The sequence below is a fragment of the Paenibacillus sp. ATY16 genome (genome assembly GCF_003399985.2).
In the GTDB taxonomy this organism is placed as follows: Bacteria; Bacillota; Bacilli; order Paenibacillales; family Paenibacillaceae; genus Pristimantibacillus; species Pristimantibacillus glycanilyticus.
The window spans coordinates 57,672-115,342 of sequence record NZ_NMOK02000004.1 but is presented as its reverse complement, the minus strand read 5'-3'; the positions used below and the strand labels follow the sequence as shown (position 1 = coordinate 115,342).

General features: G+C 48.0%; 53 protein-coding genes and 1 pseudogene (2 of these 54 cut by a window edge). 19 read left to right on the top strand and 35 right to left on the bottom strand.

The features are described 5' to 3' along the window. The 4 genes in view from CFI03_RS03520 to CFI03_RS03505 are tightly spaced (at most 25 nt apart) and all read left to right on the top strand, a layout consistent with a single transcriptional unit that may run on beyond the window. A protein-coding gene (locus tag CFI03_RS03520) for an N-acetylmannosamine-6-phosphate 2-epimerase (protein WP_116394581.1) crosses the window boundary here: on the top strand, positions 1 to 97 show its final stretch. The gene continues 584 nt to the left of window position 1, outside the view; the window shows 97 of its 681 coding nt (coding positions 585-681); its start codon lies off the left edge, out of view; its stop codon occupies positions 95 to 97. Positions 98 to 102: 5 nt separating this feature from the next. Beyond that, positions 103 to 954, top strand: a complete 852-nt coding sequence (locus CFI03_RS03515) for an ROK family protein (protein ID WP_116394580.1) — start codon at positions 103 to 105, stop codon at positions 952 to 954. A 10-nt stretch (positions 955 to 964) separates the two neighbouring features. After that, positions 965 to 1,819: a MurR/RpiR family transcriptional regulator gene (locus CFI03_RS03510; RefSeq protein WP_116394579.1), complete on the top strand. Its 855-nt coding sequence runs from the start codon at positions 965 to 967 to the stop codon at positions 1,817 to 1,819. A gap of 25 nt (positions 1,820 to 1,844) precedes the next feature. Beyond that, entirely contained in the window at positions 1,845 to 2,315 is a 471-nt protein-coding gene (locus CFI03_RS03505; RefSeq protein ID WP_116394578.1) for a NanQ anomerase/TabA/YiaL family protein, read from the top strand. Between the two features lie 14 nt (positions 2,316 to 2,329). Here CFI03_RS03505 and CFI03_RS03500 read toward each other — a convergent pair whose 3' ends face one another. Then, positions 2,330 to 2,860 (bottom strand): SRPBCC domain-containing protein, encoded by a 531-nt coding sequence (locus CFI03_RS03500; RefSeq protein ID WP_116394577.1) that lies wholly within the window; start codon positions 2,858 to 2,860, stop codon positions 2,330 to 2,332. After that, positions 2,857 to 3,189 carry an ArsR/SmtB family transcription factor gene (locus CFI03_RS03495; protein ID WP_116394576.1) on the bottom strand — a complete coding sequence of 111 codons (333 nt, stop codon included), beginning with the start codon at positions 3,187 to 3,189 and terminating at the stop codon, positions 2,857 to 2,859. Before CFI03_RS03495 ends, CFI03_RS03500 begins: the two co-directional genes overlap by 4 nt. Before the next feature lie 205 nt (positions 3,190 to 3,394). Here CFI03_RS03495 and CFI03_RS03490 point away from each other — a divergent pair, with 205 nt between their 5' ends. From CFI03_RS03490 to CFI03_RS03480, 3 genes are read left to right on the top strand one after another with little or no spacing between them, the layout of a single operon-like run. Beyond that, the gene (locus CFI03_RS03490; protein ID WP_116394575.1) at positions 3,395 to 4,909 is read left to right on the top strand and encodes an MDR family MFS transporter; all 1,515 of its coding nucleotides are present in this window, start codon (positions 3,395 to 3,397) and stop codon (positions 4,907 to 4,909) included. A gap of 45 nt (positions 4,910 to 4,954) precedes the next feature. Continuing rightward, positions 4,955 to 5,917 (top strand): helix-turn-helix transcriptional regulator, encoded by a 963-nt coding sequence (locus CFI03_RS03485; protein WP_116394574.1) that lies wholly within the window; start codon positions 4,955 to 4,957, stop codon positions 5,915 to 5,917. 26 nt (positions 5,918 to 5,943) lie between these two features. Next, a complete protein-coding gene (locus CFI03_RS03480) occupies positions 5,944 to 6,687 on the top strand; it encodes an SDR family NAD(P)-dependent oxidoreductase (protein ID WP_116394573.1) in 744 nt (247 codons plus the stop codon). A 63-nt stretch (positions 6,688 to 6,750) separates the two neighbouring features. Here the strand turns inward: CFI03_RS03480 and CFI03_RS03475 are convergent, their stop codons facing one another. The 8 genes from CFI03_RS03475 to CFI03_RS03440 all read right to left on the bottom strand — a co-directional run bounded on the left by CFI03_RS03475 (position 6,751) and on the right by CFI03_RS03440 (position 16,264). Further along, positions 6,751 to 7,014: an HPr family phosphocarrier protein gene (locus CFI03_RS03475; protein ID WP_116394572.1), complete on the bottom strand. Its 264-nt coding sequence runs from the start codon at positions 7,012 to 7,014 to the stop codon at positions 6,751 to 6,753. Then, positions 7,014 to 8,732, bottom strand: a complete 1,719-nt coding sequence (gene ptsP / locus CFI03_RS03470) for a phosphoenolpyruvate--protein phosphotransferase (RefSeq protein ID WP_116394571.1) — start codon at positions 8,730 to 8,732, stop codon at positions 7,014 to 7,016. Before ptsP ends, CFI03_RS03475 begins: the two co-directional genes overlap by 1 nt. 42 nt (positions 8,733 to 8,774) lie before the next feature. Then, on the bottom strand, positions 8,775 to 9,926 hold the full coding sequence (locus CFI03_RS03465; protein WP_116394570.1) for a mannitol-1-phosphate 5-dehydrogenase: 1,152 nt from the start codon (positions 9,924 to 9,926) through the stop codon (positions 8,775 to 8,777). Continuing rightward, positions 9,926 to 10,360, bottom strand: coding sequence for a PTS mannitol transporter subunit IIA (locus CFI03_RS03460; protein ID WP_116394569.1), 435 nt, complete (start codon positions 10,358 to 10,360; stop codon positions 9,926 to 9,928). Before CFI03_RS03460 ends, CFI03_RS03465 begins: the two co-directional genes overlap by 1 nt. Further along, entirely contained in the window at positions 10,357 to 12,420 is a 2,064-nt protein-coding gene (locus CFI03_RS03455; RefSeq protein WP_116394568.1) for a BglG family transcription antiterminator, read from the bottom strand. Before CFI03_RS03455 ends, CFI03_RS03460 begins: the two co-directional genes overlap by 4 nt. Positions 12,421 to 12,507: 87 nt before the next feature. Next, positions 12,508 to 13,986, bottom strand: coding sequence for a PTS mannitol transporter subunit IIBC (locus tag CFI03_RS03450; protein WP_116394567.1), 1,479 nt, complete (start codon positions 13,984 to 13,986; stop codon positions 12,508 to 12,510). 260 nt (positions 13,987 to 14,246) lie between these two features. Continuing rightward, positions 14,247 to 14,708, bottom strand: a complete 462-nt coding sequence (locus tag CFI03_RS03445; protein WP_116394566.1) for a phage tail protein — start codon at positions 14,706 to 14,708, stop codon at positions 14,247 to 14,249. 122 nt (positions 14,709 to 14,830) lie between these two features. Beyond that, positions 14,831 to 16,264 carry an MDR family MFS transporter gene (locus CFI03_RS03440; protein ID WP_116394565.1) on the bottom strand — a complete coding sequence of 478 codons (1,434 nt, stop codon included), beginning with the start codon at positions 16,262 to 16,264 and terminating at the stop codon, positions 14,831 to 14,833. 147 nt (positions 16,265 to 16,411) lie between these two features. On the opposite strand from CFI03_RS03440, the gene CFI03_RS03435 reads away from it, so the two are divergent. Then, the gene (locus CFI03_RS03435; RefSeq protein WP_116394564.1) at positions 16,412 to 17,053 is read left to right on the top strand and encodes a TetR/AcrR family transcriptional regulator; all 642 of its coding nucleotides are present in this window, start codon (positions 16,412 to 16,414) and stop codon (positions 17,051 to 17,053) included. A gap of 110 nt (positions 17,054 to 17,163) precedes the next feature. Here CFI03_RS03435 and CFI03_RS03430 read toward each other — a convergent pair whose 3' ends face one another. Then, positions 17,164 to 18,087, bottom strand: coding sequence for an ATP-dependent DNA ligase (locus tag CFI03_RS03430; protein ID WP_248756442.1), 924 nt, complete (start codon positions 18,085 to 18,087; stop codon positions 17,164 to 17,166). 101 nt (positions 18,088 to 18,188) lie between these two features. On the opposite strand from CFI03_RS03430, the gene ligD reads away from it, so the two are divergent. Further along, positions 18,189 to 19,094, top strand: a complete 906-nt coding sequence (gene ligD / locus CFI03_RS03425; RefSeq protein ID WP_248756441.1) for a non-homologous end-joining DNA ligase — start codon at positions 18,189 to 18,191, stop codon at positions 19,092 to 19,094. Between the two features lie 32 nt (positions 19,095 to 19,126). Here the strand turns inward: ligD and CFI03_RS03420 are convergent, their stop codons facing one another. Further along, complete coding sequence (locus CFI03_RS03420) at positions 19,127 to 19,417, bottom strand: YciI family protein (protein WP_116394563.1); 291 nt, start codon at positions 19,415 to 19,417, stop codon at positions 19,127 to 19,129. A gap of 176 nt (positions 19,418 to 19,593) precedes the next feature. Here CFI03_RS03420 and CFI03_RS03415 point away from each other — a divergent pair. Then, positions 19,594 to 21,600 (top strand): annotated as a pseudogene (locus tag CFI03_RS03415) (catalase). A gap of 245 nt (positions 21,601 to 21,845) precedes the next feature. Here the strand turns inward: CFI03_RS03415 and CFI03_RS03410 are convergent. The 12 genes from CFI03_RS03410 to CFI03_RS03355 form a co-directional block, all read right to left on the bottom strand. Beyond that, the gene (locus CFI03_RS03410) at positions 21,846 to 23,240 is read right to left on the bottom strand and encodes an MATE family efflux transporter (RefSeq protein WP_116394562.1); all 1,395 of its coding nucleotides are present in this window, start codon (positions 23,238 to 23,240) and stop codon (positions 21,846 to 21,848) included. 243 nt (positions 23,241 to 23,483) lie between these two features. Then, a complete protein-coding gene (locus CFI03_RS03405) occupies positions 23,484 to 24,950 on the bottom strand; it encodes an MFS transporter (RefSeq protein ID WP_116394561.1) in 1,467 nt (488 codons plus the stop codon). Between the two features lie 336 nt (positions 24,951 to 25,286). Further along, positions 25,287 to 26,093, bottom strand: a complete 807-nt coding sequence (locus tag CFI03_RS03400; protein ID WP_162862802.1) for an endonuclease/exonuclease/phosphatase family protein — start codon at positions 26,091 to 26,093, stop codon at positions 25,287 to 25,289. Positions 26,094 to 26,239: 146 nt separating this feature from the next. After that, positions 26,240 to 26,584, bottom strand: a complete 345-nt coding sequence (locus CFI03_RS03395) for a hypothetical protein (RefSeq protein WP_116394559.1) — start codon at positions 26,582 to 26,584, stop codon at positions 26,240 to 26,242. 26 nt (positions 26,585 to 26,610) lie between these two features. Continuing rightward, positions 26,611 to 27,807, bottom strand: coding sequence for a ParM/StbA family protein (locus CFI03_RS03390; RefSeq protein ID WP_116394558.1), 1,197 nt, complete (start codon positions 27,805 to 27,807; stop codon positions 26,611 to 26,613). Between the two features lie 168 nt (positions 27,808 to 27,975). Next, a complete protein-coding gene (locus tag CFI03_RS03385; protein WP_116394557.1) occupies positions 27,976 to 29,493 on the bottom strand; it encodes an ABC transporter substrate-binding protein in 1,518 nt (505 codons plus the stop codon). A gap of 7 nt (positions 29,494 to 29,500) precedes the next feature. After that, on the bottom strand, positions 29,501 to 30,262 hold the full coding sequence (locus CFI03_RS03380) for a response regulator transcription factor (protein WP_116394556.1): 762 nt from the start codon (positions 30,260 to 30,262) through the stop codon (positions 29,501 to 29,503). Next, positions 30,237 to 31,997, bottom strand: a complete 1,761-nt coding sequence (locus tag CFI03_RS03375) for a sensor histidine kinase (protein WP_116394555.1) — start codon at positions 31,995 to 31,997, stop codon at positions 30,237 to 30,239. The genes CFI03_RS03380 and CFI03_RS03375 overlap by 26 nt, the downstream gene beginning before the upstream one ends. A 149-nt stretch (positions 31,998 to 32,146) precedes the next feature. After that, entirely contained in the window at positions 32,147 to 33,670 is a 1,524-nt protein-coding gene (locus CFI03_RS03370) for an ABC transporter substrate-binding protein (RefSeq protein WP_116394554.1), read from the bottom strand. 114 nt (positions 33,671 to 33,784) lie between these two features. Further along, positions 33,785 to 34,714, bottom strand: a complete 930-nt coding sequence (locus CFI03_RS03365; RefSeq protein ID WP_116394553.1) for a carbohydrate ABC transporter permease — start codon at positions 34,712 to 34,714, stop codon at positions 33,785 to 33,787. A 14-nt stretch (positions 34,715 to 34,728) separates the two neighbouring features. After that, positions 34,729 to 35,673, bottom strand: coding sequence for an ABC transporter permease (locus tag CFI03_RS03360; protein ID WP_116394552.1), 945 nt, complete (start codon positions 35,671 to 35,673; stop codon positions 34,729 to 34,731). 284 nt (positions 35,674 to 35,957) lie between these two features. After that, on the bottom strand, positions 35,958 to 36,341 hold the full coding sequence (locus CFI03_RS03355; protein ID WP_162862801.1) for an S-layer homology domain-containing protein: 384 nt from the start codon (positions 36,339 to 36,341) through the stop codon (positions 35,958 to 35,960). Positions 36,342 to 36,426: 85 nt separating this feature from the next. On the opposite strand from CFI03_RS03355, the gene CFI03_RS03350 reads away from it, so the two are divergent. Further along, complete coding sequence (locus CFI03_RS03350) at positions 36,427 to 36,546, top strand: NAD-dependent epimerase/dehydratase family protein (protein ID WP_116394601.1); 120 nt, start codon at positions 36,427 to 36,429, stop codon at positions 36,544 to 36,546. 91 nt (positions 36,547 to 36,637) lie between these two features. Here the strand turns inward: CFI03_RS03350 and CFI03_RS03345 are convergent, their stop codons facing one another. Next, a complete protein-coding gene (locus CFI03_RS03345) occupies positions 36,638 to 37,207 on the bottom strand; it encodes a TetR/AcrR family transcriptional regulator (RefSeq protein WP_116394550.1) in 570 nt (189 codons plus the stop codon). 149 nt (positions 37,208 to 37,356) lie between these two features. On the opposite strand from CFI03_RS03345, the gene CFI03_RS03340 reads away from it, so the two are divergent. Then, the gene (locus tag CFI03_RS03340; protein ID WP_116394549.1) at positions 37,357 to 38,286 is read left to right on the top strand and encodes a ketopantoate reductase family protein; all 930 of its coding nucleotides are present in this window, start codon (positions 37,357 to 37,359) and stop codon (positions 38,284 to 38,286) included. Positions 38,287 to 38,469: 183 nt separating this feature from the next. Here the strand turns inward: CFI03_RS03340 and CFI03_RS03335 are convergent, their stop codons facing one another. From CFI03_RS03335 to CFI03_RS03300, 8 genes are all read right to left on the bottom strand, one after another. After that, positions 38,470 to 39,036, bottom strand: coding sequence for a hypothetical protein (locus CFI03_RS03335; protein ID WP_116394548.1), 567 nt, complete (start codon positions 39,034 to 39,036; stop codon positions 38,470 to 38,472). Then, on the bottom strand, positions 39,020 to 39,781 hold the full coding sequence (locus CFI03_RS03330) for a hypothetical protein (RefSeq protein WP_162862800.1): 762 nt from the start codon (positions 39,779 to 39,781) through the stop codon (positions 39,020 to 39,022). Before CFI03_RS03330 ends, CFI03_RS03335 begins: the two co-directional genes overlap by 17 nt. A gap of 97 nt (positions 39,782 to 39,878) precedes the next feature. Further along, positions 39,879 to 40,466: a restriction endonuclease gene (locus CFI03_RS03325; RefSeq protein WP_116394547.1), complete on the bottom strand. Its 588-nt coding sequence runs from the start codon at positions 40,464 to 40,466 to the stop codon at positions 39,879 to 39,881. Between the two features lie 240 nt (positions 40,467 to 40,706). Then, a complete protein-coding gene (locus tag CFI03_RS03320; protein ID WP_116394546.1) occupies positions 40,707 to 40,997 on the bottom strand; it encodes a hypothetical protein in 291 nt (96 codons plus the stop codon). Between the two features lie 272 nt (positions 40,998 to 41,269). Next, positions 41,270 to 41,968: a hypothetical protein gene (locus CFI03_RS03315; RefSeq protein WP_116394545.1), complete on the bottom strand. Its 699-nt coding sequence runs from the start codon at positions 41,966 to 41,968 to the stop codon at positions 41,270 to 41,272. A 126-nt stretch (positions 41,969 to 42,094) separates the two neighbouring features. After that, a complete protein-coding gene (locus CFI03_RS03310; protein ID WP_116394544.1) occupies positions 42,095 to 42,409 on the bottom strand; it encodes a hypothetical protein in 315 nt (104 codons plus the stop codon). A gap of 19 nt (positions 42,410 to 42,428) precedes the next feature. Continuing rightward, complete coding sequence (locus CFI03_RS03305; RefSeq protein WP_116394543.1) at positions 42,429 to 44,651, bottom strand: hypothetical protein; 2,223 nt, start codon at positions 44,649 to 44,651, stop codon at positions 42,429 to 42,431. A 185-nt stretch (positions 44,652 to 44,836) separates the two neighbouring features. After that, positions 44,837 to 45,181, bottom strand: coding sequence for a helix-turn-helix domain-containing protein (locus CFI03_RS03300; protein WP_116394542.1), 345 nt, complete (start codon positions 45,179 to 45,181; stop codon positions 44,837 to 44,839). Between the two features lie 195 nt (positions 45,182 to 45,376). Here CFI03_RS03300 and CFI03_RS03295 point away from each other — a divergent pair, with 195 nt between their 5' ends. From CFI03_RS03295 to CFI03_RS03265, 7 genes are all read left to right on the top strand, one after another. Then, entirely contained in the window at positions 45,377 to 45,820 is a 444-nt protein-coding gene (locus CFI03_RS03295; RefSeq protein ID WP_116394541.1) for a hypothetical protein, read from the top strand. Between the two features lie 25 nt (positions 45,821 to 45,845). Then, entirely contained in the window at positions 45,846 to 46,259 is a 414-nt protein-coding gene (locus CFI03_RS03290) for a hypothetical protein (protein WP_116394540.1), read from the top strand. A gap of 180 nt (positions 46,260 to 46,439) precedes the next feature. Next, positions 46,440 to 46,622, top strand: coding sequence for a hypothetical protein (locus CFI03_RS03285; protein WP_162862799.1), 183 nt, complete (start codon positions 46,440 to 46,442; stop codon positions 46,620 to 46,622). Between the two features lie 1,039 nt (positions 46,623 to 47,661). Next, positions 47,662 to 50,172, top strand: a complete 2,511-nt coding sequence (locus CFI03_RS03280; protein WP_116394537.1) for a phage NrS-1 polymerase family protein — start codon at positions 47,662 to 47,664, stop codon at positions 50,170 to 50,172. A 696-nt stretch (positions 50,173 to 50,868) separates the two neighbouring features. Continuing rightward, on the top strand, positions 50,869 to 52,416 hold the full coding sequence (locus tag CFI03_RS03275; protein WP_349292458.1) for a recombinase family protein: 1,548 nt from the start codon (positions 50,869 to 50,871) through the stop codon (positions 52,414 to 52,416). Positions 52,417 to 52,433: 17 nt separating this feature from the next. Further along, positions 52,434 to 54,077, top strand: coding sequence for a recombinase family protein (locus CFI03_RS03270; RefSeq protein WP_116394535.1), 1,644 nt, complete (start codon positions 52,434 to 52,436; stop codon positions 54,075 to 54,077). Between the two features lie 56 nt (positions 54,078 to 54,133). Next, the gene (locus tag CFI03_RS03265) at positions 54,134 to 54,769 is read left to right on the top strand and encodes a hypothetical protein (RefSeq protein ID WP_116394534.1); all 636 of its coding nucleotides are present in this window, start codon (positions 54,134 to 54,136) and stop codon (positions 54,767 to 54,769) included. A 100-nt stretch (positions 54,770 to 54,869) separates the two neighbouring features. On the opposite strand, the gene CFI03_RS03260 is transcribed toward CFI03_RS03265, so the two are convergent. Together CFI03_RS03260 and CFI03_RS03255 are read right to left on the bottom strand one after the other, a co-directional pair. Next, the gene (locus CFI03_RS03260) at positions 54,870 to 57,014 is read right to left on the bottom strand and encodes a S8 family peptidase (RefSeq protein ID WP_116394533.1); all 2,145 of its coding nucleotides are present in this window, start codon (positions 57,012 to 57,014) and stop codon (positions 54,870 to 54,872) included. Positions 57,015 to 57,280: 266 nt separating this feature from the next. Then, on the bottom strand, positions 57,281 to 57,671 hold the end of the coding sequence (locus tag CFI03_RS03255; protein WP_248756440.1) for an AAA family ATPase. It continues 632 nt past the right edge of the window; 391 of the gene's 1,023 nt are visible here — the last part of the coding sequence; its start codon lies beyond the right edge, outside the window; it ends in the stop codon at positions 57,281 to 57,283.

Below are 57,671 nucleotides of genomic sequence, written 5' to 3'. Positions count from 1 at the left end.
CAGGATGTTTGACCTTGGCGCGTATTCCGCCGTTGTTGGCTCCGCGATTACAAGGCCGATGGACATTACGAAACGTTTTCTGAAAGCGCTGGAGTAGATCCCATGCGGATTCTAGCGGCGGATATCGGCGGCACCCATACAAAGCTTGGTCTTTGCGATGAGTACGGGAACATTGAGCGGTTCACGGAGTATGCCACGGAGAGCGCCCGGGGCGGCCCGCATGTTGTTAAGCGGCTGATGGAGCAGCTGTCTTCCTACACGGGTTATGACCGCATCGCAATCAGTACGGCCGGACAAGTAAACGCCGAGGAAGGTTCTATCGTGTACGCCAACGCCAACATTCCGGACTATACCGGCATGCAGCTAAGCAAGATCGTTGGCGAGCGGTTTAAAGTGCCGGTAAAGGTGGAGAACGACGTAAACGCGGCGGCGCTTGGCGAAGCCCGCTACGGCGCGGGCAAAAACCTTGCAAATTTTTTATGTCTTACCTTTGGAACCGGCATAGGCGGCGCTATTGTCATCAACAACCGGCTTTATAAAGGAGCGAATGGAGTCGCGGCGGAGTTCGGCCATATGTTCACGCATCCGTCGTCCTACTATGAAAGCTTCGCTTCCACAACCGCTCTGGTAAACGAGGCGCGGAAGGCCGACCCGGCCTGCGTCAACGGCAGAATGTTATTCGAGTTCATTCAACAGGGCAATGAGCAGCTGGACGGAATCTTGAATAGATGGATTGACGAGGTCAGTCTTGGCCTCGCTTCCTTGATTCATATCTTCAATCCGGCGGCTATCGTTGTTGGCGGCGGCGTAATGGAGCAGCTTCCTTTAGTAGAACGCGTGGAAGCAAGAACCAAAACGTTGATTATGAGCAGCTTCGCGGGCGTTGCCATCCGTCCGGCTGCGCTGGGCAATAAAGCCGGCCTGCTTGGGGCGGCATCCTTGTTTCTAAGCTAGGGGGGACAATTTGCGGGAGATCAGCATTACCTCAACGATTCATTCTCATTACAACCGGTTTACGGCCACGGAGAAAAAAACAGCCGATTATATTTTGGAGCATGCGGATGCCGTCGTCTATATGTCGATTACGGATCTGGCCGAGGGCTGCGGCGTAGGGGAGGCCAGCATCTTTCGGTTTTGCAAAGCTTTGGGCTTTAAAGGCTATCAGCAATTCAAAATTGCGCTTGCCCACAGCATCTCCGCGGATAATGAAATTCCTCAGCTCTCCGGCCAGGTAAGAATACAGGATACGCTGGAGGACGCCGTCTCCAAGACGCTTCAGAGCAACATTAATGCTTTAAATGAAACGTTCAAGCTTATTCAGCTGGACAGCATCAACCGGGCGATTGATCTGCTTATCCGGTCCGACCGGTTTATTTTCTACGGAGTGGGCTCGTCCTTGATGACCGCAATGGAAGCGAACAACAAGTTCATGCGCATTACGAACAAGACCGGCTGCTCCGTTGATTCGCATCAGCAGGCGATGTCGGCTGCTCTAATGAGCGAGAAGGATGTCGCGATTATTATTTCCTACTCGGGTTCAACCAAGGATTCCATTGAGGTTGCGAAAAAAGCCAAAGAGCGGGGAGCCGCGATTATTGTCATTACCCGCTTCGTCAAATCGCCGTTGACCTCCTATTCGGACATTACTTTGCTGTGCGGAGCCAACGAAGGTCCGCTGCAAGGCGGTTCCTTATCGGCCAAAATCGCGCAGCTCTATCTGCTTGACGTGCTGTACGTCGAATATTTTAAACGCACCTATGAAGCATCCATCGTAAACAAGGAGAACACGTCGGCGGCGGTTGCCGTCAAGCTGTTCTGATAAGGAGAAAGGGGAGCAGGCTATTATGATACTTGGTTTATTATCTGGGGCGAATAATCCTCATTCCGGCGGCTATGCCGTCATTGACGAAGCCCTGCAGGCTTTGCGTCAATGGAGCGAGAAGAAGGAATGGCCGGAGGGCAGGCTGGAGCTGCGAGGTGACCAGCTTTATATCAACTTCATGTCCTTCGATACAAAGAGCCCAGCGGAGCAAGTTGCGGAGAAGCATGATCAATACCTCGACATTCATTATTTAATCGAAGGCTCCGAGCAGATCGGATGGTCGCCGCTGCGAGAGGGTATGATTCCATCCCAGCCTTATGACGAGAAGGACGACTATGCGTTATACGCTCCTCAAGCCGATGAGCAATTGTTGGCGATGAAGCCGGGTATGTATGCCGTCTTTTTCCCCGATGACGTTCACCGGCCGGGCATGGGCGACGGTTCGATGATCAAAAAAGCCGTCGTTAAAATTCACAAGGCGCTACTGACGTAGCGCCTTTTCGGTCTTCATTCGCTTATTTCCTGCTCCATGCCCAATAGCTTCGCATACTGCGCATACAACTCTTTGTAACCAAAGTTATAAGCCTTATGCCCAACCATGGATGGCATGTCCTTTCCTTCCAACCGTCCCGCAAGTCCGACTAAGCATAAATGCCAGCCTGCCGCATAAGACGGAGCTTGCTTATGCTCCATGAATCTATGCTTGAGGACAAGAATAGTCCGCTCCTTATCGCCGCTTAACTCCCAACGCAGAATATCATCGCCCCATTGCAATACAAGAAGCTGCGGCGCTGTTACCTCCAGGACTGCACCCTGCATGGTCTCTGCCTCAGGCATATCGATATGCTCCAGCTGCACGGCTCCGACGGAAACAAGATCTCTTTCCGGTTTAAACGGACCCCATGAAGCAAGCTGCTCCGCCTCGGTAAGCGTTGCCCATACTTCATCAATCGGATGCTCCAATGTGCGTACAAGCACGAGCACCCATTTGTCTCCGTCTCTATTCAGCCTTGGATATTCTTTATCCGTAATGATCATGACTCTTCCTCCTCCTTGCGTAATTGTTTCTTTTTCTTGAGATATTCATCCATTGCGTCAACATGGCGGTTCCATTTGGACCGATAAGCACTGAGCCACATGTCGATCTCCGCAAGCGGTCCCGGTTCAAGCGAGTAAATGCGCTGCTGGGCTACGATTCTTACTCTCACCAGTCCGGTCTCCCGGAGCGCCCGCAAATGCTTAGAGACGAGGGGCTGCGACATATCCAAAGCCTCTACTAGCTGAGAGACGCTTGCGTCTCCCCGAAGCAGCATATCCATGATGCGTCGGCGCGAGGGCTCGGCGACTATTGCGAATGTGCTTAACACAACCTTCAACCTCCTCTACATGCGTTTATTATAACCTCAAGGTTATATAACCACAAGTTTATATAAAAAGAAGCGTTTAAACTTTTTAAATAATTTCCCAACGGATCAATCTTCCCTGACACACTGTTGTCAACAAGGGTAGCTTATGATGATCTCAGATGATTGTTCAGCAATCAATTCAAGGAGAAGAAAGGAATGGGATCAAATGACGAATAAATTAGGTGCCATCATTGGAGGACTGCTGCTGGCCATTCTAATGGCATCCATGGATAACACGGTTGTATCCACGGCGATTGGCACAATCGTGGGAGAGATGGGGGGACTCGATAAGTTCGTTTGGGTCACCACCGCTTATATGGTCGCGGAAATGGCGTGTATGCCAATCTTCGGCAAGCTCTCCGATATGTACGGCCGCAAGCGGTTTTTTATCTTTGGGATTATCGTGTTTATGATCGGCTCGGCGCTCTGCGGAATGGCCCATTCGATTATCGAGTTAAGCATTTACCGGGCTGTTCAAGGGGTTGGAGCCGGTGCGATGGTATCCATTGCGTTTACGATTTTGTTCGACGTGGTGTCCCCGAAGGACCGCGGCAAAATGATGGGAGCGTTCGGCGCTGTATTTGGCCTCTCCAGCGTAGTTGGTCCTTTGCTTGGCGGCTATATTACGGATCACCTCAACTGGTCGTGGATCTTCTACATGAACCTTCCGCTTGGCTTCATTGCCCTGCTGATTATTGCTCTGTTCTACAAGGAATCGGCGACCCACTCGAAGCAGCGTATCGACTGGGCGGGCTCCATTCTTCTCGTAGGAGCTGTTGTCTGCTTTATCTTCGCGCTGGAGCTCGGCGGCAAAACCTATGCCTGGGATTCTCCGCAAATTATCGGTCTGTTTGCCGGATTTGCCGTTCTTGCCTTCCTGCTTGTCCTGGTCGAGAGAAAAGCGGCCGAACCTATCATCTCGTTTGGCTTATTCCGCAGCAGACTGTACACCACAAGCAATCTGGTCGCTATGCTTAGCGGCGCGGCTTATATGACGGCAGCGATTTTTATTCCGATCTACGTGCAGGGCGTCATTGGCGGATCCGCCTCTAACTCCGGTCTGACCCTTTTGCCCATGATGGTTGGTTCGGTTATCACCGCAACGCTAGGCGGATTCCTCATGACGAAGCTGCAATACCGGACGATTATGATTGGAACGCTTGCCATTCTGCTCATAGGCCTTGCTCTTCTCTCGCAAATTACGGTAGAATCTTCTCGACTTTTCATCACGGGAATTATGATTCTGATTGGTCTCGGAATCGGCGCTTCCTTCTCCGTATTAAGCAGCTCGGTGCTTCATTCGTTCCCTGCCGCGCAGCGAGGAGCGGCAAGCTCGACCTTGAACTTCAACCGTTCGCTTGGCATGTCGCTTGGCATTACGGTCTTCGGTATTATTCAAAGCCACAGCATGCTCTCGAAGCTTACCGAATCGCTTGGCAACGGCACGGTTCCCCCTGGCTTGAATTTAAACGATCCGCATTCCTTGCTGAATCCGGCATTCCGGCAGACCGTCGATCCTCAGCTTCTGGATACGATAACGGCGGGGCTGTCGAGCTCTATTGGCGCGACCTTTGCCTGGAGCCTAATTCCTGCGGCATTAGCCTTAGTTGCGGCATTTCTGATGTCGAAGGACAAAATGGAGGCGCCCGCCGAAGGCGAAGAATACGCGGCCGCACACTAATCATATTACGGCAGGCTGGAGCATGCCGGTTTAGGAGAGATAACGATGAAGCTGGAACGGTTAATGGCCATTACGATTTTGCTGCTTAATCGAAAGCGGGTACAGGCGCAGGAGCTGGCGGAGCAGCTGGAGGTTTCCTTGCGCACCATCTATCGCGATCTCGATTCGCTTGGTCAGGCTGGCATTCCCATTGTCTCCTACACCGGCATGGAGGGCGGCTATGAGATCATGGACAGCTTCCGGCTGGACCGGCAGCTCTTGTCCTTCGATGAGCTGACCGCTCTCTTCACGGCGCTTCGCGGTCTGGAATCAACAAACGCTTACGACCGCTCGAATATGGATCTCCTCCTTAGCAAGGTTGGCGCCATGGTGGCGCAGGCCGAGCAAGGCCGGACAGGTGAAGGAAACCGTATTCAGGTGGATTTCACCCCTTGGAAGAACAGCGAAGAGGATCAAGCGCGGTACGACCAGCTCCGTCAGGCAGTTAATGACCATAAGCTGATCCGATTCCACTATACGAGCAGAACCGGCGGCGAGCAGGAGCGCGAGATCGAGCCTATGGCCCTTGTTCTGAAGAACTACTCCTGGTATCTTCACGGCTATTGCCGCTTGCGCGAGGATTACCGCATCTTCAAGCTGACGCGTATCCGGCAACTGAGTATTCAGGCCGGCACCTTTACTAGACGGACAGATTCGCTGGAACAGCTGAACGACAGGTGGAATACACCCGAGAGAAGAGGCGCAAGCGAGGGAATTCCTGCCGTCCTGCAGTTTAAAGCGGCGGCCGCCCTATCCGTCATGGACCATTTCGACGAAAAAAATATCGAACGGCTGCCGGACGGACAGCTTATCGTGCGAATGACATACTCGAGTGAGCACTGGCTGATCCGTAACGTGCTTCATTATATGACCGATGTTATGGTGCTCGAGCCCGCCTCGATCGCGGCAAAGATTAAACAGACCGCTCTGGAAATCGCGCGTCAGTACGGCGGGCTGGAACAGGAATAAGTCACTCTTAAGGAGGCTTGCCCATCATGACCTTGCAAGGAAAAGTAGCGATTGTTACAGGCGGTGCCCAGGGGATCGGGAGAGCGGCTTGCATGCGGCTCGCCAAACAAGGGGCGAAGATTGCAGTTAGTGATTTCGAAAGAGATTTAACCGAGGTGGTCTCCGAGATCAGGGCAAACGGCGGCGAGGCCATTGCCATTCCGGCCGATGCACGCAGCAAGGAGCAAATGGAACAGCTTGCCCGGACCGTCATTCATACCTTTGGACAAATCGATGTACTCGTATGCGGCACATGTCAATCAGCCGAGGCGGCCAGCTTTGCCGAGCTCTCCTGGGCATCCTTCGAAAGGCAATTGACCGGTGAATTGAAAGCCGTCTTTGAGCCAACGAAGGCTGTTATAAAAGCAATGATGGAGCAGCAATCCGGCCGAATCATCTATCTGTCCAGCACGGAAGGGAAGGATCCTACCCCGCATTATATCGCTTTCGGTACGGCAAAAGGGGGCCTTGATACCTTCGCCCGGTATATCGCGCAAGAGTATGGCTCCTACGGAATCACCGCCAATGTTGTGGCACCCGGATTTGTTAGATCCGAGGAAGCCTTCATGATATCGGAAGAGGAAAGCCGCGTCATAGGCAGCTTTACCCCGCTTGGCCGGATCGCCGAGCCGGAGGATGTAGCCGGTGTGATTGCTTTTCTCGCCGGAGATGGCGCGCGGTTCCTGACTGGCACCTACACGCCCGTTGCCGGCGGTCTTGTCATGGAGTGAAACATCCATAAAATAAAGGAAGGCCCGCTGCAGCAGCTGCAGCAGGCCTTCCTGTCATTATATCTATTCTTCGTAAATCTTGGTCAACATGGCGCCCAGCGTTTGAAGCGCCTCTTCTTCGCGCTCGCCGTCCACTTCCAGCGTTACTTCGTCGCCTTTTGCCAGACCTAGGGTTAACAGGCCAAGCGAGCTTTTGCCGTTTACTTTTTTTGTTCCTTTGATCAGCTTCACACTGCAAGGGAACTCCGATGCCGCTTGAACAAAAAGCTTAGATGGACGGGCATGGAACCCGGATGGATGGATAACGGTATAGGTTTGCGATAGCATTATTGTGATCTCCTTTGCTTAACGAATTGTTGGACTTCTTCCTGCGTGCTCATGGCAAGGGCTTCTTCCGCCAGAGCCGCCCATTCCGGCTTGGACAACTGCCCCACCAGCTCGCGGGCAGGCAATATGGAACCCGCGCTCATGCTGAACTCGTCTAACCCCATTCCGAGAAGGAGAGGAATAGCCGTCTGGTCGCCCGCCATTTCGCCGCACATGCCGGCCCAAATGCCAGCCCGTTCAGCCGCCTTAATGACCATGTTCACGAGTCTCAGGATCGAAGGATGATACGGCTGATACAGATAAGCCACCGATTCGTTCATCCGGTCGGCTGCCATTGTATATTGAATCAGATCGTTTGTACCGATACTGAAGAAATCGACTTCCTTCGCGAAAATATCGGCCCCAATCGCGGCAGCCGGAATTTCGATCATCATGCCCACTTCAATCGAGCCCGACACCTGAACCCCTTCCTGCTCCAGCTTCGCTCGTTCTTCCTCGAGAATACGCTTCGCTTCGCGAAGCTCGCTCAGCACCGCAATCATCGGAAACATGATGTTCAGCTTGCCATACACGCTTGCCCGGAGCAAGGCCCGGAGCTGGGTACGGAACAAGTCCTCCCGTTTGAGGCATAACCGAAGCGCGCGTAATCCCAGGAACGGGTTGCTTTCCTTCGGCAGCTCCAAATAAGGGAGCTCCTTATCCCCGCCGATATCCAGCGTGCGAATAACGACGCGTTTGCCGTCTAATTTCTCAAGCACATGCTTATAGATTTGGAATTGCTCTTCTTCCGTCGGGAACGAGTTGCGTCCCATATAGAGAAACTCCGTGCGGAACAGCCCGACGCCGTCGGCGCCGTTCTCCAGCACTTTGTCCAGGTCTTCGATGCTGCCAATGTTGGCCGCAAGCTCGAGATGCTCGCCATCGGCCGTTACCGACGGCTGCTCGGCCAGACGCTTCAGCTGTACTCTGCGTTCATCGTATTGCTTCTTTTTCGCCTGATACTCGGCCAGCACTTCTTCCGAAGGATCCACAATCACTTTGCCTTCCGTCGCATCCATAATGACCAGTGCGCCATCCGCGACGGCTGCGGCCGAAGGGCCCGCGCCTACTATCGCAGGAATCTCAAGCGAACGCGCCATAATAGCGGAATGCGAAGTACGGCTTCCGATCTCCGTTACAAAGCCGCGGATATAATTCAGGTCCAGCTGCGCGGTATCCGACGGCGTCAGATCCTCTGCCAAGATGATGGTTTCCTCGGAAATGCCGGAGAGCGAAGCATACGGCTTGCCGATCAGGTGGCTCATCACCCGACCGGAGACGTCTTTGACATCGGCTGCGCGCTCTCGGACCATCTCATTGTCCAGCTCCAGCAGCATTCCGACAACGGCAGCCGTCACTTCGTGCAAAGCGTATTCCGCATTAAGCTTCTCGTCCGCGATTTTGTCGAGCACCGAATCCACTAGGTCCGGATCCTCCAGCAGAAAAAGATGCGCTTCGAAAATTTCCGCTTTTTGCGCGCCTAGTCTTTCCTCGGTTTTTACGCGGATCTCTTCGATCTCGCCTTTGGATTTCTCGATGGCCTGCCGGAAACGGCCGGCTTCCGCCTCAGCATCCGTAATCGACTCCTGCTGCGGGATATAGGATGAATGGTTAAACCGAAAAACCTTTGCTATAGCAACTCCGGGAGATGCGGCAACACCGGTAATTATATTAGCCATACTGCGTACCTCACTAATGTTTGTTTTTCTCAAGCCTGGTTCTTAACGATGATTTGCGACAGCTTCGTAGCTTTCAAGGATCAGCCCGTATACCGGATGTCCTTCCGGAATCGAAGTATAATGCGACACGGTCTGCCCGATACCCTTGTCTTTAATCGATTGCTGCAGCTCAACGGCTTCCGGATCATCGGCGTTAACGAAGTGAAGCGCCGCCGCCATTACTTTTGCCAGCTGAACGGGCCTCATCCCTTGCTCATGGGCTTGCAAAGCCGGCTTCACGAGACGGTCATTGGGCGACAGCTTGCGGATCGGCGACCGCCCAACGCGGGTAACCTCATCGGTCAGCTGGTCGTTGCGGAACCGTCCGATAATCTTCTCGATATATTGATCATGTTCTGCTTGGTTAAAGCCATATTGCGCAACAAGTACGGCCCCCGTCTCCTTCAAGGTCGCCTTCACTTCGCCAACGATGGTCTCGTCGGCCATCGCCTGCTGGATCGTCTCGTAACCGCGAAGGCTCCCCAGGTAAGCTGCGGCGCAATGACCCGTGTTCACCGTGAACAATTTACGCTCGATATAAGGCATAAGATTACGTACGTAATGGACGCCGGTAACCGGTCTGTACCCCTCGAACATCGCCGATTCGTCTACGACCCACTCATAGAATGGCTCAACCGTCACTTCAAGAGGATCTTCATTGTGCTGAATCGGAACAATCCGGTCGACGGCCGCATCGGGAAAAGCAACCAGCTCCGCTGCCTTTGCCTTCGTCTCTTCATCGAAATGCCCGAATACATGCTCTTTCAGCTGGGTGCTGCCGCCGATAGCGTTCTCGCAGGCGATGATATGCAGCGGCCCTCCTCCTGATTCAATCCGTTTCTCGATCCCGCGGGCGATGCCCGCCGCAATATGCTTCAAGATGTTGACGCCTACGGCTGTGGTCACCAGGTCGGCTTCCGCTACCGCCGCCGCAACATCGTCTATTTTTGTTCCGTCAATGGCGGTTACGCCTGTCACCTGCAGCTGGTCCTTGGCTTCGTTCGCCAGCGTTACGGTGTAGGCACGGCGCTTCTGAAGCTCCGTAACAAGCGCCTGGTTGACGTCGGAAAAAATAACTTCATAACCCGATTGCGAAAGTAGGAGTCCGATAAATCCTCGTCCGATGTTGCCTGCTCCAAAATGCAAAGCCTTCATTATTCCATCCCGCTTTCGAAGATCTCGATCATCTCTTCGGCCGTGGAAGCCTTCAAGATCCGTTCCAGATTGTCGTCATCGGAGCAAACCATCGCTACATTCGTCAGAATGTCCAGATGATCGTCGCCAACCGCCGCAATGCCGATAACCAGATGCGCGATATTTCCTTCGCCGAAATCGACGCCAGCCGGAATTTGAACGATGGACAGGCCCGTCGACTTGATGGAGCCTTTCGATTCGTTTGTTCCGTGAGGGATAGCAAGGCCGCCGCCCATATAGGTGGATAGGGACTGCTCGCGTTCAACCATGCTTTCCACATAGCTGGGATCAGCGTGACCTGCGTTAACCAGCAATTGGCCCGCCATGCGAACCGCTTCGAATTTATCCTTTACCGCTGCATTCAATTTCACTTTATCCGTAGACAAAATACTCATTGTACGTCACTCGCTTCCGCTTTTATATTGAAAAACATTCTAAGATGTATGGTTAAGTAATCTCGAATTGCCTCTTCATCGCCAGCCTCGAGCAGATCAATCATGACCGTATCGAGCAGCATGGCGCTTATTTCGCTTAATACCTCGAGCGCTTCCTTCGTTAAGATCCGAGGCGCCAGCATTAATAAAAAGTGGCTTAAACGGGACGGCGATGCCGTCTCCAAAGTAATGGGAGCTTCCAACCGGTATAACGATAGCGACGGCCTCGTTATTTCTTCGCCGCGGGTATGAAATAAAGCTACCGCGGTGCCCGGTATCATCTGACTGCCGCTTTGTTCCCGCTGCAGCAGCCGCTGCGCTGCAAGACCGGCATCCGTCAGCACGCCTTTGGCTGCTTCCCGCGCGCAGGCTTCTTCCAGAATAACCGGCAAGTCTCGGCTCTCTTCCTTGATCAACACAACCTCAAAGCACCGGATCAGGCTCACCATCTCGTCGAGCGTCGTCTTAAGGCTTACCAGCTGCTCGAAGGTAGAGGCTTCGCTTCCCGTCTTCTCTTCCTTGGTCAAAGTGCCGTCCCGTTTCTGGATTAAGCCCGTCTGGACGAAAACCCTCAATCGGTCCGTCTCTGCTTGCGTTAAGAGAGGACTAACCTTAATATATTGCTCGCCGTTAAGAGGCAGATCTACCGTGGATATGATCAGATCGTATTTGTCCTTCTCCGTCCTCGAGGCTTCGTACCACGATACCCGGTCAACGATATGAATTTCCGGCAGTTCCTTCTGGAGCCTGATCTGCAGCAGCTTGGAGGAGCCGATTCCGCTTGAGCAGACCAGAATAGCCCGGACATTTTGCCGCAGCTGCTTCAGCCGCTCGAGCGATGCTCCGAAATGCATGACGAGGAATCCGATTTCCTCATCCGGCACAGCCACATCGGTAAAGACGCGGTTTGCCGCTTTGCGGACGATATGAAATAAAGACGAAAAATCCTTCTTGATCTGATCGAGAAGCGGATTACGGATATTCGTGCCTTCGTGCAGCCTCTGCAAGGCGTCCTTCAAGTGGAGGAACAGCCCGTCGCGCAGAGAACGGTCTTTGTTGTATTCGGCATCCATTGCCTGCTGCACATGCTCGATCAGAGAACGAACCGTATCGGTTAAAATCAAATCATCCGCAGGCAGCACGGATAGATCGTCGCTCTGGACGGAACGCAGCAGCCTGCCGATATAAGCCGTCTCTGCCGGCGGAAATGCTCGTTCCGTCAGCGCGGCTAACCTTTCCGTCAGATATACCGCATCGGATTCCTGACGTAACGCCGCAACGGAAGAAGCCTCAACCGTCTTCCCTGCTTTGATTCGCCTCAGCGCAATGGACAGCCTGATCAACAGATCGGTATAAGCGCCCTCGCTTAACCGGCTGCCTCCGTATTCTTCCCAGCTCCATAAGATTTTCTCGACGGCTTCCATCTCCGATTGACCAACAATCGCAAGAAGCCGCCGGTCAAGGGGATGTGCCGGGAGCTCGTTGCGGCTGGAGATGAGCTCCGTATCTTCGAACCGGTCCCTTATGATCTGGCGAATCATCTCCCGCATATGCTCTTCCTGCCCGGTAAGCTCAATCCCGTAGCCTCTTCTCCGGGTCAAGGTAGCCTCGAACCTTTGCACCCATTGGTCAAGATCGTCCAGATCATTGGCTACGGTAGGAATCGTCACCTTGAACTCATGCGCCAGAGCGAACAGCTTAACTGGCTCCTCACTCTCGAGAAGGAGGCAAAGCAAATAGATCTGTCTCTCCTCCGGCGAGTATTCAATCTCTTCCGATACGCTAACGAGCTGGGCTAATCGGTCAAGCGCCGCTTGATTGCCTTGAAGCCTTATGCCGGAGCCTGATTTTTTAAGCAGCCTTGCACCTTCGGCACGCAGGATCTCCTCCACCGCTGCCAATTCCCGGTGTACGGTTCTGGAACTCACCTGAATTTCTTCCGCGATTTGCGCCGCCGTCAGATCGTGATCATTCCGCAGCAGCAGCTCTAGAATTCGGCGGGACCGGCTGGATATACGCATTCACACAACCCTTCCTATAACGATAGAATGGCCCCAGCGCCGGAAAAAATAATCTCCAGCGCTGGCAGCCTTGATGAGAAAGGATTCTTACGAAAGCCGGTCTACGAGTTTGTCATACTCCGGACTTTTCAAGAAATTATCGATTGAAATATGCTCGGCTTTCGGCGCCTGAATTTTAGCGCGGTCCGTCAGCGTTTTGTGCGTAATGACGATGTCGGCATCGCCGGGAATATCGCTGATTGCCGTATTAATGACGGTAACGTCCGAGCCTGCGGCTTTCATCTTCTTGCGAAGAATCGATGCGCCCATTGCGCTGGAGCCCATGCCGGCGTCGCAGGAGAAGACGATTTTATGAACGTCCTCTTTCGCTTTGACCGTTTCGCTTGCTGCCTCAGCATGCTGAACGGCTTGCGAAGCCGCTGCCGGAGCCGCTACCGCTGTTGCAGCTGCCGCCGTATTGCCTGCGGCCTTCATTTCCTTCATTCTTGCCGAAGCTTGTTCGAGATCGTCTCCGCCCTCAGCTTCTTTTTTCGTCGTCTTGAGCAGCAGAGCCGCAATGACAAACGATACGATAGCAGCGGTTACGATACCGCTAAGAGCCGCGAGAAGGCCGCCTTTTGGAGCCATGGCGATGTAAGCAAAGATACTGCCCGGCGAAGGCGGTGCAACTAGGCCCGCTCCAAACAGGGAGAAGGTGAAGGTACCGGTAACGCCGCCGGCGATAACGGCCAGAATTAGACGCGGATTCATCAGGATGTACGGGAAGTAAATCTCGTGAATACCGCCGAAGAAGTGAATGATCGCTGCGCCGGAAGCCGACTGCCTCGCCGAGCCGCGGCCGGCAATCATGTAAGCAAGCAGAATGCCGAGGCCTGGACCCGGGTTCGATTCCAGCATGAAGAGAATCGATTGCCCCGTCCGGGACGCTTCTTCTAATGCGATAGGGCTCAATACGCCATGATTAATGGCATTGTTGAGGAACAAAATTTTTGCCGGTTCAATAATAATGTTAGCTAGCGGGATCAGGTTATGGTTAACCAGGAATTCCACGCCGTTAGATAAAATCTTGGTTAATTGCTCGATAACCGGACCAACGCCGGTATAAGAAATCAGCGTAAGTATCGCGCCGATAATGCCAAGCGAGAAGTTGTTTACCAGCATTTCGAAGCCGGATTTGATCTTACCCTCGATCGATTTATCGAATTGCTTCAGTACCCACGCGGCCAGCGGACCGCAAATCATTGCCCCGAGGAACATCGGGATGTCCGTGCCCACGATAATGCCCATCGTCATCAGAGCGCCGATAACGCCGCCGCGCTGCTTATGAATCATCGTACCGCCCGTATAACCGATCAGAAGCGGAAGCAGATACTTGATAATCGGATCAACAAGCTTTGCAAGAGTTTCATTCGGCAGCCATCCCGTAGGAATGAACAACGCCGTTATGATCCCCCATGCTATAAAAGCACCAATATTGGGCATAACCATACCGCTGAGAAAACGTCCAAACTTCTGGACTCCCACACGAATTCCCCCGGTTGGAGAACTGTTTTGCACTTGCTGCATTTTTGGGTTCCTCCTCTATAAAATCGCTTTCTTTTTACCGGACCGGCAGTGCCGCCCGGGTTACTATCATCGTAAAGGATGCCTTCCGCCAGAACAACAAAAGGAAAACGAGGTTTTGTCAATCATACTGTTGACAAGATTTAATTAGATTATCAACGCCAAAAAGCCACCCCTTATAAAAGGAGTGGCCTATTGGTTTCGGGCGGAGGAAGCTTAATTCATATCGGCTCCGCCCATCCGCTTATTTTCCAGAAACTTTCTTAGTATTCGCCTTTAATGACAAAAAACGAACCGCGAATGGTACCGGCCAGCTTCGATTTCTGTCTGGCGAACTTGAACTTTCCTTCCAGCTCCTGCGGCACTTCCATCCCTTCGGAAAGCTTGAAGCCAACAGCCCGCTTCTTCGCGTCGTCTACCGTGTACATCACGTTGAGAGCCAGTCCGTCCTCATAGAAGACGTAGGTAAATTTGATATTCTCGACTTGGAACTGCGACGTCTCCAGCGGTTTTGCCGAGAATTCGATATTGCGTTCCTGCAAGATCCGGTTCACGTAATCCAGGGCATCCTGACTTTCGCTCGCGGGTACAACCGTAAACTCATGCTTGTATTTGGTCATGAAATAACGGGCTTCGTTCGCGCGAAGACCAGCCAGCGTTTCTGCTACAGGCGAAGACTCCAGGCCAACGGTGGACACATTCTTAAAATCAACGGTGTAGGACATTCCCATTCCTCTTCTCTCACGAAATTTTCCTATTTACAGCATTCCTAATCTATCAGATATTATACCAAAAAATGTTTGCTAGAAAGCTTCTTATTGGAAAGTTCCTTCGTGAGCGAATGGGATTAAGCCTCATTTTGTTTCTTGCGGTTAGACAATAATAAGGCCGGAAGGAAGGAAACCGCGGCAAAACCGACCGACCACCAGAAAGCGACCTGATAAGCATCGGCAAGGGAGGCAAGGCTGCCGCCGGCACCGCTTTTCAGCTGATGTCCGATAACCGTTGCCAGGACTGCCGAACCAAACGCTCCCCCAATCGTCTGGAAGATCCGCGTCGAAATGCTGGCATGCGGAATTTGCTCCTTCTGCAGCCCTTCATAAGCGGATACCATAATCGGAATAAAGATGCCGTTCATCGCCGCCCCGCGCACAAGCTGCGCCAAGCCTAGCACGAAATGGCTCGTATCCGTTCCCGCAAAAGCAAACGGAATGCTGGACACCAGCGTGACCGCCAGACTGACAAGCACAATGCTCCTGGAGCCTGCTCGGTCAGCCAGTTTACCGATCCAGCTCCTCGTCAGCAGCATCCCAACCCCCTGAGGAATCAACAGCAGCCCCGTCGTCAGTACGCTTTCGCCGCGAACCTGCTCGTAATAGAGCGGGAGCAGCAGCATGGCACCGTTCATGACCATACCGGAGAAGAACAAAATAATATTGGACGCCAGGAAATGCCGCGAACGAAAAAGATGCAAATCAAGCAGCGGGGCTTGCTTCGTGCACAAGGCATAAACAACATAGGCAGCCATCAGCGCAATCCCCGCCGCAAGCGGAATCATGGCCCCTGCCGAAGAAAGCCCGTCGGAGCTGGTCTCTGAAATCCCGTAGATAAGGGCGGCGAATGCCGGAGACAACAGCAGAAGCCCAAGGACGTCAAATTTCGGTTTATTTGCGGCAGCCTCACCCTTTGGAATGTGCCGCCAGGACAGCCATAACGCGACCAGCATAACCGGAATGTTGACGTAGAAAATCCAGCGCCAGCTCATGTTGTCCATAATGAGCCCGCCCACGACCGGACCAAGAATCGGACCGATCAGCGTTGGGATACTAATAAGCGCGATCAGCCTTCCGAGCCCGCGTCCCCCAGCCGATTGAACAAGCACGTTCGTTATCGTAGGGACGAGCAGTCCAGCTCCCGCCCCTTGCAATAACCGGAAGCCGATTAAGCTTTCGGTGTTCCAGGCCAGCGAGCATAGGAGTGACGAGACAAGGAACACCCCCAGCGAGAACAGATATAAGTTCTTTCCGCCGAACCGCTGTATGGCCCATCCCGATACCGGAACCGCTAATCCCATCGTGAGCACATAGCCCGTAATAACCCATTGAGTAGTCGATACCGTGCTGTGCAAATCAATCGCAAGCGTATTGACTGCCACGTTGATCATGGTTGAGTCCAGTAAGGGAACAATAGCTCCGAGAACAAGTATAAGCGCGATTTTTAAAATGCCGGGATCCATCTTTTCCTTTGGAGCTTTGACTGCCTCCGCTTGGCTTTTGGCCATTGCTGCTCACCTCTTCGCAGTTTAGGGTACGGTACGTACCGTACCTTATTGCAATACAATATTATAATTCTAGCGAAAATGCAATATACTATTTACAAAAGTCTAGAAGGACGTTGTCCTAACACAACCCGGGAGATGGAACAAGCTATGACGGAATCGCGGCAAGATCGCAAGAAGAACAACGAGGAACAGCAAGCGGGGGGATCGCGGAGACGCGGAGACGTTCTGGAGAATGCCATATTGACCGCTGCGTGGGAGGAGCTGCGGGAAACCGGCTACTCCAAAATGACAATGGAGGCCGTTGCGACCAGGGCAAAGACAAATAAGACCGCCGTTTACCGCAGGTGGCCGAATAAGGCGAAGCTGGTCATCGCCGCAATGATCAAGCATATGCCAAAGCCCTCGCTCGACACTCCCGATACGGGCAGCTTGCGGGATGATGTCCTTTCCTTAATGGATCGGATTATTAAACCCATGCAGTTGATTGGGGCCGAGACCATTCATGGGTTGATGGTTGATTTGCACGGGGACGAGCTTCACGCCAAGATGACATTGTCGCCAAGAGCGGAAGATCCGCTGTCCGTCGCCATGACGAATATTTTGCGCAATGCCGAAAAGCGCGGCGAGGTCATACTCGAAGGGCTGCCGGAACGCGTGATCACTCTTCCCGTCGACCTCGTGCGGTACGAGGTGCTCACCACTCATACGCCGCTGACCGACGAGGCTATTCTAGAGATTGTGGACCAAATTTATTTGCCTCTCGTACGAAAGACAAGCAAACAAGGCTGAACCGAATTGCCTCGGCTCAGCCTTGTTGCTTTGATTGATTTCCTCCCACTTATCCTTCAAAAATTTCAAATCCCCTTTGACGCTGGCATTCTCGTTTCATCGGCTCCTCTTTAACTTCTTTCAAGCACACATTCAACCGGAGGAACTTCAATAAATCCCTCAATACTAGGCTGCCTTAGCGACCCGCCTTCCGTCCATTCCGCATATTTGATTTTTACGGTCTTTTCTGGCCGCACCCCCAAGGCATCCTTATGACGTTGCGGAAGGTTATCAAAAGGAAGATGGCCGATAATCATTCCCCTCAATTCTTCCGTCAACTCTCTCCAATCGTTAACCGTCATCTTCCCTGTACCGGTATGCCCTACATAATGCAGCCTGCCATTGGAATCGTATAATCCAAGCAAAATGGAGTTAATCGTATGATGACGGAGCGTAAATCCGCCAATGACAGCGATGAGATCCTGAAAGTTTTTTACCTTTAGCCAGTCATCCTTTTTCTTTCCCATAGCGTAGGAGGAATTCAGCCTCTTAAGCACAATCCCCTCCATTTCTTGCTGCTTTACGGCATCCAATAAGCCTGTGGCGTAGCTGACTGACGGGACCAGCTGGATATGTTTATTCGGCGTAATGATTCGAGACAATAGCTTTGATCGCTCATGAAACGGCTTGTCATGAATCCACGCCCCATTGAAGTAGACAATATCGAAAATCATATAAAAAATCGGCACCGTTTCAATGACCCTCTCTATTCGATCCCTGTTCCGTACACCGTCCCTTCTCATCACACGTTGAAAGGACGGCTTGCCATGCTCTCCCAAGGAGACCACCTCGCCGTCTAAGATGACGGATTTACTATCGCAATACTCGCTTAGGTTCCGAATCTCCGGATAATGCATGGTCCTTTCATTTTTCTTGCGATTATAAAGCTTCACTTCACCGCGATCGGCATAAGTTAAAATCCGGACACCGTCCCATTTTACCTGCGCGATCCACTCTTCACCCGTTGGAATGGCTGCGCTCTTCACGGGCTCCATTGGTAAAATAGGCTCCACACTGATCACTCCGTTTTTTGGATAATACATAGTTTGAGCCAAAAGAATCGAAAATATAGAGAAAATACAGGGGGCGGGCATTGGTGGGCGTGGAAGAAGTCGTCGTTGATGGCAAAAGGATTGCCATTACTCATCCCGACCTTATGATTTGGGAATCGCAGGGGATTTCAAAGCTTGACTACATACACTATTTAGTCCGTGTATCGGGCTACATGATTCAACATGCAAGGGACAGGCTGCTCATGTTGTGGCTCTACCCGCATGGAATAGCCGGAAAGAGAATCGAGAAAAGGTCCGTTCCTGCATTGGCACCGGAATGGGTTAGCCGGGTTTACTATAAAAATAAAGAACGGATCTTGCTAAACGATACGGCAACCTTGGTGTGGGCCGCGAATTACGGCGCACTGGAATTTCACGTTCCGTTCGACCGCTATGATAAAACCGATTTTCCTATGGAAATGGTATTTGATCTGGATCCTCCCGATGACGCAAGCTTTAACCGCGTTACGGAGGTAGCCTTGAAGCTGAAGGAGCTTCTCCACTCCCTTGGATTGCTATCCGTTCCAAGAACCTCAGGCTCTTCGGGGCTTCAGGTTTATGTGCCTATTGAGCCGGTTTATACTTTTGAACAAACCAGAAAAATAACGGCATTTATTGCCGAATATTTCAGAGCGCAAATGCCGGAACAGATTACGCTTGAAAGAGTTGTTTCGAAGAGAGGCAACAAGCTGTATTTCGATTACTTGCAGCTGTGGAGAGGAAGAACCATGCCTGTCGTATACTCCCCGCGAGCTAAGCCACACGCGACGGTTGCTGCTCCGTTAACATGGCCGGAGCTGGCGGAAGGGATTCAGCCTTCGGACTATACGATGTTGAATATAGCGGGAAGAATAAGCGAAAAAGGGGATTTGTTTCAGCCGCTGACAGTCAACAAGCAGAATCAATCCCTTCACGAAATTTTAGCGTTTATTGAAAAAAACCATGGATAAGGCCATCCTTCGCAGATGGCCTTTAAAGCAAGTTATTTTCGTACGACCGCCATCATGGGGTAAAAGTCGGTCGTCATTAAGCCCGCAGCAACGGCGGGGTCCTCCGCGATTAGTTTTGTGACTTGATCCGCATTCTCCGCCTCAATTACGGCAAGTCCATGAGGATCATCCGGTTTTTGAACCGGACCGAAGACGAGAGCAATCCCTTGATTCTGCTGTTCCGTCCAATAGGCAATATGCTGATGCATAATCCCCTTCTCTTCTGCCGTCATATCCAGATGAAACGTTGCTCTTGGCGGTGTAGACCATAACATGAAGTGCATCTTCTAAAAGCCTCCAATACCTTTAAGTTGTCGTTTATAACTCAATCCTGCTTCTTTAGAATATTTCCTCAAATCCTACTAGGCAATTCAACACCGCTTTCTTCATGCAAGAAGATTAAATCCTAGCGAATCGGGTATTTGAACGTAAGGTTCTTATACGGCTAGGAGGAATGATCATGGATAATAAGAAGACGGAGCAATTAAAGAAATACACCGTTAACAACGAAGGCATGCATGACTTGACCACCAACCAGGGGTTAAAAATGGCCGAAGACGAGTTCTCCTTAAAGGCGGGGCAACGCGGCCCCACACTTTTGGAGGATTTTCACTTTCGCGAGAAAATGACGCACTTCGATCATGAGCGCATTCCCGAGCGGATCGTTCATGCCCGCGGCGTAGGCGCTCACGGTTTTTTTCAGCTTTACGAGTCCTTAGAGGAGTTCACCAAGGCCGATTTTCTTACGGATCCATCCAAAATTACGCCTGTATTCGTGCGTTTTTCCACGGTGCAAGGATCAAGAGGATCGAGCGATACCGTTCGGGACGTACGCGGGTTCGCGACCAAGTTTTATACGGATGAAGGCAACTATGATTTGGTGGGCAACAACATGCCTGTTTTCTTTATTCAGGATGCCATCAAGTTTCCCGATTTCGTCCATGCCGTTAAGCCCGAACCGCATAACGAAATCCCGTAAGGGGCCAGCGCTCATGATACGTTCTGGGATTTTGTCGGGCAAAACCCGGAGACCGCCCATATGGTGATGTGGGTCATGAGCGATCGGGCCATTCCGAGAAGCCTTCGCATGATGGAGGGCTTTGGCGTGCATACCTTCCGCCTCGTGAACGCGGCAGGACGATCCCATTTCGTCAAATTCCATTGGAAGCCTGTCTTGGGGATGCATTCCTTGGTTTGGGATGAAGCTCAGCAAATCGCGGGCAAAAACCCGGATTTCCATAGGGAGGATTTATATGAGGCGATCGAACAAGGCCAATATCCGGAGTGGGAGCTTGGCTTGCAGCTTATTCCGGAAGAGGATGAGCATAAGTTCGATTTTGATCTGCTGGACCCCACCAAGTTGTGGCCTGAAGAGGAAATTCCGGTGAGACTGGTCGGTAAAATGACCTTGAACCAAAATGTCAGCAATTTCTTCGCAGAGACGGAGCAGGTAGCCTTCCACCCCGGTCATGTCGTGCCCGGTATCGATTTCTCGAACGATCCCCTTTTGCAAGGGCGGTTATTCTCCTATACCGATACACAGCTATCCAGGCTAGGCGGCCCCAACTTCCACCAAATTCCGATCAACCGGCCCGTTTGCCCGTTCCATAACAATCAACGCGACGGCATGCATCAGATGAGCATTCATCAGGGACAAACCAGCTATCATCGGAACGGATTAAACGCCAATCAGCCGGCGCCGGTTCCCGAAGAGCATGGCGGTTATGAGAATTATCAAGAGCGAATTGACGGCCGCAAAATCAGAGGACGCAGCGAAAGCTTCCTGGACTTTTATTCGCAAGCGAAGCTTTTCTACAATAGTCTGGCCCCTTTCGAGCAAGAGCATGTCAAGAAGGCATTCAGCTTTGAGCTCGGCAAATGCAAATCCGATCTCGTAAAAGCAAACGCTATCGCCCTGTTAAATCATGTCGACCGCAGCTTGGCGCAAGAAGTGGCGGACCAAATCGGAGCCCCTCTTCCCGATGAGAACCGGGAAGTGAAATCCGACAAAAAATCACCCGCTCTCAGCATGGCCGATACCGTCCTTCTCCCGGATACGAAAAAAGTCGCCATCGTGCGGGTTGGCGATCCTGATGTGGAACGGTTTGCCGAATGGACGACGGCTCTAACGGAACAGAACGTTAATTATACGATTGTTGGCCATAAGCTCCATGACTTGCCTAACCCGCTGAAAGTAACGGCTACATTCGAGACGACGGACCCTACTCTCTTCGATGCCGTATTATTGGTAAGCAGCGAGTCTTCGATTCCGGCACCCGCCTTGGCATTCATCGAAACGGCATATAAGCACTATAAACCGTTGGCGCTGGCTCTCAGCGATCATAAAGCGTTAGCGTCGGCAAGGGTGAGATTAGACGAGGCCGGCGTGTACGATTTAACTCATTCCACGATTGAAGCTTTTATTAACGGAATCGCGCAGGGCCGTTTCTGGAAAAGACAGCTCTAAGTCCAATCTAATAAGAAAATCGGTTTGTTGGAATACTCTTTATGGATCATGCAGGAGGTGAACGTAAAGTGAGCACAAAGGCAAAGCCCGATAATAACACTCCAAAGAGCAACCCTTCACGGTCTAACGACCCGAACGATCAAGGAAAACCTAAGATGCAAAATAATTCGAAGTAAAGCGGAACGCATTACAAAACCCGGTCTAAAAGACCGGGTTTTTCTGTATGACAATATGCAATATCCAGCTTAAATCTGTGCTTCCACGCCATGATCCGGAACGACGGAAGCAGGCTTTACTAATGCTTTCTTCTCCCAGACTCTGCTTCTCCAGCGAAGCAGCATCATAACTCCGCGCAGCCATTCGTCCACGGTAAAGGCAATCCATACGCCAAGCAGGCCAATCCCGAAATGAACCCCGAGCAAATAAGCAAGCGGTACCGAGACTCCCCACATGGAGACGACGCCCGCTAATACAGGGAACCGTGCATCCCCGGCGGCGCGCAGCGAATTGATGATGACCATATTAAAGGTGCGGCCGGGTTCAAGTATGATGGAAAGCAAAAAGATGCTCGCCCCGGCCGCAATAATCTCAGGGTCTTTTGTAAATAAACCGATCAGCTCATGCCGGAATATCGCGGCCGTGCCAACAACAGCCAGCGTTAACAGGAAGCTGATTCGTACGCTTTTCATCAGTCGCCGGTAAGCTTCCTTCATTTCTCCCGCACCGACCATTTGTCCGACGATGATCTCCGTACCCATCCCAATCGCCAGAGCCAGCGCCATAAAATAGTTCGATACGTTCATGACGTACACATGCGTGTTTAACGCGGTGATGCCAATCATATTGACGAAACCAATGATCATCAGGTATTGCGACTGGTAAGAAAGATGCTCCCCCGCCGCGGGCAAGCCGATGCTCAGGATTTGTTTTGCGTAAGAAGCTTTCCAGCGCACGTAATCCTTCCGTTGAATCGGTACGGCAATTCGGCGGTACAACAGGATAAAGAGAACGACGATGCCAAGCAATCGGCTTACGACCGTTGATATAGCCGCTCCCGTAACTCCCCACTCCGGGAAGCCTAGGTTGCCGAAGATAAGCAAATAATTCCCTCCCATATGGAGGAGGTTGACGCCTAACGTTACAAACATAACGCTCTTCGTATTTCCCGTTGAACGGATAACCGACGAGACCGCGTAGGAAAGCGCCTCAACCCAAATAAATCCGCCGATAATCTTTAAGTAGTGGTTCGCGATTCCGATTTGTTCGGGGTTTAGGTGTAACATCCGCAGAAGCGACTCTCCAAAACATACGATAACAATGCTGACGACGATTCCGAAGATCAGATTCATCGAGATCGCCATTGCCGAAATACGGCTCGCCTCTTTCGCCCGCCGGGCGCCGATATACTGAGATACCGCAACGCTGGTGCCAATGCCGACAAAGCCAAACATCATAATGCAAAAATAAATGATTTCGTTGGCTAAACCTACTGCACCCGTTGCCTTGTCGGAGATACGGCTTAACATAAAGACGTCAACCGTGCCCAGCAGCATCCGCAGTACGGAGTCTACGAAAATGGGCCAGGTCACGGCATAAAGACTAAGTTTTTTCCATGATGGAGAATGTTCTGATAAGGTCACGTTTGCAAGCTCCCACTATGTTTATTCTCTATTGCCTTCCCTAGTGTAGCGCTCGCAACTTCATACGTCTATGGGGGAAATAATGCTGAATCAAAAGCAAAGGCGCCCAATCGAGCGGGCGCCGGGTCATGAATATTATTGTGCGGTCCAGCCTCCGTCAGCCATAAGTATGGTCCCAGTCACCATGTCGCTTGCCGGAGACGCAAGATAGTTCAAGCATCGGTTTCTTTAGAATTAAGCTTCTTATTCTTTCATTTCTGCGCGTTTTGCATCAAGTTCTTTATTAATGTTGTCAACGTCCTTATCCGACAGCGGATAGAACTGCATCACAATCATTGAAACAATAGCAAGAACAGCAGGTATCCAAATAGCCGTCATATTAATGCCTGAAAGGGCGTTAGCCGTCTGATGCTCAGCGTCTCCATTAAATCCATAGGCTGCAAGGAACCACAATGGGACGGCACCGCCTAGCGTAAAGCCAATCTTGAAGAAGAGCCCCATAATCGCGTTAATGATGGCAGCATTGCGCTTACCGGACTTCAATTCGCCATATGAAACCACTTCGGGAACAAGCGCCCACATGAAACCAGTCGCTGAGGACAAGCCCCACTGCTTGATGAAAGTCGAAACGTAGGCCAACCAAAGTTGATCGTGCATACCATCGAGACTCCAAATCCAAGTCAGGATTTCGCCGACAACAAACATGCCGAGGAAGAGATGGAAAAAGCCTTTTTTGCCGAAGGTTTTCTTGAGTTTTGGCCAGAATACAGTAAAAGCGATACCAGGTATCGAGGCAATCAGCCCTACAGCACCCATCCAATCGGAATGATCGACCGTATATTGATAGAAAAATCCATTAACCGTATTCATGAAAAACATAAACGTAAATGCCAACATGAAGAAAATGCCCAGGATAATCAAAGGCTTATTATTCTTAAATTCAACAAAGAAGTCATAGACTTTGACTTGTGCCGATTGTTCGGCGTTGGCGACAACGCGTTCTTTGGTAAACTTGTAGCAGAGGAAAAGCGCAATGGCGCCAATAACCATATAAACGGCATAAACACCAAACCATGCATGATCTGCTGAAGGGTCAGTATACGTCCCCATGTTCAGTTTTAATCCAAACAGACCCGTGTCTTTAAGTGAACGATCTTTAGGCGCCACCATTTGAACAAACATGGGGAATAGAGTATAAACAAGAAGATTGGCAACATTTGCAAGCGTCATGCGGGTCGTTGTGATTTGGTCAACAGATTCAGGGTTACGGGTCAATGAGGCGTTCAGCGAGCCGTAAGGAATATTAACGACGGAATATACCAAGTCGAGCAACAAATAAGTAATAAAGATAAAAGGAACGGAACCACGGACGCCGGGAATAGGCGCAAACAGCAGCGCACCCAAGATAACCAGCGGAATACCGGCACGAAGTAACCAGGGACGGTATTTACCTGCTCTTGATGAGCGTTTATCGACATAGGTCCCGACCATCGGATCCCATAATACATTGACGATACGGACAAAGAGGAAGATAAATCCCGCAGTTGCCGTACCGATTGCATTGACAGTCGTCAGAAAGAGGGCCAGAAAGCCTCCGACAGTACCAAAAACAAGATTCTGAGCAAAATCTCCGAAGCCGTAGCCCATACGTTCAATAAGATTGAGCTTGCGATATTCTTCCTGCTGAACAACCTGTGTGTTATCACTCATGATGAATGCTCCTTTACTTTCTCCATTAAACATTTGAGATCTTAGCTGTTAGGGATTCTACGAAATCTAATAAAAGCCCTTACATTTTCGAGAATTCATTTAAAGTCAGGCAAATAAAATAAAAAAAAATTCTTATATAAAATACCCGTCCTATGCTCCGTTATACCCGCCCTGCTGATGTTATGGCCTAATCTTTGTTTGTTTATTAAATAAACAAAGATATCGCTTATTATCCATAATCGCCTTCAATTAGGCAAGCACTAAAAATTTACAATTCCCATATAACAGCAAGTTTAAGGGCCATCCTCCGCGGATGGCCCCTACTTAGCATTTTTATTATAAGCCTGACAGGAGTCTGATTCTTGCCACAACCGGATAGTGGTCCGACGGATACCCTCCGTTTACTTGGCAGCGCTCAACCTGCACCGACAAGAATTCGAATTCGGCAGTAGCAAAAATATAATCGATCGGTTCTCCGTCATCGCCGCCTTTGAAATCATGCGCCGTTAGACCGGGATTTCCTTTGATCCGGGAGTATGCATCAGTCAAATCGCTTTGTTTGCCACCCATCTTGATCTCGCCGCGCAAGAAGCGTATCGGGAACTCATCCGGAAACGAGTTAAAATCCCCTGCAAGCAATGCGGGAAGCCCATCAAAAGCGCGTTGTTTAGCCATGTATTCCTCAATGACCTGAATCCCGCGGTCTTTCGCTTCTTGGCTATGGTGGTCCAGATGGGTGTTATAGAGATAGAATGATTTACCGGACCTCCGATGAAGGAAACGCGCCCATGTACAGATTCTCGGAAATGCGCTATTCCAACTAACCGAAGCTTCCGACTCCGGTGTTTCCGACAGCCAAAACTGTCCGTTGTCTTGCATGATTAGCTCGTCGCGGTTATAAAAAATGGCATTGTGCTCGTTCTCATGTTCGCCGAACCGACCCTGCCCGGCCCAATCGTATTCCTTCAAACGGGTCTCCAAATCTTTGAGCATCGAGTGATAGCCTTCTTGAGTGCCGATAAGCATAGGATGATGTCTTTCGATAACGGCGGCCGCTCGGTCGATCCGTTCCGGCCAATAATTAGATCCGTCTTTGATTTCCGGATAGCGCAGATTAAATGTCATGATAGTGAGTTCCAACATACCTGCATCCCTCTTTTCTATCATTTCCATGCCGCTTACACCTTTGTCATCCTGCGTATTGCTTGATATTACTTGGTATTACCGAGTGTTACCTGATATTACTTCGTATGACCCTCGTCACACAAAGTAATACCGCGTCCGTCCTGCTAGCTCCACGCCTCGATATCCTCATCGTCGATTTCCTCTTGGCCCGTGGATTGTTCTTCTTCATAGACGACAGCTCTTGCTGCTTCTACCGGATGCTCGGTCTCCTCTACCGCAGCCGCCGCTTGCTCGGGAACCAACAAGTCTTGTCTGTGAATACCTGTCCGCTCCATCGGGATAAACATCTGCAAATTCCGGACGCCATGCTGCATGATTTCGTTCTCCACGAGATAACGAAGGGAATCCATCAGGTTCGTCTGCATGTTCAACCATGCCATGACAAGCGGATCCTCATTCTTCCTCGTCTTCAAGCTAATGTTATCGCCCGCCAGCTTGGTCTTCTTCATCGCCATCACCTGCTTGCTCCGTTAGATTACGCGGGCTGCTCCGCTTTATTTTTCAGCGCCTCGTAAATTTTGCCGCGTACAAAAGCATCCAATCCTGTCGCATTGAGCTCTACAGCGAATTCGGCCGGAATATAGAACAGCTTAATTTCGCGCACGTCGCACAGCTCTTTCAAGTAGGGATACAATATCGTTTGCATTAGAATGCTGCCGCCTCCGTAAACGCAGATCAAGTCAACTTCGTTACGCGCTTTGGTCAATTGCTTCTTTACATGCTGGACGATCTGTTTAACCTGACTCTCCAGCGGTCTCCGGAGTGTCTTAAGCGCCCTTGCATGATACTTATGCTTCGGATTCTTGAGCACATCGCTGAAGAACTGCCTCGGACTGTCCGGAAGATGAATCAGACGGTTAAACTCCTGCAGCGCTTCTTCAATCGCATAGCCCGCTCCATGATGGCTGCCATGCACGAATTGCCGCAAGAACCTATTGCCCTCCGTAATGGGATACTCCGTCGATCCGTCACCAATATCGACATGGAGAATTCTTTTATCTTTGAAGAAGCTCCCATTGAATTTCTTCTCCATTCCGTATGAAGCAGCAAATTCGGCAAAAATCTCGCCTTCCCGCCAATTGCCAGAAGCGTCCTTTTGCAAAGTGAAAATAACTGGCGTTGCTTCCGGAACGACTTTCACGAAAGGAAGAAAGATATTAACCGATACCCGGAGAATGCCGAGGTGTACCGTCACGTGATGCCTTCCCGAAGTGAACCGCTTCTCGAACTTCGCGGAGGTCTCATCCGTATGCTGCGTAACCGGCAGCGCCGTCGCCATGTCGACCTCGATGTCGAGCTGGGCCGGGATATGCTTCTCCTCCTCATAGGCTTTTTGTACCGCGACCGCGGCGATTTGCGCCAGTGTGTTCACAACAGGCAAATCCATCTCGCTCTTGGAGTCGATGCCGATCTGGATATTATCGAGAATTTCACCGCTCTCCAGAGCAAACTTCCCTATGTAGTACATGCCCGGCTGCGCAGACGGTGAGTCGATGGTCACAACCAACTGGTCCTGCAGGTTCTTAATGAAGCCCTCCGGCGCTTGCTCCTCCCGCCACGGAAGCTCGTCCACTCTACAATTCACATTGGGCTGCTGAATAAGTTTGCCGTCAATCATCAAATCATGCTCGCTATTCCCGTTATCGTTACCTACAAAGAAGTGATAGTTCATCGCTACATCCTCCTATCAATAGGTTTGCATGCCTTGGTATTACTTTGCCATACCGGGTGTTAGCGGGCATCATGCCATAGTCCTACGATAGATTAGGTTTCTCTCATTGTAATTTGTCGAACGTTCCTCATAAATAACGATACGGCGAAATCAAAAGGCACTTCCGAATCACGAATGGGCAGCACGCCAGGCGTCAAGCTGCTTTTGCACCTCGGACCTTACCTCGTCAATGCCCGCCTGCCGAAGCTCCTGATTAAAATTCGGCAGTACCGAATCCACATCCACGCTGCCCGTCATCAGGCTGGGAAAGTATTTCTCCCAGACCATCTGGATGTTCTGCATCTGGATGGGCATTCGCGACAAATCCGGAGTAAAACCCAGCGTACCCGATACAACCGCTTCCTTGTTGCTGGCACGGAATTGATTCCATTTGTCCAAGGGATCCGGGTATTCTCCGCCCATGGTTTTCAGGATGAACCAATTGCCTTGGGTGTACTGCACGCCTCCATAGCTTGGCTGCGCGTCCGGAATTGGATTGCCGTTCTTGTCCTTGGGCGGAATGGGTACTACCTGTCCATTACGATCGAGGTTGTAGTGCACGCCTTCGATCCCGAAATTAAACAGATTGCGCACCTCGGGATCCGTGTTCAGCAGATTGAGAAACTTTACGGCCTCGACGGGATGCTTCGTTTCCGCGCTGATGGCCATAATTCCACCTCGAATGGATTCCGTCGTGATCAATGCCGGGGTTACCGGGTAAGCCACCAGCTTGTAACCGCGATCCTTGCTCCAGCTATTTTCCGCCAACGGGCCTCCCCCCGCTGCTTTCCAGAAGACCAGCGCGCCCCGCTTCAGTCCTTCGGTTTCCCGCATGGCCGCATCCTCATTGATATAGCCCTCCACATAGTAGCGCCGAAGCAGGTCCAGCACTTTCCGGGCTTCGTCGGTTTCGAAAATATTAACGACCGGGGAATCCGAATCCAGTACATTCCTCATTAGCGGAAGCGTTTTATCCGATACGTATTCGTAGCCGTCCAAGGCAAAGAAGTTTTGAGATTCCTTATCTAGCTCCATCGGCAGATAAGCCGGTTCCTTCTCCTTGATCATCCGTAACAGCGGTTCAAGGGAAGCCAGCGTTGTGTACTTCGAGATATCAATATGGTACTTCTTCACTAACGCATCCGGATACATCCACTGGTCGCGCACGGCTAATTCTTTATTGGTCGGCACGCCGTAGATACCGCCGTCATCCATCCGTACGCCTTGCCAGAAAATAGGGTCGATAGCGTCGTACATATCCTTTCCCACTTTCGACAGATAGTCGTTCAACCTCAGCCAAGCGCCGCGCTGTGCGTAACTGGCGTACTCCGGCGCAAAAGCGATGTCGAAGGGAGTTCCTGCCGACACGAGGGTATTCAGACGCTCCTCATACTCTTGCCAGCCTACTTTGATATACGTGATGGTAACGCCGATTTTCTTGGCCAGAATCTCGTTGATCTTGTCGTTGACCATCTTAAGGTCCTTGTCCGGATCGCCGATCGTGTAATAGATCAAATTCACCGTATTGCCCGCTACTTCGGCATTCTCTTCGCTGCCGGATGCAGAGAAACAGCCGGATATAGACAGCGTCAGCATGATGACGAGAACGGATGCAAGGAGACGGCTTAATTTCCGTTGTTCCCGCATGGCATCGTTATTCCTTTCTCCGCAAATCGGAGGGCGACTTGCCGAAATAAGCATGGAAATGAGAATAGAAATAGTTCAGGTTGGGATATCCGACGGAAAGCGCGATGCTGATAATTTTCTCGTCCGTGGACTGTATGCGTTCCTGGGCGCGAAGCATTCGGTAAGCCATTAAATATTCCGAGAACTTCTTTTTTGTCTCCTTGAGGAAAAGCTGTCCGAGATACGTTCCGTTCATGCGAAAACGTTCCGCAACCGACTTCAAGCTGAGGTTCTGGGAATACTCCGCCTTGACGATAAGCAGAATGCGATTCGTCAGCTTGGACAGGCTGTCATAACGTACGCCGAGTACCGGGTCTATATCCAGGTCGCTGCGATCCGTATCGGCCAGCTTACCGTGCAGATCTTCTACGATAATCTTCTCGACCAGCTGCTGCAGCTTCGAACGATCCACGGGTTTGAGCAGGTAATCCTTAGCCCCGCAGCGAATCGCCTCCAGGGCATACTGGAACTCGCCATAACCGCTCATAATAATATATTTCGAGGGAAGGCGCAGCTCGTTAAGCTTGTGGATGGCGTCATAACCGCGCTGCTTGCCGATGCAAACATCGAAAATCGCCAAATCCGGCAAAATTTCCACGGCCTTCGAAATCGCACCCTCATAGGTCTCGCTCGTCTCGATGCGGCCAAAGCCGTATTTCTCCCAATCCAGCGTTCGCTTCATTCCTTCCAAAATCTGCGGCTCGTCATCCACGATTAGCAGCTTGTACATCGTTCGTCGCCTCCTTGGATAGGATTACGGTTATTTTAACGCCGGCTTCCTCGTTATTGTCGATCGTCATGGAGAAGCCTTTCCCATAGAAAAAGCGCAGCCGGGTATACACGTTACGCAGACCGATGCTGTCCACCTGGGCGTCGTCGCCTCTGGAGAGCTTTTGCCTGATTTCGGACAAATGCTTCCCGGAAATCCGGTTGCCATTGTCCACGATCTCCAGCACGAAGCGTGACTCTTCCTCCCAGCCGTTCACGATAAGCAGGTTAAACTCGCTCTCCGGATGAAAGCCATGAATGAAAAAGTTCTCCGCCAGCGGCTGCATCCAAAATTTCACGGTGGGCAAGGGGATTAATGCGGGTTCCACATTAAATTGATAATAAAACCGGTCCGGATATTTGAATTCCATAATTTTTAAGTATTTTTGAAGCAAGTTTAACTCGCTGCCAAGTGAAATGATATTCTCGTTTTTTACGATATCGCGGTACAGGGCGCCCAAGGTGGCGATGGCGTCGGAGGTATGGTCGGCGCTGTTCACCAAGGCGGAGGAACGGATCACCTCAAGCGTATTGTACAAAAAGTGAGGATTGATCTGATGCTGAAGCGCTTTCATTTCAGTCTCCTGCTGCTTGAGTTTTAGCAGGTAATTGGTGCGGATATGACGGTCGAGCTGACGGATCATATCGTCCAATTCCCGGGCGATCATGCCGTATTCGTTCCTACGGTAGCGGGCCGGGTTAACCGGCGTAAAATCCGCCGTTTTCACGCGTCCGATGGACACGATAATCCGCCGCAGGAAGTTCGCGTCTTCGCGCAGATTGTAAACGATAAGCAGCAGGACGCAGATCATGGCGGTCAGTACAATGAGAAACACGATAAGCAGCACGTTTGCTTTTTGACGGATCAGCGAGGCCAAATCCACGGTGCTTACGAACCGATAATCGAACTCGCTCGAATGAAACGACACGAAATAGGCTCGGTCCAGGAATCCCGTCGATAGAAAGCCATGCGTGCGTCCATCCGCCACGATCCGGCGAATCAGCTCCTCCGAGCTGCGGCCGTTGCCGGCGATCAGGTACACGTCTCCGGAATCGCTGACTGCAGCGGCCTCATCCAAATGGTAATTTTGCACTGTTTTAAAAATACGCTCGCTGCTAACCAGGAATCGGAATTCGCCCAGCTGACGGGAGATTTGGTTCGGATCCGACAGCTTTTTGTGATAGACGAATCCTTTTTGAATCGTCTCGCGAAACGTTTCGTCGGAGTTTGGCAGACGGAATAGATAACTCGTATTGCCGTTATTATCGAAGCTCACCACGTTGCCCTCTTGCTCGGTATGCAGGCTGATTTGCGTGATGTCTCCCTTTCCCCCGTTGCTTAAGAAGGATTTCATATCGTCGGGAAAAGAGACAAGCGGCCGGTTATATTGACTGCCCTGCAGCCTGCTCGTCAGATAGCCCTCCGCGTTATTTCCCAAGAAGCTGCGAATGTCGGACACCAGACCGCTGTTGGAATACACTCGTTGCATAAACGCTTCGATACGGTCCGCATCGTACTGGAGGCTGTTTTCCACCCGAGAGAACGCACCTGTGGCCTCGTTTCTGGAATTCCCCACCCATTGGTCCAGCAGTACCGCGCAGGTGAGCGCGCCGAGCGCAAGGCCGATGAATACCACAAATACCGCATATGCAATGAACTTGCCGCGATAGATCTTGATTTGCATAAATGAACGCATGCGGCATCTCCTTTGCAATAGGCTTTTGCCCTACCCCACTGCTCAAACATATAACGTTGTTATTGATAAAAGCAATCCTAAATTTCGTGCCAGAAAACCCGAACGGCAATCTCCGTTCGGGTTTTTCGGATGTTGATAACAGACAAAACTTATTTGAAATACGAATCGACTTGCTCTTGGGCGGCCTTCATAATCGCATCCATGCCAGCGGCCTTTAGTTCCGACACAATCTTCGGTACCATTTTCTCCGGATCGGAAGCGCCTGTCAGCAGCTCATACCGGTATTTGTCCCATACCGCTTTCGTGTTGGCCACTTCGGTGCTCAGCTTGCTGATGTCCAGCGCAAAGCCCAAATTCGTGGAGGAAGTCGCCTGATCGTTCAGCTTGCGGACTTGATCCCACTGATCTACCGGAGCGCCTTTCGTTACGGCCAGGTCGAAGAACGTCCCTTGCGTATAAGCGGCAAGCGGCCATGTATCGGACTTGCGCTCAATCACTTTCTCGCCATCCACGTTGTCGTAATCGACGCCCAGCTCGCCGAAGGCCAGCATATTGCGCAGCTTCGGATCCGTATTAACCAGCTGCAAATATTTCAACGCTTCTTTCTTATATTTCGAGTTGGCCGAGATCGCGTTCAGAGAGCCTTGAATCGTACTTGTCGTATAAATCGGGCCAAAGATCTGGAACATGTCGTACTTCTCGACACCCTCCGTGATCTGCCAGCTCGCTTCCGCACCCGGGAATGCCTGCGCCGCGAAGAAAGGACGGGCTTTATCCGCTTCCGTTTTCGTCGGTGCGTCCGGATTGATAATACCGTCTTGGTACCATTGGTGCAGCTGCTTGAGTCCCTCCATGATGTCCGGCTGCTCCAGCACGGAGACAACCTTGCGGGAAGCATCGTCGACTTTCACGCCGATCGGCGGCAGGCCAAGCGTCATATCGTCGTAGCCGTTGAAGAATCCGTTAAACCCGTCGCCTTGGGTGAGCGACAGCGGGTAGAAGCTTTTGCCTTCTCCTGCCTTCATATCGTGGAACGGTTTGTCGAGGTCTTTCAACGTCTTGATGCTAGCCGTATCGATGCCGTATTTCTGCACGTACTTGTCGTCGAACACCCAGTACTGGGTCAAAGACGAGTCTTTGTACGTCGGCACGGAGTAGATTTTCCCTCCGATTTTTGTTCCATCCCATACCTTCTGAGGAATCAGCTTGTAGAGATCCGGCGATTCGCTTTGCACCAGGTCGGTCAGGTCGGCGAACGCGCCCATCGTCACTTGCTGGCTATACTTGGAGTTATTCGTAAACATGATGTCGAACGGTTCGCCGGTATTTACGATGGTATTGATCTTCGTATCCCAGTCGCCCCAGCTTGCTACCTTAATATCGATTTTCACGCCGATCTTCTCGGCCGTGTATTCGTTCATTGCTGCAATCGCTTTATCGAAGTTGGCGGGAGTCTGTCCGCCGATCGTCCACCATACCAGCGTAGGCACATCGCCCGAATCAGCGGGCTTGCTCGTTTCCGTCTGCGCGCTTGCCGTCGCGTTGGTGTTCGAAGGCTTGTTGGTGCTTGAATCCGAATTGGAATTGGAATTCGAGTTGCCGCAGCCTGCAAGAGCGGTTGTCAAAAGCGCTACGGCGCTGATAGCAAGCCATTTTTTCTTCGTCCTTTTCATGTACATTTCCTCCCTTTAATATAGCCCTCTTCATTCCCACCGTCTTCATTTGCGCGGTGGATATCATAAACCGGACGAGTAAATCCGAGTTTATTTCGAGTTAACCTTTCAGAATTAACCTTTCACGGCGCCTACCGTTAGACCGGAAATAAAGTATTTCTGGAAGAACGGGTAAGCAACGGCAACGGGAACCACGATGACGATGGCAACGGCCATCCGCGCAGATTCCTTGGGCATGGTTGCGACAAGCTCCGCATAACTGATGCCCATGCTGGAAGCATTTTTCGCCAGGGCGTCCACGTTGGTCATCAAGCTGTTCAAGAGCGCCTGCAGCGAGTACAAGTTCTGGTTATCGATGTACAGCATGGATTGGAACCAGTCGTTCCAATAGGCGAAGCAGAGGAACAATCCAATGGTCGCCAGAACCGGCAGCGAGATCGGCAGCACAATCGAGAAGTAAATGCGCAATTGGCTCGAGCCGTCGATTTCGGCGGATTCGATCAGGGCGTCCGGAATCGTGCTTCGGAAGAAGGTTTTGCAAATGATGACGTTGAAGGAGGAGACGGCCAGCGGCAGAATAAGCGCCCACACCGTATCTTTCAGGCCCAGCATATTGGAATTGATATAGTAACTGGACACCAAGCCTCCGTTAAATACCATCGGAATGAATACGATCCAGGTCAGAAGCCCCTTCAGCTTGTAATTCGGCCGGGAAAGGACGTAGCCCATCGACGTTGTAAGCATCACGCCAATCACGGTACCGAGGGCGGTAACAAGCACGGAGATGCCGAGCGCCTTCGTGATCATCGTCCCTTGCTGCGCGATATAGCGATAAGCATCGCCGGAGAATGCCGTCGGGAAAAGATGATACCCGCTGCTGCGAATGGAATCCTCGCTGGTCAGCGATATGGACAACACCACAAGGACAGGTATAAGGCAAAGCAGCGCCAATACGATAAAAATCAGATGGAAAACCATGTTCGTGCCGGTTCGGATCCGGTTGAACTTGTCCAGACCCGTGTCGAATTTCGCTCTTGATGACATTCCCGCTTCCCCCTTTACATCATTGCGCTCTCTCGGTCTACGAGACGAACAACCCAGTTGGCAACCAGAATGGTCACGCAGCCCATCACGGATTGCAAGAATGCAGAAGCCGATGCCATGCCGAGCGTTGCGGACTTGAGTTGCTTATACACAAGAACGTCAATTGTAGTCGCTACATTGAACAATGAATTGGAATCCCGCGGCACTTGGAAGAACAAGCCGAAGTCGGTGTAGAAGATGCGGCCTACGGCCAAGATGAACATCATCACGATAACCAGCTTCATAAGCGGGAGCGTAAGGTAGCGCGCTTGCTGCCACTTGGACGCTCCGTCAATGACGGCAGCCTCGTAATACGTGCTATCGATGCCGGCAATGGTCGCCAAGTAGACCACCATACCGTAGCCAAGACCTTTCCATACGTTCATGAATACCAGGAAGTACGGCCAATACTTCGGTTCCATATACCAGTTCACCGGGTCGTTGCCGAGGACGGCCAGGAATTGATTGGCGATCCCTTTATCGAAGCTTAGAAACGCCCATACTATAGCGGAAACCACGACCCAAGAAAGGAAATACGGCAAGAACATCAACGTCTGATAGATTTTCCCGGCCTTGCCGCTATGCAGTTGACCGATCATCAGAGCCAACGTTACGGGTACCGCAATGCTCAGCACGATGAAAATCAGATTGTAGCCCAGCGTATTGCGAATCACGACCCAGGCGTCGTTCGACTTGAACAGGAACTCGAAGTTTTTGAAGCCGGTCCAATCGCTGTTGATGACGTTGCTCAGAAAACCGCCGTGGATCTTGAAATCTTTAAAGGCAATAATAAGGCCGAACATTGGCAAGAAACAAAACAAGATATACCAGATGGTTGTTGGTAAGGCCAGAAGCGTCAGTTCCGTATCCTGTGTGCGCCAGCGTGTTCGCAAGCGTTTTCGCCCGCTCTTCATGTCCATGTCCGCCACCCCTTACGTTTGTTTGCATTCAGCATGTACGCGCTATTCGCTCCCCGTAAGCGCATTCATTAAACCGTGCTGATCTAACTATTTGATGTCATTTTATAGAAAACCGCCTGCTCAGTTCCAGACTAAAAACATGATACTACAGTCAACAAACGTTAGATTTATGGGGGATGTGAAGTATTTTGATACTTAGCCCTTCAGCTGATAACACGACAAAAAGGGCTTTCCCTGTTGTAGAGAAAGCCCCTAAATTACTTGAATGCTATTTGTATTAACACTTATTTGGTGCTGCCAATCAGCTCAGCCTTCTCCAGCAACCGCTGCACGATCACCGCACTCTCCGCTCTAGTTATTTCACTTGTTGGGTTCAATCCAGTCTTCGAGCCTTGGACTAAGCCGCTCTCCACCGCCGCTGCGACTGCTTTTTTCGCCCACACGGTTACCTTTTTGCCATCCGCATACATGGAGAGTACGGATTCCGCTTCCGCATCGCTGACGCTTGTGTTCAGACCTGCAAGCTTCATTGCCCGCATAATCATCACCATTGCTTCTTCGCGGGTAATTGTCTTGTTCGGCTCGAACGTTCCGTCTTTATAGCCTTCAATAATACCGTAATCCAGTGCTTTCGCCACTACTCCAACGTACCAGTCGCCCGGTTTCACGTCGCTAAACGCAGACGTTTCTCCATTGTCCGCGAGCCCCAGCGCACTCGCTGCACAGTTCCGTTGAGTAGATGAAGAAACCGCAATGAGATCAAATATCGAGGCTACTGTTGCTTTAGCTAACGCCACACTAGATGCGGGAGTGCCCCGTTTCGTATTTGCCAGCACCAATTTAGTGTATGGTTCCGGTGGCCGGATAGCCTAAACCGATTCAAGCAAAATTTGAAGCCTTCTTCCCCAGCTGCGACGGCTTCTCTGATCCAACGGGGGGACGAGCTTGGTTAACTTTTGACATTTTACTCTTTCTTAACCGTGCCAAAGATGTGAAACGGCGTTATCCCATTTGCGAATAGGCTATCTATCAGCTTCACCAATTCTTCCGACGATAAATCTTTGCCGTTGCGTATCCAAAGGCGAAACAGAGATATTAATGTTGATATGTAAAACTCAATCAGGTATGGCGCTAAGATATCATTTGTTGGAAGATTCACAATCAATCTCTCGAAGGGAATTTCTCTTTTCAGGCGTTCAACAAAATGAACAGAACCATAGTCACCCAGGAGGGCTTTTAGGACAGAAATATCTTCTGTACTTTCCAGGCATTGAAGCGCGTCTTGGAAAGTATGCGTTGAGAGCTCCCTGCTTGCCATTTCCTCGTTAATGGATTTCAAAACCTTCTCTTCAACGTAGTTCAACAACTCATAAATATCTGTAAAGTATTGATAAAATGTACTGCGGTTATATCCTGACTTGTTGGCAATCTCTTGAATAGATATTTTTTCAATTGGCTTTTGGCTATATAAATCACAGAACACATTTATAAAGGTCTGCCTGGTTTTGTCTGTAATTTCAGGTTGCTTGTTCATAATTTGCCTCCATTTCCGGTTCAATAGATGATCCGACAGATATTAAAAATCTGATGGTTGATGACCGTATAGTGAATCCATACAATATTATCATACAACACGTTGTTTGATCATCAATAAGGATTATCAACTCTTTGGGGGAGTCTAACATGAAAATTTTATTCTTCGGTAGAGGTGTAATATCGACCCAATATGCATGGGCTTTTGAACAGGCAGGGCATACAGTTGACTTTTACGTTAGAAAGGGGAGGAAAGAAACCTTCGGAAGCAGTATAGAGCTGGAAATGTGGGACGCACGAAAAGGGAAAAAGCTAATAAAAGAAAGCTGGAACGTTACACTGCATGAGGAGATCCTTCCAAATTATGATCTCATTATTGTGAGCGTCAACACGGAACAACTTCCAGGTGCAGCACAATTTCTATCAACTGTTGCAGGAAATGCCCCTATCCTCTTATTCAATAACATTTGGCAAGATTTGAAATCATCGATCGCACCATTGTCTATGAACAATGTTGTCTTTGGCTTCCCTGGAGCAGGGGGTGGCATCGCGGACAATAGGCTGAGAGGCGGCTTTTTGAAAATGATATTTCTTGAAAAACCACGGGCAGGCACTGAGCATATTAACCAATTGGTCAAGGAATGTTTTGAAAGTGCCCATTTTAAAATTAGTTGGGTAAAGGATATGCAAAACTGGCTATGGAACCACTTTGCCATGAATGCAGCGATGGAAGCCGAGGTGTTAAAACGGGGAAGCTTTTCAGCGCTCATGAATCATAGTGACTCATTTTCCAATCTTGGGTTGAATATGAGGGAAATGATTCCTGTTCTTAAAGCAAGAGGTGCAAAGCTTGATACCATTTCTCTCCTGCTGACTAAAATTCCACCTAGACTTCTCGGCACACTTTTTAACAAGGTTATTTTTGCAAAAGGCAGCTTACCTCGGCTTTTTGTGGAATACAACAATAGTAAAGCAGGTTTTGCGGTACTTGAAGTTGTGAGAGAAGCAAAAAAGGTAAGCATACCTTTGCCACGTCTTACGATGGCATTTGAAGATACTGAATATGCAAAAGAAATTTAAAGAAGCCTTCGAAATAACCGCTACGAGAACTGGAACAACAAGCGAAGACGAGGCATATCTAACATATTGTTAAAAGCGGTAATCACCTATATAACAAAACTTTTTCGCCGTCACTTATGATACGGTTCAGCTTAACGGGTCTATCGGCGAAAAAGAAAAGGCATAACCCACGACAATAAATTCTTATTCAATTATATCGAGATGAGATAAGAAATGTTTACACACGGCAATGTTTAATGTGTGTTTTGCCAAATTATTAACAAGGTTATTCTGAAAATAGTTGAAATGAAAAGTTATTTGACCCAAAACTACAGCATTTTGATAATTAAGCGTATAAGACGCCGTGAAATCATTATCAGCAGAAACCGAGGACCATGATGTATTCCTCTCAGAGTTTCTTGGCGATATTCTAAATTTGATGTTCTCCAATGTCTCAACAACTTTTTGCGGGTCACCGTAAAATCTTCCTCGAAACTCAGCGGTGTTTATTCCTGAACTCAATAAGTTAAAGGAGAACAATGTTCCTGTAGATATTTGAATTACTTCAGCTAAATCATTTGTATTTATATATCTCCATGCATCAATCATCTCTTCAATATCTAAATCCTTAAAGCTTATATAATTTTCTTTTGTCAATAGTTCCTTGCAGTTCTTTAAATTTTGAATCGAATTATCTTTATTTCCAACCCAAAGATCAAGACGTGCCTCTTTATATAGAGATAGAACTTTTACGCTAGGATTTAAAACCATAATGAGTCTCCCTAAAGTGCTCTTGTTTTACTGCATTTGCAATAGTTTCACTAGTTAATTGTGACCTTAATTTTGGAATGTCTCTTGGAATTAATAGATTAAAACTTAAATATATTTCATTACTTTGCCTGAAGTTAATAGAAGAAACTAAGCCAAATCCATAATCAGGACTGGTTTGATTATTAAACCAATAAACAGCGATTTGTTTCAGCGCCTTTAGAAAATCGTTATTTTTACATTCCCCAGGCATAAAATCGGGTAAGTTGGGTCTTACTAACGTATTTTTAATTTGAAATTTTCTCTGATACGTATTTAATAAAGGATTGCTTTCTAAAAATAAGTCGGGTGATTTCCCTCCATACCTTGAAGTGAGATGACATATGTTCATAAATCTTGGGAGGTTTATTCTCGACTCTAGAGCCAATATAGTTAGTACCTCTCCAAAATTTCCTGTTATTGAACTTGCAGAAACTTTAACTGATTGAGGCTGAAAATGAGGATTAATTGGTGACATTGTTTGATTAAGTTGCCACCATAGACTGCTTCTTGGTTGACGATAAACCGACATATGATTTCCGAGATTCAGTACTAAATTTTCACCCCATATGGAGCCATAAACATTAACCTCAAAGTCATTGGTATGTATAATCCAACGTGACAATGGACGTGGTCTAAAAACTGGGGTTTTACTAAAGTCTGGTCTAGTTTTACCGATATAAATTTCAACAATAATTTTAAAATTCAATTATATCCCTCTACTTTGCATCATATTAAGCATAAATTGTCCGAGTAGTAGCTCCCATTTAATGAGGAAATTTAACATTCAATGCCTATTTCAAACCTTAACCTCTCTTACTGCCTTTTCTGGGAACTTGCCACTTCACCCAGTCCCTTAGTCTTCCCTCAACAACCCCGCCATGCCAATACTCCACCTGAAACTGCTCTGCTTCCTTCTTGGCTGGGCCAGTTAAATCAGACGTCGTAACCAGCAGAGTAAGCATGCAATTGTGGTTCCGCTTGGCTGCTACTAGCTCCCGAACGGTTTGAACAGGAACAAAGTTATGGTCAGCATAGCATTTCGCCTGAACTGCCGTTCTCTCCCCTCGCTTGTCCACAATGACTAGATCCACTCCACCGTCATTTCCTCCAACTCCGACTTCGTGAACAACAAAGCCCTGATCGCGAAAGTACAAGGCAAGTAACCGCTCGAACTCAACACCGTTGAGTTCATCTAAGGATTGCGTTAGGATAACCTCGTCCGTCCTACATGTTTTAGAATTCCGACGAAAGGTATCATTGGTCGATTTCTTTCGCTTGTTACTCGTGGATTTAGGTCTCTTTCTACTTTTTCTCTTTCTTTTAGGTTGCAGTAGACCTGCAACTGCCCCTAGTAGAATAATTACAATTACAAACACAATTAAGTCTTTCACGTCGACTCCCCCGATGCTGTCCCGTATGTATATATGTATAGTACCACAAATGGGTATATTATCCTGAGTAAATAGTTGCAAGGAGGACTTCTGAAACTGGAGTAAAACAAAATATCCCGAGAGCCGAAGCCCTCGGGACGTGAATACTACAAACGATTAAGCTTGTCCAAATTCCTTTCAATCGATCCGATTGCAAATGCGATGCCAACGATTGCACCTACAAACGCGGTATTCCTAATGTCACTCAGAGACCACTTTTATCGCTCTTCTTGATAGCCCATTCTCTTTTGCAATGTTAGAAATGTAGCCTGTTGACTTGCCCGTTGCATTGGATATTTCCTCGTAAGAATATCTCGGTCGACTAGAATAAGTTGAATTTGTTTCCTGGAGCATATCAATAATTTTGGCATCTGTTAGACGATCAATTTGTTGGGTATTTTCCTTAATTTCCTTTTTCATCTTGCTTGTCTCTAGTTCTAGCGAATTAACTTTTCGCTTTAGTTCGTTGATCTCGGACTTTGTTCTGCCCATATAACTCAGCCCCTTCTATTTGTTATCTGTCAATTATAACGGTCGTGAATAATTTATTCAACAGATATGTTTTTTGAATAAATTATTCATTTTATTTACACATTTTTCATCCATGTTCTTTAGGGCAACCCTCCTTCACCCCATCAGTTATACCCCTATTTTTCGCCGTCACTTATGATATGGGTTCTATCGGCGAAAATGTACAACGGTGCATGACTGCCATCGCTACTCACTACACATCCAATATTTTTAATCGTTACAAGAACCGGCAATTACATCGATGAAAGTTCGTTAATCGTTGCTTGAAAATTACCTGCTTTTTCAAGCCCAGTTTCCGTTTCTCTAGTTCTCATGAGCATTTTCAAAAACTCGTCTCTCGTATGCTCTCCGGCGAACCATACTCCTTCTTTTTCTACTCTCTGAAGATCATCCAGATCATGAACTTCATCAAACCCCTTTTGCATCAAGTACACAACTTTTTGGTTTTTCTTGTAAGTTTCAACAGCGGCAGAAAGCATCTCTTCTAACGCCTTTTTATACGGATGGTTTGCCGGGTTATAATGTGTTTCTTTCGACTCGGTTTTAACCATAGTCTGACAATCGAAGAATCTCCGCTTATCAATAATCAAGCAACTATCAATAATGCGAAATACAGGGTACAACTCATACCGAAGTCGTTCCTCTTTTATCTGCTGCCAGCGCATGGTTTCAACGTTGGCCCGACTGTATAACCCTCCTTTGAGTTCATTTAGATATTTTTGGTTCTTCAAGCCTAGTAGCCGTTGACGACTCACTTCAAACCAATACATAACCTCTCCGGTTGTCATGGTGTGCTGCTCAACAATGAGCCTCAACAATTCCTCAGCATCCTGAACATCAATTTCACTATCTGGATCTTTGGAAATGTACTCAACGAGTTTCACCAGATCTATACGTTTATTAACTGAATGCTGTTCACTCGAATACTTCATTTCAACCCCTCCTGTTTACAATGTCAACATCACCTGATTTGTCACCATAATAGCACATTGTTGTTGACGTTGTAAACAAGCGAAATAAAAGACCCTTTCGCATGTTCCAAAAGGGTCTCAATTACTTTATTGTTTGAGAACTGATCTAATCTCATCTAATTTTTGTTGGCTTGATTTATACCTGCTATACAGGTGGAACACAAGATCATTAAGTTCATCGATAATTTCAATACGATTCCGCTTATCGTCAGCCTCAGTGAGCTTATTCAATCTTGCTGTAATCATTCTTTTAACCCCAACTGAACTTCGTTCTCCCGCTCCGTGAACTTCAAAGTATATATCCCAATAATCGTATTCCGGGAAGTCTTCCGTCCAGATTTTAGAGATATGCTTCCCTTCTTTTGCAAGTCGAACCATTACGTCGGAATCCTTTTTATTCATGTAGTCCCTCCGTTCTATTTCAAGCAATGCTTTCGGTATCAGTCATTTCAATAAGTTCCTTGATTGAATCCTCTAGAATTGTTTTTAATTCCTCCAACAAATCGCCCGAAACCGAGTCGTATGTTATTTTGGGCATGGGAATTGCTTTCTCATAGATACTCCGAATTTCACTCGCCCTCTTTGCCGCTGAACCCGAATCCCTATAATTCTGTGCAGCAATCCATTGTGAATGTAAATCTATCTTGAGGCGTCTAAGGATCAAATGATTGATTTTATCAGAGACAGTCTCGGCTAGCCGCTGAAGCACACTGTGCTTTAAATCTTCGGGTGAAATAGCTGACCATTCTTTTGGTACACTTAGGAATGCATCAAGGCGCTGCATTAGGTATCCTGCGAGATCACTAGCAGGCTTTAAATCGTTATACTCTACGATATTTGGCCAACTAGCTGCACGAACAGACAACGCCTTAATTCGAGCCCAGTGTTGTTTTGGAAACTGAGAGTTTCTTAACCCTAACAATCCAAGCCACTTCTGCATAAATAACTCTTCGGTTTCAGTTATCGCAATTACCAAACGTCCATAGTCATATATGGGCGTAGAAAGGACGCCGCTGGATAGTTGGAGTTCAGGCTTATCGGCTTTTGCTAAAACAGATTCTATGAAATTTTCCATTTCCATAATGAGCTCATCAGAGGGATTTTTTAAATCATTAGCGTTTGAAAAGAAGAATGCATTCTGTTCCAAATGATCTCTTAAAAGTCGTATCGTCTTTGGATTTAAGTTATATGCCTCTTGCATAGCTTCAATAGCACCTGTTTGAATTCCTAGCACATGATCACGGCGGTCTTCTTCGTCAAGCATATTAGAACCTTGCACTTGATCAAATCGGGTATACACAACCATCATTTTATCTTGTTGTCCACGCGAAGAAGCTTCGCGTAATATCACCTTAGGAATGTCCAGCATAGGCTGGGTGGCATTATCAACAAGAACTACAGCATCAATTTCTTTAAATTTGTTTGTTACCTCCATTGGAATGCTTGTTGTTATATTGGAGTCATGCCCAATTCCTTCTCCATCAACTAGCACCAGTCGAGGGGGAGTGCTACCTTGCCACCAACTTGGTTGAAATGGACCTTCTAGACGGACTCCATTTACAACTGGGGCAAGCAGTTGTCCAAATCTTCTGCCTTCATTACCCGCAAACCATCTCATCATTGTAACTACTTCTGCTTTATCATCGGATTGATTAAACCAGTATACAGGCCATCCACGTGTATCTTTATAAAGCTGCCCGGTTCTAACTAATTCGAATCGAGACTTTATAAGATTTAGTATAAAGTAGACAACTTCATTAAACCTCTCCGTTTCTTCCCGAATCCAGCTTTCGTATAACTTGTCTATGGCTTCATCAACTTGGTCTTCATCAGGGGTATACTGATCCAGAGCTTCCGCAGCTAAACTTTGAATTTCTTTGATAATAAAATCGATATCTGTTTGCAATGCTAACTGATCAGGATAAGGAACCTCTGGTTGTTCCTGATCTTGTGTTCTAATGGTGTTTTGCTTACTCGATGCCCTATACTGCCCAAGCAAGTAACTCAGACGAAACCTCTGTTCAGGGTGTGATAATAAGGCTTTTGCAATTGTTTTTTCATCTTCTCCAATTACCGCTCTTCGAAACGCTTCCCATACACATTCTTCGATCAACTTTATTGCTTGGGCTTGGGATATAAATGTTACAACACCACTCCAATTTCCCTCTCGGAAGATGAATTCTGTGTTACAAGTAGTAGTTCTGCTCGATGAAATAGCAGGAAAGCTTATTTCATCTGGCTCTGTCCCAATTACTTGCCTAATAACTGTAGTTTTTCCAGCCCCAGTTGTGCCGAGGAACATTACCCGTGAATAACCATCATCATTGGACGGTAGTTTAATCTTTTCATTCCGCAACTCCCAAGGATCACTCACAATATCCTCTTCCATTTGATCGTAAAAAATTTCAACTGCCTTACTATGGAATTCCTCCTTTGCCTCCTTCTGCACGTTCAATGACCAGAACTTTTCGTCCGATAGTAAGCTGTTCAGAGCGTCTACGATTAATTGTGCTGACTCCTGATCTGAACCAAGCCCACGTCTTATTTTTCTACCTTGCTTACCTTCACGATCTTTTAATACAGGATGCCTAAACTCAACTGCCCAACTATTTACTCCACTTTTCGTTAACCTTGCGGAATACATTTCCCCACCCCTTCACATTAATGTTCCCGACTGTTCCTGATGTTCTCTTATTTCCATTTTAGGAACATGCAGGAACATTGTCAAGAAATATTTTCCTTTTTACTTTTATCAATAAATGCTTGTTACTTGCCCCCAAATAAACAACCCCTAGCACTTGAACACATGCGTTCAAGTCTAGGGGCTGTTTATTTAAAAGCACGTATTAATTCCTTATTGACCTTCCTCAGAATATCAACTTGATCTATGTCCAGCCGACCGATTGCAGCTACAAGCTCGTCAATTACTTGCTGCCTAACCGCTTCCTCATTACTCTTCCTTTTGCTGGTACGAAATAATTCGCCTGGTGATATATCCAAGCCCTCAACGATCTTGTCCAACGTATCAATGGAGAAATTCCGCTCTCCGCGCTCTACTGCTCCAATATAAGCATCGTCCAAGTTAGAACGTTCCGCCAACTCTTGTTGTGTTAATTCTTTAGCCTTTCTAATTGCACGTATCCTATCTCCAACTACATTGCGTAAATCCGACATTAACTACACCACCTTTTCTCAAGGTTAGGGAAGATAATCACTAAAGTGCAGGTGTGTATAGACGGTATTATTGTTTGAAAATACTTCTTATAAGTAGTATATTTGGCTTAAATAACTACCATTTAAGTTATATTACTATCCCAGTTACCTTCTTGAACTTCTATCGTCCAATACTAATTGAAAGCAGGAGTTTGAATGGATCAGAATCTGAACTTGAACAAATTGATGAATGAGCAAGAGGGTTACCTGATGAAGAATTTCATTAACGGTGTGGAGGTCACGTGCACCGAGAAGTTCGTCGAGCACTGGAAGAAGCGTGGATTTGAAATCGTGAAGAACGGTGAGGTGCGACTGATGCCGGATAGAGAAGATCATCCAGAGATTAACCTGACATTCACCGACCAGGCAGTAAAGCTAGTCAAAATCGTTGCTGAGCGTAATATCTCGAACACACAGTCAATTAAGACACTAATCGTTGAAAAGGATGGAAAGCGCTTGATTGCCCTCCAAAAGTGGTGGCGTGAGTCGAGCGAAATGCCTTGGCGAGAAGGGAAAGGATTCTACTTTAACGCGAGAGATGCCAGCCGTGCTGTAGACGACTTGAGCTTGGCTGTGACGCATTTGACTGAGGGAAAGTAAGTTCGAGGAGACGAGGCGATGTCGGATGGCCAATAAGTCCATAAGTGTTCCTGTTGATATTAAGACGTTTCTGGACGGACTTCCTAATGCTAGTAGTTATGTTGTCGATCTGATTAACCGAGATCGCGAAAGCGGCGACGTGAATCTAGAAAATTCGATTCAGAAAGTGTTAACTGAACTGCCTGCCGAGCTAAAAACCCCTCCAATCCAGCCGCAGCCACAATGGCATGTGTTTGATACACGATTGTGTTTGGAGTTGACCGTTGCCGCTGATGACCCGTTCGTCCTTAATGATCCTCAAGTCATTGAGGAGATCGACCGATTAGCTGGGCGAGAAGGATATCTAACACGCGTTAGGATGGACGGCGTCATGACCTATGGTCAAAACGAATTGGCGAGAAGAACGTTGTATTATGAACGGCACACCCCTATACTCTAATCAATACGCGAACCGAACGAGGCCAGCCTATGCAAAATGGACGTATGACGATCAGAAATCGTGCAAGGTGGGCTTCTCGCCGCTTCCTTGAGTCTTTATTTGGGCACGACAGAGAAATGAACGAGAGCGCGCTTTATGGAACCTGTAACCATTTTATTCATTAGAGCGGAGGAACGAACGGTGGAAGAATCTTTAGAAGCTACGCTAAGAAGGCAGCTCATTCGCTTGGAAAATCGCGAGCGGGAGCTTATATCGTTTGACCCTGCCGGTAGAATGGAAGCGGATGTGCTTCGCTCCTTTCTTGAAAAGGGAGCTTGGGTTAGTCCGAAGAAGGATGGCGAGAGCGGCGAGCATGGGAAGTAACGTTGTGCTGAAAAATTCCGATAGAACTTTCCTATCGAAGTTGGAATCGCGATAAATAAATTGAATATTATGGTATATCTATACTGAGAAGCGAATGAATATACCACCGAACGACTGTGTTATGGGCTGTTCCGATGGAGAACGTGCCGTGTGCTCCGATGTGGAGAATACAGGAGTCGGCTGTGCTGCTATGGGAAATTCAATCTTCCCCGAGCGGAACGAGGATGTAGGGAGTTGTGGTATACGACGAATAAAAGTGCGGGGGATATTCAGATGTAGAATGAATCCACACCTGAATATCCTGCTCTTCCCCAAAAGAGAAAGAAGAAAGCGACGGAGCGAAGCGGAGTCTTTCGAGCGAAGCGAGGAAGGGATAAGCGAGAGCGAGGAAAAACGTGATGCCTGCTTGAATATCCGTGGTCATGGTCTGCCCATAGAAGCCTGTGCCACTTCTGTATGTGAAATTCAAGGAACGGAATGTGCTCTACTCCGAGCTATCGCTCGGAGCGACTCGCTTCGCTCGTCTTCCGAAATTTACATAATTGTTTTCGATAAATACACCTTTCAATAATCCCCTGTCTAACAATCAGAAATGACGATAAACCGTTAATGCCATTCTGTCTCCAGTTACCCCGTTAGTGATACGATGGACGATTTTACGTCCTGGTTATCGCTTGCGGGGCTTTTTGATGCCTAAACATAGTTACGCATCAGCCTCGGTATCCGTGGATCGAATTCTGGCTCTCCAACTCCTCAGAGGGTTATGACTCCTACGCGAACCCATAATTCCAAAATTCCGAAAATCCTCAGTGCAGCCTGTGCCGAATCAACACACCGTTCAGAATTACTTCCGCGATTCAAGTCTCCTTGTGTGATAAGAAAATTTTTCGTAATTTTATAACCTAAATTTCCATCTCAGTGATCTGATTTCCAGTGAGGATTTAGCTGCTCCCTTCTTTATTCAGCTGTGAGCAGGGGGAAATCCGGGCTTCTGGCCCCTTCCCAGCCTTATTACTAATATGAAAGGGAGAAATTCTCAATGAAACATGATTTTATTAACCTACCGGAATCCATCCGGGAATTAGACCAGTGGGTTCTCTGGAAGATTCAAGACCGTGAAGGTAAGGTAACGAAAGTTCCTTGTACGATTAACGGGGAGAACTGCAATGCCCAAGATGTTCAAAATCAGATGAGCTTCCAAGCAGCACTCGATAAGCTCCGGAATAGTAAATCCGGGCAGTTTGACGGTATCGGCTTCGTTTTCAAGGAAGGAGGCGGGCTAACCGGAATTGACTTAGATAAGTGTGCTGACCCGGACACTGGCGCAATCGAACCTTGGGCGGAAGACATCATTACCAGTATGGATTCCTATACGGAATTCAGTGTGTCGGAGACAGGCTTTCACATTATTGTGAAAGGTACGATTCCCGGAGACAGCAACCGCAAAGGTCAAATTGAAATGTACGATTCAAAGCGCTTCTTCGTGGTCACCGGCAATGTATTCGGAGAGCCGCAGGAGGTAATGGAGCGACAAAAGGAATTGAACACGCTGTATGAACGGGTGTTTGCTGATAAGTCCGCAACACGTACCCATTCTTCTAACTCACCTTCCCCGAAATGTATTGAAGGTAACGCAAGCGTGCTGTCTGATACCAATATTTTAGAGAAGCTATTCCGGGAACCACAAGGAGCCAAATGGCGGACGCTATATGAGCGGGGATGGAGCGGGTTGGGCTACCCTAGCCAGAGTGAAGCCGACCTTGCTTTCGCCAGCAAACTTGCCTTCTACAGTGGGGATACAGAGCAAATTCGCCGCTTATTTAGCGCAAGCGCATTAGGAAAGCGGGAAAAATGGGAGAATCGCTCCGACTACCAAGACAGGGTGATAACCCATGCGATGGATGGGCAGGTGGAGAGGTATTCTAGACGAACAAGACAGCAGCCTCAGAACGAGATCGCAGAATCTGTAGTTCATAACGATGAGAGCGACGAATATCCCGAAGTCGCACCTTTTGAAGCATATTCCACTCCTACATTCCCTACAGACATCTTCCCGAAATGGCTACGTGATTACGTGGACGCTGTCGCGACCTTCTCACAGACGCCTGTGGACGCTGCGGCTATGATAGCTTTAACTTCGGTGGCTGTAGCCGTACATCGACGCTACAATCTGGAGGTCTTTCCCGGCTTTACGGAGCCGCTCTGCCTATATTCAATAATCGCCTTACCTTCGGCAAACCGGAAGTCAGACGTATTCGCCAAGATGATGGCGCCTATATATGCCTACGAGGAGGTCTTGCGGAATGAAATGGTTGATGTTATCTCGGAACGCAAAGCAGAGCTTGAATATTTAAAAGGCCAGAAAGACAGTGTGTTAAAGGATATTAGAAAAGGCAGCCAAGATGCCCGCTTCCGGCTGGCGGACATCCAAAAGCAGCTTGATTCAACGAAAGAACTTTTTCCACCCGCGCTTATCAAGCAGGATATTACAGCCGAGAAGCTGATACAGGTGATGTCCGAGAATCACAATCGGATGGGCATTCTGAGTGCCGAAGGTGTTGTACTGGACATCATCGCAGGACTGTATTCGGATAAGAAATCGAACGTCGATATTTTCCTCAAGGGGCATAGTGGTGAGAATTACGCTTACGACCGTAAAAATGGCGGTTCCGTCTATCTCAAGTCGCCCATCTTAACGGTTGGAGTGTTGGTTCAGAATGATCATCTACAACGCGTTTTAACCAACAGCTCCTTAAATGGACGCGGGCTGTTTGCTCGATTCTTCTTCGTCATTCCAGACTCTCCGTTAGGAACTCGGAAAGCCAGAAGTATGCCCATTCCACCCGAGGTAAGGAAAAAATTCGACGAGATGATGACTTGCTTGCTGAAACGGAAGCCAGTATCTCCCGATAGCATCAACAATCAAACCAGTATTTCCGACTACGTTATGGCCGACGTAAAGGGAACCGTCCACGACGAGGGGGAAGCAACGCAAACCATACGTCTTACTCCAGAAGCCGTAGAGGTGTATGAACGACTGTTTGATAAAAACGAGCCGCGATTACGCCCTGACAACAACGATCTCACAAGCCCCTTAAAGGCTTGGGCTGGCAAGTTAGTCGGACAGCTTATGCGAATTGCCGGTTTGCTCCATATGGCCGAACATGCGGATAAGGAGGAACTGCCCGAAGAAGTCACTGCATCTACGGTGGAAGCTGCGACAAGGCTGGAGGAGTACTTCTATACCCATACCTTGAAAGCGTTCGGGCAAGCATCCGAAGGAGTCCATGCTGAGAAACAAAAGTACATTCTGCAAACGCTAGCTAAGGCGCAGGGGAACGACACATTAATCAAATGGTTCACCCGAACGAAGATTTGGAACTTGTTGAAGCGCAAAGGCTATGCCAAAGTCGCATTCATGGACAAGGATTTGCAGGAGCTTGTAGATCGCAACTACTTGCTCGTACAGCATGTGGAACGCCACGGGAATGGACGGGACTCGACGATGTACGGGCTGAACCCCAAAGCAAAAGATTTACTGAACGCATAAAAGTACCAATGGCCACGATTTCGCTACGTGGCCCTTTTACGTTATCCGATATCGTCTTTGATTATGGATTTTTAGAATTTTGGCTTGTTGAGAAGCCGTTATTCCTCTTATGCGTTGTGAGGCCATAATTCGACGATACGTAAATTTTCGGTTGTAGCCTCCCAATATGCATTAACATTCACCTTTAAACACTGTGGTTTCTACCTATCTGTCTAATGACCAGCCAGCGTGCCTCTCCGATTCTTAAAGCCTCACAATCTTTACACTTTAAAACCTTCAATATCTTCGACAACCTTAAACTTTATACGCCATGCACATTAATGGAGTGAAGATTGCCCCGGATGCTTTATTTACGATGAAAGCCGCAAACCAGCTCCTCCCCAACGAGGGACAGCTGAGCCGCTGGCTTTACTTCGTAAGGAAGAAGGATGCTCCGTGAGCCAATCTGAACAAGAACAGCAATTTAACCACGCGCTCGATCTTCTAGCCGACCTACTCCTACCGTACCTAAATCGAGAATTGCACTCCGTAGATAACGGCGAACTCGAGACAACGTCTGCTTGAAGCTGCAAGAGATATATCGTGATTTCCCAAGTGCCGGTTGAACGTAATCAACGCTAATGGAGTTTGTCCGTTCCCACGGATCGAAGCTATGCTATTTTTACTAACTTTATGTAAATCATACTGAGGTGATCTATTATACTACCGGAAAATAATCTTATCGCTCTTTACATTCGAGTTTCCTCAGAGGAACAAGTGAAAGGCTACAGCATCGATGGGCAGCTTGAAGCGTTACGAGCGTATGCCGTCGAACGGCAGCTATCCATTTACCGGGAATATATAGACGACGGGTTCTCCGGGAAATCGATTAATGGCAGACCTGCAATGCTGGAATTGCTGGCGGATGCGAAGCAACACCACTTTCAAATGGTTATTACGTGGAAGCTGAACAGATTAGCTCGGAATTTAGTCGATCAGCTCAAGATGCTGGAACTGTTCGAGCAGCATAACATCAGCTACATGAGCCTCACTGAACAGTTCGACTCTAGTACCCCGCAAGGGAACTTCGCTATGCAGATGCTCGGTGCTATCGCTCAGATGGAGCGGGAGCAGATCGCACAAAACGTGCGGATGGGTATGCAAAAGCGTAGTAGTCATGGGATTTGGAATAGCGGGAATAACGTGCTCGGTTATGAATGGGTCACGGGGGAGCGAATCGAACCACATGCTAAAATTGTTCCGCGTGAGGCAGAATTGGTGCAATCGATCTTTGAGCAGTACCGGAGCGGGAAAGGCTTTAAGGCCATTACGAATCATTTAAACAGTGCAGGCTACCGGACGAAACGGAATAGAACGTTCAGTATAACAGCAGTTCGGGGCATCCTCACTAACATCAATTACATTGGACAGATTCAGTATACCGTTCATGAGAAGTTTATTGGGAAATTGGGCGATTATGCGAAACAGGGTGTACGCGGAATCCACGAGCCAATCATTAGCATTGATCTATGGAACGAGGTCCAAGCACTTCTGAATAAGCGCTCACGACCGCCAACCAAGCAGATTATCCGGCATTATCCGCTGGCTGGCCTATTAAAGTGTCCGGTATGCGGGCACAGCATGGTTCCTTGGCATAAGAAAGCCATCAGGAAGCGTGGTACCGTTCACTTGAGTCACTACTATGTATGTGGGCGGTACAGTAACAAAGGCTCGACAGCCTGTAAAGCGAACGCGGTTCCCGCTTCACCTGTAGAGAACGAAACACTTTCCCGCTTCCAGCACTTGCTCACGAACAAGCTATTATTAAACGAGGTCGTCACTCGTATTAACCGCAGGAATATAGAAGCTGAAGCGCCATTACACAAAGAGCAAGCACAGATCTCCGTGAGTTTAAAACAACTGGAGAAACGGCAGCGGCGCTGTTATGAGCTATTCGAGGGTGAGCACATCGGCCATGTAGTGCTTATGGAGAAACTGGAAGCCTTGAAATCTGAGGCTACCGCGTTTAAAGAAGCTCAACATCAGCTAGAACAAAAGCTCGCCGAACTCCATACGAACACGGTATCGCTAAGAGAAGTTCGCCACGCGTTAGAATCGCTGTTCAACTCATTCCATTCCTTTGAAGCAGAGAAACACAATGCCTTGCTACGTGGATTTATCCAAAGCATTCATATTCCGACTGACCGCAATTTAACCGAAATGCACATCCAAAGCACAGCTGCACTCAAATACCTCATTCTTTGAAGGGAGATATATCCACAATGATAACAAATAGAACGAAGGTTGCTATTTACGCTCGCGTGAGCACCGAGGAACAAGCAGAGCAAGGCTATAGTATCGAAGCCCAACTCGACACGCTACGTGATTATTGCAAAAAGAATGGGCTGGAAGTGTATGAGGAGTATGTTGATGCAGGATTCAGTGGAAAGAGTATAGAGGGGCGTTTGGCCTTACAGCGGTTGCTGAGAGATGCAAATAAAAACTCATTCGGCATGATCCTTGTTTGGAAAATCAACCGTCTTGCTAGAAAAACGGTGGATTTCCTGAATATGATTGAGGACTTCAAAAAACGAGACATTTATTTTCGCTCGTTTTCAGAAAACTTTGAAACAGAAACACCTGTAGGTGAATTTGTGTTACAAATGCTCAGTGGTATTGGAGAATTAGAGCGTAAGAACATTATAGAAAACGTGAAAATGGGAATGAAACAACGCGCCAAAACAGGCAGGCATAACGGTAAACTGCCGCTTGGGTATCAAGCTATCACTGACCCCGACGACTCTTTGGCTCACTCCAAGCTGGTTGTCGTAGTGGAAGAGGAAGCCCTGATTGTACGAAAAATATTCGAGCTATATGCTGCTGGGCGTGGATTAAAAAGCATCGCCAACGAGCTAAATCACAGCAACTACAAGACGAAAGCTGGTAACACCTTTTCCACGACAGCGATAAAGGAAATCTTGAATAATCCATTCTACAACGGTAAAGTCCGCTATAACCGTTACGAGAACTGGAGCAATAAACGAAGACGGGGTAAGAGCACGGAACCGACCATTGCCGACGGGAGGCACGAAGCCATTATTCAGGATGCGTTATGGGAGAGAGTTCAATTCCTCCACCAGAAGAAATCATTCACACCATCTCGTATCTTTAATGGTGAGTTCTTATTATCCGGGTTAATCCGCTGTCCAAAATGTGGTGCGGCGATGGTCGCCAGCCGTACCCGGAGCAAGACGAAGACTGGAGAAAGCGTGAATCGCCTGTATTACTCGTGTGGAGCTTTCAGAAACAAAGGAAGCAGCGTGTGCTCTGCCAATAGCATTCAGAAGCGGATGGCCGAAGATGAAGTAATGAAACGGTTAGCGCAGGTGCTGTCCGAGGAGCCCATTCTAACGGCCATCGTGGACAAAGTGAACCACAAATTAATAACCCGGACAGTACCGCTCCAGTCAGAGCTAATGCACATTAGAAGCCAATTAGAACTGGCTGTAAACAAAAAACAACGTTATCTCGACCTTTTCGAACATGGGAACGTTGATAAATCATTATTCACGGGTAGGATGCAGGAAATTCAAGCCGAGATTACCAAGCTTCAAATGGAGAGCTCCCGTTTGGAGCTTGCACTAACCGAAGGCAATACGTCTCCTGTCGCTTTTGAGCAGGTACGTGAGTTGATTTATGGATTTAATCAGGTACTGACCTCCGCACCGTTTGAACACCGAAAAACGTTACTGCATCTATTCATCAAACGAATCACGATGAACGCGAACAAGCAGATCGAGGCGATTGAATTGAGCTTCGACGAAAACGTGGAATCCTTCTTTTCCCATCCTCCTGTAGCAGCTGCAGCCTATTCATTACAGTGTAAGCAAATACAGAAGCGGGAGAAAATTGATATTGTCATCTAAAATTATAAAACCGCTTATAATTACTATATTTATTTATAGCGAAGGAGAGGATGAGTATGGCCGTAGTAGGCAAACAAAAACAACTTTTATCGTGGTCGAGACGGCCATTCTTGGATAAGATGCTGGACGACGGGGAAAGTCCAAATAAATGTGCGGCATGGTGCAAGGAGAACGGATTCGACCTCTCGGTGCCGACAATGTACGAATATGCAAGGAAACGCAGAGCGGCGATTATAGGAGGCGTTCGAGCGGATATGTTGCGCTCTGGCAAGGCGGAGGGAAAGCATACTGCCAAAAACCCCACGAGGGAAGAACGTAAAGCTGCTCATATGACCGTGAACAAAGTAAGACACGATATGGAGCTTCTGGACGAGGTTATTCAGAAGGGCTTCGAGACGTTGGCAAACATGGGCGAGATTACACCCGCTACCGCCATAGCAGCAATCCAGTTGAAGCATAAAATTACGAAAGGAGCACATGGTGGTTACACAGTTTACGGCGTAGAGGAAATCAGACTACGCGAAGCAGCGAGAGAGAACGCCATAATGGCAGTTATCCTTGAATTTGTTCCTGAGGAGCAGCATTCCGCCCTAATGGAGCGGATGGAGCAAGCAACACATGAATATTATAAGTCAATCGGAATGAGTGAAGCTTATTCGCAGATGAGCGCGTGGGAGGCGATAAAGGATTAATATAAGAGACAGCGAAGGAGAACGTCATAATCGACTGTTCTCCTTTAATCTATCCATATATTGTAGTTGAAACAATAATTTAAAAAGAACGACCCGGTATTTATCTAACTCGTGTTCTTTGCAGCACTTCGGTTCGAACTGAAGAATAAATATCGATTTCCGCTGAGTGTTCCACTGTTAATGATACACAGTAATTTTGAGTGTAGTTTAAATCTGAGATCCACTTATTGAGACATCTTACCACGAGCGTTATAGGTGCTGACATTTGTGCGGTTTTAAAGTGCCGAATCGCTTTTTGATGACATCCTTTATTTCTAATATTTACACCTGGCTTTAAAACAATCTCATATGGCTTTAGTGCAGTCGGAGTAGTATCTTCTTCGTCTTCATCCGCTTCCTCAACTTCTGTAACGGCGTAGTGAGCTACTATTTCATCAGGTATGACAGTATGAAACAACTTAAACTCCATCTGCGCTCCTAAATAACTGTCACCTCGTGTGGCTCTCACAATAGGATCAAATGTAAGAACTGCCGATATCTTTTTTGTACCTCTAGTTTCAAAAAAGCTACTTGGAAGATTCACAGAATATGTCTTCACTCTATTCAGACCGATTACATCCTCATCAAGTAATACAATCCTGTTATCCAATGAAAAAATGGCTTTTTCTACGTTTGGAATCCCATATCCCGTCATTTGCCATTGTGCTTTTTCCTGTTTGGATGCTGTGTATCCCAAGTTTGGAACTGGCGTATGCTCAGTTGATTGAAGTAGAAGGTTCTTTATATAATTAGCAGATTTGTCGGGAAAACTGTTAGCAATTTGCCCGAGAAGATTCGATACTTTTGGTGCAGAGAAACTTGTCCCATTATCAAAGCTAAATAAGGCCTCAGTAGGATTATTAGATAAGAGAGCTACTTTACCTCCTATATTTTCCATAACACGATTAAAGTTTTCCCTTACTATCAGATTCCCACCATACTCCACGATTTCAGGTTTCATCATGCCATTGATTCCAAACCCTGTTCTACTAAACGGCGAAGGTTGCCCTTCTTCAGCAAATGTATGCCAAATATCTTGACCAGGTCTAGGCTCCATCGCTCTCGTAGAAGTTGCGATAGACCCAACCGTCAATGATAACGCTGAAGTGGCTGGATTGATTATTTTAAAATCTTTATTCTCAACCAAATAGTTCGGATACCCATTTACTATTTCATCAAGATCATAAAACAAACTGGGTTTTTGATTTCCAGATGAAATTACAAATACTACATTACGGTATTCTATAGCCAACTCATCTATTAGATTGGCAAGAGGAAACTGACGGTTACCTCCGTTACCCAAGGACTCAAAGCTATTGCCAAATGATATATTTACTACTTTGATTCTGTTATCAATATTATTCAGAAACGTCCTTATGGCATCGTTTAATTGATTTTCAAACAACTTCTCTGGATTATATACTGGGGTAATATTGCCTTGAAAGTCTCTCTCCGCATACATTACTTTTGCTGAAAACAACCAGTTAGTCGGAGAAAACTTCCTCTCTTCAATACAGCGTTCGATATCGTAATAAATACTATTTCCTGCAACCGCTGTACCGTGGCCCACGACATCATGCGTCTGACGTTCTCCCTCTTGGAAGTTTTGCTCATCACCCACGGCTTTTTCTAATAATGGGTGATTTGAGACAATTCCAGAATCAATAACCAGAATTCCTGTCGCATCTTCAGGTGGTTCGGCAATTTCAAACTCCTCAACATCAATTTGTCGGTATTCCGAAGGATTAAATCTTGGTAGCATTGGTAGTTCTATTCTTGCCACTTCTTTTAACATTATAATTTCATCAAAAATCGCCTTGTTTAGCTTGACTCTTAAAAGCGCAAATGATTTCATTATTAACTTATCTGTTATGCTAAATTGAGGATTATTACGGTAATTCTGAGACAGTTGTCTTATAAAAGTGTCAAGTATTTCGTCGTCCATTCTCCACAATTCAACGTTCAAGTAATAAAGCTGATCTTCCTGTAATGGACTTTGTTTGATCGCTTCACCAATTTTTTCCTCGATAGGGATGTCTTCAATACCATCAATAGCATGAAAAAATTCATACTTATAACCCCCTGGAACAACTCCAGAATACTGGGCCAGTTTATCCTTAAATACACTTAGCTCCTCATCATTGCCAAACACGACCCAATAACCTTGTCTGTTTTCTGCAACCGAAAGAACCGTTAGTTCACCCATTGCGTTTAAGATTCTCTCAAAACTAGTAATATCAACACTTTGGTTTACCTTAATTCTATAAATCAAGTGTGGATTTATCGTCCCACGAAACTTCTGTTTAATTTCAGCAAATGATTGAGAAATCTGATTTGCTTTCTGATTTCTTGATGATATTGAATTTTATCCCTTGTTCCAATGGGCCTAAAGCCTCCGCCCCTTTGGTTTGAGTTCCTTTTTGGGAGTTCTTCAACGTACTGTGGTAAAGGTAAGTGATTGTGTCGGACCATTTAGAATCTCATTCCTCCATTTTTTTGACGAAGAGCATGTCGTTCTCTATAACGAGTAAGCACGTAATTCATCTCTATGGAGGTCAAAACATCCCTGTTGTTTATAATCACGTGTTTCATTGCTTCCTTACACATAAGTTGCAAATCTGATGGTGAAAAGCCTTCAGTTTCTTTTCCAATTGAAGACAAATTCAAATTGGAGTCCTTTTTTATAGGCTTTAAATATAGATTTATCAGTCGCTCTCTCTCTTCTTTGTCGGGCAGCTCAAAGTTTATTATTTCGTCGAATCTCCTCCAAATGGCTGGATCAAGTATATGAGGATGATTAGTCGCACAGATTAATAAACTTTCACCTTCAAAGTTATCAATCATTTGCAGAAAGTTATTAACA

Excerpts from the sequence above, each read along its gene's own strand:
- CFI03_RS03400 (WP_162862802.1), bottom strand. The coding sequence starts at position 26,093 with ATGTTGGAACTCACTATCATGACATTTAATCTGCGCTATCCGGAAATC.
- CFI03_RS03460 (WP_116394569.1), bottom strand. The coding sequence starts at position 10,360 with ATGAGTATTTTGTCTACGGATAAAGTGAAATTGAATGCAGCGGTAAAG.
- CFI03_RS03360 (WP_116394552.1), bottom strand. The coding sequence starts at position 35,673 with ATGGACATGAAGAGCGGGCGAAAACGCTTGCGAACACGCTGGCGCACA.
- CFI03_RS03320 (WP_116394546.1), bottom strand. The coding sequence starts at position 40,997 with ATGGGCAGAACAAAGTCCGAGATCAACGAACTAAAGCGAAAAGTTAAT.
- CFI03_RS03335 (WP_116394548.1), bottom strand. The coding sequence starts at position 39,036 with ATGGTTTTAAATCCTAGCGTAAAAGTTCTATCTCTATATAAAGAGGCA.
- CFI03_RS03345 (WP_116394550.1), bottom strand. The coding sequence starts at position 37,207 with ATGAACAAGCAACCTGAAATTACAGACAAAACCAGGCAGACCTTTATA.
- CFI03_RS03405 (WP_116394561.1), bottom strand. The coding sequence starts at position 24,950 with ATGAGTGATAACACACAGGTTGTTCAGCAGGAAGAATATCGCAAGCTC.
- CFI03_RS03380 (WP_116394556.1), bottom strand. The coding sequence starts at position 30,262 with ATGTACAAGCTGCTAATCGTGGATGACGAGCCGCAGATTTTGGAAGGA.
- CFI03_RS03445 (WP_116394566.1), bottom strand. The coding sequence starts at position 14,708 with ATGTCCTACACCGTTGATTTTAAGAATGTGTCCACCGTTGGCCTGGAG.
- CFI03_RS03430 (WP_248756442.1), bottom strand. The coding sequence starts at position 18,087 with ATGGAGCCCGTGAAGAGCGCAGCCATTCCAACGGGTGAAGAGTGGATC.
- CFI03_RS03310 (WP_116394544.1), bottom strand. The coding sequence starts at position 42,409 with ATGAATAAAAAGGATTCCGACGTAATGGTTCGACTTGCAAAAGAAGGG.
- CFI03_RS03485 (WP_116394574.1), top strand. The coding sequence starts at position 4,955 with ATGAAGCTGGAACGGTTAATGGCCATTACGATTTTGCTGCTTAATCGA.
- CFI03_RS03390 (WP_116394558.1), bottom strand. The coding sequence starts at position 27,807 with ATGAACTATCACTTCTTTGTAGGTAACGATAACGGGAATAGCGAGCAT.
- CFI03_RS03490 (WP_116394575.1), top strand. The coding sequence starts at position 3,395 with ATGACGAATAAATTAGGTGCCATCATTGGAGGACTGCTGCTGGCCATT.
- CFI03_RS03395 (WP_116394559.1), bottom strand. The coding sequence starts at position 26,584 with ATGAAGAAGACCAAGCTGGCGGGCGATAACATTAGCTTGAAGACGAGG.
- CFI03_RS03300 (WP_116394542.1), bottom strand. The coding sequence starts at position 45,181 with ATGTCGGATTTACGCAATGTAGTTGGAGATAGGATACGTGCAATTAGA.
- CFI03_RS03515 (WP_116394580.1), top strand. The coding sequence starts at position 103 with ATGCGGATTCTAGCGGCGGATATCGGCGGCACCCATACAAAGCTTGGT.
- CFI03_RS03295 (WP_116394541.1), top strand. The coding sequence starts at position 45,377 with ATGGATCAGAATCTGAACTTGAACAAATTGATGAATGAGCAAGAGGGT.
- CFI03_RS03265 (WP_116394534.1), top strand. The coding sequence starts at position 54,134 with ATGGCCGTAGTAGGCAAACAAAAACAACTTTTATCGTGGTCGAGACGG.
- CFI03_RS03270 (WP_116394535.1), top strand. The coding sequence starts at position 52,434 with ATGATAACAAATAGAACGAAGGTTGCTATTTACGCTCGCGTGAGCACC.
- CFI03_RS03280 (WP_116394537.1), top strand. The coding sequence starts at position 47,662 with ATGAAACATGATTTTATTAACCTACCGGAATCCATCCGGGAATTAGAC.
- CFI03_RS03305 (WP_116394543.1), bottom strand. The coding sequence starts at position 44,651 with ATGTATTCCGCAAGGTTAACGAAAAGTGGAGTAAATAGTTGGGCAGTT.
- CFI03_RS03500 (WP_116394577.1), bottom strand. The coding sequence starts at position 2,860 with ATGATCATTACGGATAAAGAATATCCAAGGCTGAATAGAGACGGAGAC.
- CFI03_RS03475 (WP_116394572.1), bottom strand. The coding sequence starts at position 7,014 with ATGCTATCGCAAACCTATACCGTTATCCATCCATCCGGGTTCCATGCC.
- CFI03_RS03350 (WP_116394601.1), top strand. The coding sequence starts at position 36,427 with ATGAGATCAAATATCGAGGCTACTGTTGCTTTAGCTAACGCCACACTA.
- CFI03_RS03375 (WP_116394555.1), bottom strand. The coding sequence starts at position 31,997 with ATGCGTTCATTTATGCAAATCAAGATCTATCGCGGCAAGTTCATTGCA.
- CFI03_RS03505 (WP_116394578.1), top strand. The coding sequence starts at position 1,845 with ATGATACTTGGTTTATTATCTGGGGCGAATAATCCTCATTCCGGCGGC.
- CFI03_RS03370 (WP_116394554.1), bottom strand. The coding sequence starts at position 33,670 with ATGAAAAGGACGAAGAAAAAATGGCTTGCTATCAGCGCCGTAGCGCTT.
- CFI03_RS03440 (WP_116394565.1), bottom strand. The coding sequence starts at position 16,264 with ATGGCCAAAAGCCAAGCGGAGGCAGTCAAAGCTCCAAAGGAAAAGATG.
- ptsP (WP_116394571.1), bottom strand. The coding sequence starts at position 8,732 with ATGGCTAATATAATTACCGGTGTTGCCGCATCTCCCGGAGTTGCTATA.
- CFI03_RS03455 (WP_116394568.1), bottom strand. The coding sequence starts at position 12,420 with ATGCGTATATCCAGCCGGTCCCGCCGAATTCTAGAGCTGCTGCTGCGG.
- CFI03_RS03420 (WP_116394563.1), bottom strand. The coding sequence starts at position 19,417 with ATGCACTTCATGTTATGGTCTACACCGCCAAGAGCAACGTTTCATCTG.
- CFI03_RS03435 (WP_116394564.1), top strand. The coding sequence starts at position 16,412 with ATGACGGAATCGCGGCAAGATCGCAAGAAGAACAACGAGGAACAGCAA.
- CFI03_RS03465 (WP_116394570.1), bottom strand. The coding sequence starts at position 9,926 with ATGAAGGCTTTGCATTTTGGAGCAGGCAACATCGGACGAGGATTTATC.
- CFI03_RS03480 (WP_116394573.1), top strand. The coding sequence starts at position 5,944 with ATGACCTTGCAAGGAAAAGTAGCGATTGTTACAGGCGGTGCCCAGGGG.
- CFI03_RS03450 (WP_116394567.1), bottom strand. The coding sequence starts at position 13,986 with ATGCAGCAAGTGCAAAACAGTTCTCCAACCGGGGGAATTCGTGTGGGA.
- CFI03_RS03340 (WP_116394549.1), top strand. The coding sequence starts at position 37,357 with ATGAAAATTTTATTCTTCGGTAGAGGTGTAATATCGACCCAATATGCA.
- CFI03_RS03315 (WP_116394545.1), bottom strand. The coding sequence starts at position 41,968 with ATGAAGTATTCGAGTGAACAGCATTCAGTTAATAAACGTATAGATCTG.
- CFI03_RS03260 (WP_116394533.1), bottom strand. The coding sequence starts at position 57,014 with ATGGGTGAACTAACGGTTCTTTCGGTTGCAGAAAACAGACAAGGTTAT.
- CFI03_RS03290 (WP_116394540.1), top strand. The coding sequence starts at position 45,846 with ATGGCCAATAAGTCCATAAGTGTTCCTGTTGATATTAAGACGTTTCTG.
- CFI03_RS03385 (WP_116394557.1), bottom strand. The coding sequence starts at position 29,493 with ATGCGGGAACAACGGAAATTAAGCCGTCTCCTTGCATCCGTTCTCGTC.
- CFI03_RS03365 (WP_116394553.1), bottom strand. The coding sequence starts at position 34,714 with ATGTCATCAAGAGCGAAATTCGACACGGGTCTGGACAAGTTCAACCGG.